This window comes from Streptococcus sp. 2022WUSS135 (assembly GCF_044427045.1).
Lineage (GTDB): Bacteria > Bacillota > Bacilli > Lactobacillales > Streptococcaceae > Streptococcus > Streptococcus hashimotonensis.
The window spans coordinates 1-57,671 of record NZ_JAOTGL010000011.1; the positions used below are offsets into that span (position 1 = coordinate 1).

General features: G+C 44.1%; 48 protein-coding genes and 1 pseudogene (1 of these 49 running past the window's edge). 40 read left to right on the forward strand and 9 right to left on the reverse strand.

Annotated features, from left to right (window positions below):
- Positions 1-340: pseudogene (locus tag ODU45_RS04950) on the reverse strand (IS4 family transposase); the annotation flags it as partial.
- A 201-nt stretch (positions 341-541) separates the two neighbouring features.
- Between ODU45_RS04950 and ODU45_RS04955 the strand changes: the two are divergent.
- The 4 genes from ODU45_RS04955 (at position 542) to ODU45_RS04970 (ending at position 8,185) form a co-directional block, all read left to right on the forward strand.
- Positions 542-2,074: a helicase HerA-like domain-containing protein gene (locus ODU45_RS04955; RefSeq protein ID WP_398580870.1), complete on the forward strand. Its 1,533-nt coding sequence runs from the start codon at positions 542-544 to the stop codon at positions 2,072-2,074.
- Positions 2,075-2,186: 112 nt separating this feature from the next.
- A complete protein-coding gene (locus tag ODU45_RS04960; RefSeq protein WP_105142243.1) occupies positions 2,187-2,795 on the forward strand; it encodes a CoA pyrophosphatase in 609 nt (202 codons plus the stop codon).
- Between the two features lie 290 nt (positions 2,796-3,085).
- The gene (locus ODU45_RS04965) at positions 3,086-5,677 is read left to right on the forward strand and encodes an LPXTG cell wall anchor domain-containing protein (protein ID WP_398580871.1); all 2,592 of its coding nucleotides are present in this window, start codon (positions 3,086-3,088) and stop codon (positions 5,675-5,677) included.
- A 447-nt stretch (positions 5,678-6,124) separates the two neighbouring features.
- Positions 6,125-8,185 (forward strand): LPXTG cell wall anchor domain-containing protein, encoded by a 2,061-nt coding sequence (locus tag ODU45_RS04970; RefSeq protein ID WP_398580872.1) that lies wholly within the window; start codon positions 6,125-6,127, stop codon positions 8,183-8,185.
- 405 nt (positions 8,186-8,590) lie between these two features.
- Here the strand turns inward: ODU45_RS04970 and ODU45_RS04975 are convergent, their stop codons facing one another.
- The 3 genes from ODU45_RS04975 to rpmF all read right to left on the reverse strand — a co-directional run bounded on the left by ODU45_RS04975 (position 8,591) and on the right by rpmF (position 10,479).
- Positions 8,591-9,979, reverse strand: a complete 1,389-nt coding sequence (locus tag ODU45_RS04975; RefSeq protein ID WP_044759283.1) for a hypothetical protein — start codon at positions 9,977-9,979, stop codon at positions 8,591-8,593.
- Between the two features lie 152 nt (positions 9,980-10,131).
- On the reverse strand, positions 10,132-10,281 hold the full coding sequence (gene rpmG / locus ODU45_RS04980) for a 50S ribosomal protein L33 (protein WP_002262412.1): 150 nt from the start codon (positions 10,279-10,281) through the stop codon (positions 10,132-10,134).
- A 15-nt stretch (positions 10,282-10,296) separates the two neighbouring features.
- Positions 10,297-10,479, reverse strand: coding sequence for a 50S ribosomal protein L32 (gene rpmF, locus ODU45_RS04985; protein WP_002937589.1), 183 nt, complete (start codon positions 10,477-10,479; stop codon positions 10,297-10,299).
- 274 nt (positions 10,480-10,753) lie between these two features.
- Here rpmF and hisS point away from each other — a divergent pair, with 274 nt between their 5' ends.
- Positions 10,754-12,037: a histidine--tRNA ligase gene (gene hisS / locus ODU45_RS04990; protein ID WP_398580873.1), complete on the forward strand. Its 1,284-nt coding sequence runs from the start codon at positions 10,754-10,756 to the stop codon at positions 12,035-12,037.
- 86 nt (positions 12,038-12,123) lie between these two features.
- Here hisS and adhP read toward each other — a convergent pair whose 3' ends face one another.
- Positions 12,124-13,149 (reverse strand): alcohol dehydrogenase AdhP, encoded by a 1,026-nt coding sequence (gene adhP, locus ODU45_RS04995; protein WP_398580874.1) that lies wholly within the window; start codon positions 13,147-13,149, stop codon positions 12,124-12,126.
- Positions 13,150-13,601: 452 nt separating this feature from the next.
- On the opposite strand from adhP, the gene adhE reads away from it, so the two are divergent.
- From adhE to ODU45_RS05120, 25 genes are all read left to right on the forward strand, one after another.
- Positions 13,602-16,253, forward strand: coding sequence for a bifunctional acetaldehyde-CoA/alcohol dehydrogenase (gene adhE / locus ODU45_RS05000; RefSeq protein WP_105257118.1), 2,652 nt, complete (start codon positions 13,602-13,604; stop codon positions 16,251-16,253).
- A gap of 430 nt (positions 16,254-16,683) precedes the next feature.
- Entirely contained in the window at positions 16,684-18,168 is a 1,485-nt protein-coding gene (gene thrC / locus ODU45_RS05005) for a threonine synthase (RefSeq protein WP_398580875.1), read from the forward strand.
- Positions 18,169-18,295: 127 nt separating this feature from the next.
- Positions 18,296-20,056, forward strand: coding sequence for an ABC transporter ATP-binding protein/permease (locus ODU45_RS05010; protein WP_398580876.1), 1,761 nt, complete (start codon positions 18,296-18,298; stop codon positions 20,054-20,056).
- Complete coding sequence (locus ODU45_RS05015) at positions 20,049-21,710, forward strand: ABC transporter ATP-binding protein (protein ID WP_398580877.1); 1,662 nt, start codon at positions 20,049-20,051, stop codon at positions 21,708-21,710. Before ODU45_RS05010 ends, ODU45_RS05015 begins: the two co-directional genes overlap by 8 nt.
- On the forward strand, positions 21,711-22,304 hold the full coding sequence (locus ODU45_RS05020; RefSeq protein WP_398580878.1) for an MptD family putative ECF transporter S component: 594 nt from the start codon (positions 21,711-21,713) through the stop codon (positions 22,302-22,304). It begins immediately after the preceding gene.
- On the forward strand, positions 22,301-22,960 hold the full coding sequence (locus ODU45_RS05025) for an energy-coupling factor transporter transmembrane component T (RefSeq protein ID WP_398580879.1): 660 nt from the start codon (positions 22,301-22,303) through the stop codon (positions 22,958-22,960). Before ODU45_RS05020 ends, ODU45_RS05025 begins: the two co-directional genes overlap by 4 nt.
- Complete coding sequence (locus ODU45_RS05030) at positions 22,924-24,351, forward strand: ABC transporter ATP-binding protein (protein ID WP_398580880.1); 1,428 nt, start codon at positions 22,924-22,926, stop codon at positions 24,349-24,351. The genes ODU45_RS05025 and ODU45_RS05030 overlap by 37 nt, the downstream gene beginning before the upstream one ends.
- Before the next feature lie 5 nt (positions 24,352-24,356).
- Positions 24,357-25,634, forward strand: coding sequence for an MATE family efflux transporter (locus ODU45_RS05035; protein ID WP_398580881.1), 1,278 nt, complete (start codon positions 24,357-24,359; stop codon positions 25,632-25,634).
- 534 nt (positions 25,635-26,168) lie between these two features.
- Positions 26,169-27,104: a mevalonate kinase gene (gene mvk / locus ODU45_RS05040; protein WP_398580882.1), complete on the forward strand. Its 936-nt coding sequence runs from the start codon at positions 26,169-26,171 to the stop codon at positions 27,102-27,104.
- Positions 27,097-28,122: a diphosphomevalonate decarboxylase gene (mvaD, locus tag ODU45_RS05045; protein ID WP_398580883.1), complete on the forward strand. Its 1,026-nt coding sequence runs from the start codon at positions 27,097-27,099 to the stop codon at positions 28,120-28,122. The genes mvk and mvaD overlap by 8 nt, the downstream gene beginning before the upstream one ends.
- A 1-nt stretch (position 28,123) precedes the next feature.
- Positions 28,124-29,203, forward strand: a complete 1,080-nt coding sequence (locus ODU45_RS05050) for a phosphomevalonate kinase (RefSeq protein WP_398580884.1) — start codon at positions 28,124-28,126, stop codon at positions 29,201-29,203.
- A gap of 10 nt (positions 29,204-29,213) precedes the next feature.
- Entirely contained in the window at positions 29,214-30,311 is a 1,098-nt protein-coding gene (gene fni, locus ODU45_RS05055) for a type 2 isopentenyl-diphosphate Delta-isomerase (protein WP_105121559.1), read from the forward strand.
- Between the two features lie 90 nt (positions 30,312-30,401).
- Positions 30,402-30,668 carry an ACT domain-containing protein gene (locus ODU45_RS05060; protein ID WP_105248596.1) on the forward strand — a complete coding sequence of 89 codons (267 nt, stop codon included), beginning with the start codon at positions 30,402-30,404 and terminating at the stop codon, positions 30,666-30,668.
- 11 nt (positions 30,669-30,679) lie between these two features.
- Entirely contained in the window at positions 30,680-32,017 is a 1,338-nt protein-coding gene (locus ODU45_RS05065; protein ID WP_398580885.1) for a PFL family protein, read from the forward strand.
- 178 nt (positions 32,018-32,195) lie between these two features.
- The gene (locus ODU45_RS05070; RefSeq protein ID WP_318819569.1) at positions 32,196-32,891 is read left to right on the forward strand and encodes a histidine phosphatase family protein; all 696 of its coding nucleotides are present in this window, start codon (positions 32,196-32,198) and stop codon (positions 32,889-32,891) included.
- Positions 32,892-32,997: 106 nt separating this feature from the next.
- Positions 32,998-33,321: a PadR family transcriptional regulator gene (locus tag ODU45_RS05075; RefSeq protein WP_105178865.1), complete on the forward strand. Its 324-nt coding sequence runs from the start codon at positions 32,998-33,000 to the stop codon at positions 33,319-33,321.
- Complete coding sequence (locus ODU45_RS05080; RefSeq protein ID WP_105139336.1) at positions 33,311-33,811, forward strand: DUF2812 domain-containing protein; 501 nt, start codon at positions 33,311-33,313, stop codon at positions 33,809-33,811. Before ODU45_RS05075 ends, ODU45_RS05080 begins: the two co-directional genes overlap by 11 nt.
- A gap of 165 nt (positions 33,812-33,976) precedes the next feature.
- Positions 33,977-35,011 (forward strand): heat-inducible transcriptional repressor HrcA, encoded by a 1,035-nt coding sequence (hrcA, locus tag ODU45_RS05085; RefSeq protein WP_398580886.1) that lies wholly within the window; start codon positions 33,977-33,979, stop codon positions 35,009-35,011.
- A 140-nt stretch (positions 35,012-35,151) separates the two neighbouring features.
- Entirely contained in the window at positions 35,152-35,673 is a 522-nt protein-coding gene (gene grpE, locus ODU45_RS05090) for a nucleotide exchange factor GrpE (protein ID WP_269089031.1), read from the forward strand.
- Positions 35,674-35,771: 98 nt separating this feature from the next.
- Positions 35,772-37,595, forward strand: coding sequence for a molecular chaperone DnaK (gene dnaK, locus ODU45_RS05095; RefSeq protein WP_398580887.1), 1,824 nt, complete (start codon positions 35,772-35,774; stop codon positions 37,593-37,595).
- Between the two features lie 608 nt (positions 37,596-38,203).
- Positions 38,204-39,340 carry a molecular chaperone DnaJ gene (gene dnaJ, locus ODU45_RS05100; RefSeq protein ID WP_012775428.1) on the forward strand — a complete coding sequence of 379 codons (1,137 nt, stop codon included), beginning with the start codon at positions 38,204-38,206 and terminating at the stop codon, positions 39,338-39,340.
- A 126-nt stretch (positions 39,341-39,466) separates the two neighbouring features.
- The gene (locus ODU45_RS05105; RefSeq protein ID WP_398580888.1) at positions 39,467-40,294 is read left to right on the forward strand and encodes a lipoate--protein ligase family protein; all 828 of its coding nucleotides are present in this window, start codon (positions 39,467-39,469) and stop codon (positions 40,292-40,294) included.
- A 10-nt stretch (positions 40,295-40,304) separates the two neighbouring features.
- On the forward strand, positions 40,305-41,753 hold the full coding sequence (locus tag ODU45_RS05110; RefSeq protein ID WP_398580889.1) for an amidase: 1,449 nt from the start codon (positions 40,305-40,307) through the stop codon (positions 41,751-41,753).
- 123 nt (positions 41,754-41,876) lie between these two features.
- Positions 41,877-42,752 carry a transporter substrate-binding domain-containing protein gene (locus ODU45_RS05115; protein ID WP_044758293.1) on the forward strand — a complete coding sequence of 292 codons (876 nt, stop codon included), beginning with the start codon at positions 41,877-41,879 and terminating at the stop codon, positions 42,750-42,752.
- A 299-nt stretch (positions 42,753-43,051) separates the two neighbouring features.
- Entirely contained in the window at positions 43,052-43,723 is a 672-nt protein-coding gene (locus ODU45_RS05120; protein WP_044758292.1) for an amino acid ABC transporter permease, read from the forward strand.
- A gap of 30 nt (positions 43,724-43,753) precedes the next feature.
- On the opposite strand, the gene ODU45_RS05125 is transcribed toward ODU45_RS05120, so the two are convergent.
- From ODU45_RS05125 to ODU45_RS05140, 4 genes are all read right to left on the reverse strand, one after another.
- Complete coding sequence (locus ODU45_RS05125; protein WP_014637449.1) at positions 43,754-43,969, reverse strand: helix-turn-helix transcriptional regulator; 216 nt, start codon at positions 43,967-43,969, stop codon at positions 43,754-43,756.
- 1 nt (position 43,970) lies between these two features.
- Positions 43,971-44,495, reverse strand: a complete 525-nt coding sequence (locus ODU45_RS05130) for a hypothetical protein (protein WP_044758291.1) — start codon at positions 44,493-44,495, stop codon at positions 43,971-43,973.
- 131 nt (positions 44,496-44,626) lie between these two features.
- Positions 44,627-46,495, reverse strand: a complete 1,869-nt coding sequence (locus tag ODU45_RS05135; RefSeq protein ID WP_398580890.1) for a heavy metal translocating P-type ATPase — start codon at positions 46,493-46,495, stop codon at positions 44,627-44,629.
- 163 nt (positions 46,496-46,658) lie between these two features.
- On the reverse strand, positions 46,659-47,114 hold the full coding sequence (locus tag ODU45_RS05140; RefSeq protein ID WP_014636557.1) for a Fur family transcriptional regulator: 456 nt from the start codon (positions 47,112-47,114) through the stop codon (positions 46,659-46,661).
- Between the two features lie 166 nt (positions 47,115-47,280).
- Here ODU45_RS05140 and truA point away from each other — a divergent pair, with 166 nt between their 5' ends.
- The 10 genes from truA to ODU45_RS05190 all read left to right on the forward strand — a co-directional run.
- Positions 47,281-48,030, forward strand: coding sequence for a tRNA pseudouridine(38-40) synthase TruA (gene truA, locus ODU45_RS05145; RefSeq protein ID WP_024384694.1), 750 nt, complete (start codon positions 47,281-47,283; stop codon positions 48,028-48,030).
- Positions 48,020-48,781 carry a bifunctional hydroxymethylpyrimidine kinase/phosphomethylpyrimidine kinase gene (locus ODU45_RS05150; RefSeq protein WP_136671856.1) on the forward strand — a complete coding sequence of 254 codons (762 nt, stop codon included), beginning with the start codon at positions 48,020-48,022 and terminating at the stop codon, positions 48,779-48,781. The genes truA and ODU45_RS05150 overlap by 11 nt, the downstream gene beginning before the upstream one ends.
- Entirely contained in the window at positions 48,771-49,256 is a 486-nt protein-coding gene (locus ODU45_RS05155; RefSeq protein ID WP_105105928.1) for an ECF transporter S component, read from the forward strand. The genes ODU45_RS05150 and ODU45_RS05155 overlap by 11 nt, the downstream gene beginning before the upstream one ends.
- Entirely contained in the window at positions 49,237-49,800 is a 564-nt protein-coding gene (locus tag ODU45_RS05160) for a TIGR01440 family protein (RefSeq protein ID WP_205027666.1), read from the forward strand. The genes ODU45_RS05155 and ODU45_RS05160 overlap by 20 nt, the downstream gene beginning before the upstream one ends.
- Positions 49,801-49,908: 108 nt before the next feature.
- Positions 49,909-50,337: an Rrf2 family transcriptional regulator gene (locus ODU45_RS05165; protein ID WP_205041454.1), complete on the forward strand. Its 429-nt coding sequence runs from the start codon at positions 49,909-49,911 to the stop codon at positions 50,335-50,337.
- Positions 50,338-50,413: 76 nt separating this feature from the next.
- Positions 50,414-51,418: an NADP-dependent oxidoreductase gene (locus tag ODU45_RS05170; RefSeq protein WP_398580891.1), complete on the forward strand. Its 1,005-nt coding sequence runs from the start codon at positions 50,414-50,416 to the stop codon at positions 51,416-51,418.
- Positions 51,419-51,426: 8 nt separating this feature from the next.
- Positions 51,427-52,263, forward strand: coding sequence for an alpha/beta fold hydrolase (locus ODU45_RS05175; protein ID WP_398580892.1), 837 nt, complete (start codon positions 51,427-51,429; stop codon positions 52,261-52,263).
- A gap of 135 nt (positions 52,264-52,398) precedes the next feature.
- Positions 52,399-52,998 carry a DUF1349 domain-containing protein gene (locus tag ODU45_RS05180; RefSeq protein WP_398580893.1) on the forward strand — a complete coding sequence of 200 codons (600 nt, stop codon included), beginning with the start codon at positions 52,399-52,401 and terminating at the stop codon, positions 52,996-52,998.
- 114 nt (positions 52,999-53,112) lie between these two features.
- On the forward strand, positions 53,113-54,396 hold the full coding sequence (tig, locus tag ODU45_RS05185; protein ID WP_398580894.1) for a trigger factor: 1,284 nt from the start codon (positions 53,113-53,115) through the stop codon (positions 54,394-54,396).
- Positions 54,397-54,761: 365 nt separating this feature from the next.
- Positions 54,762-57,671: part of a MucBP domain-containing protein coding region (locus ODU45_RS05190; protein WP_398580895.1), annotated on the forward strand (this coding region is incomplete at its 3' end). 452 nt of the annotated region lie beyond the right edge of the window; the window shows 2,910 of its 3,362 annotated nt.

The window sequence follows — 57,671 nt, forward strand, 5'->3', positions numbered from 1 at the left end:
TTCTTGGTAGAATCACATCACTACCATCAACAGCTAGGATAGGAAGGTTGTGAGAGATTGGAATTTTAGAAGTAATATTGGTAAACAGGGCTTTAAAAGCTTGATGTTTGATCTGATATCGTCGTTGGACAAAGGCAGATTGGGTAACTGGCAAATCTAAATCAAGTAGCTCTTTGGCTAAGGTATTGCCTCCCATGGTAAGTATAGCTTGAATCATGGTTTTCATCGTTAGCTGACTTTTCCGACTAAAATCTTTTTCAGGATGAAGCACAAACTGGTTTGCGATGGAAACGATGTCGTTAATACTATCAAGTAAATGAGCTTTAATCTGATCTAGCATGACTTTTCCCCTTTTATTTTTAGTGTAACATAAAAACTAACCCACCACAAAATGTGATAGGTTAGTTAACTTAATGACATTGCCGTTTCATCGGGTTTTTCTTTTTCTCTTGGCATATCCAATGTAAAGTTGTCTGCTCTGCTATTTTCCTAAAAGTTATGCTACAATAAAGCTAGAAAAAATCGGAAAAGAGGCTAGAATATGTCAGATGTTATTGCTTTTGGCTATGGAAGCAGTCGAGCGGAGATGCAGCTCAAGCGACTCAATCGTCATGGAATCATCGCAGGTGCGACAGGTACAGGGAAGACTGTGACCTTAAAGGTCTTGGCAGAGCAGTTGAGTGATGCGGGAATCCCGGTCTTTCTATCGGACATCAAGGGTGATTTGAATAGTTTGGTTGCGACCAATACCAAGGAGATTGATCCTAGTCGCCTAGAGAAGACTCACTATCTTGACTATAGCCCAGTCGGTTATCCAGTTGAGTTGTGGGATGTCTTGGGGGAAAATGGGACTCCTGTCCGCATGACTATTTCAGAGCTGGGGCCTGTCTTATTGACGCGCTTGCTGGGCTTGAATGATACTCAGGAGTCCATCTTGAATATCGTTTTCAGCGTGGCAGATGAGCGTGGTCTTCTCTTGATTGACCTGATGGACCTGCGTGCCATGCTCAATTTTGTGGCTGAAAATGCAGCAGAGCTGAGCCAATATTATGGAAATATTCCAGCTCGTTCAGTTGGTGCAATCTTGCGTAGCCTGGTTGTTTTGGAGCAACAAGGGGGTAAGATTTTCTTCGGTGAGCCAAGTCTTGACATTGCTGATTTGATGCGTACAGCTGAAGATGGCCGTGGTGTTATTAACGTCCTTCAAGCTACTGAGCTGTTCAATCAACCAACTCTTTATTCGACAGTCCTGCTCAGCCTTTTGTCAGAACTCTATGAAGTGCTGCCTGAGGTGGGTGATTTGGATAAGCCTAAGATGGTCTTCTTCTTTGACGAGGCTCATGTTCTCTTCAAAGATGCTCCAAAAGTTCTTCTTGAAAAGATTGAATTGATTGTTCGTTTGATTCGTTCAAAAGGTGTAGGTGTCTTCTTTGTAACGCAGAATCCAACGGATATTCCTGATAGCGTGGCAGCCCAGCTGGGAAATCGCATCCAACACGGTCTTCGCGCCTTTACACCAAAAGAGCTCAAAACTGTCGCGACTGTTGCTGAAACCTTCCGTCAAGAAGGTGATAAGGATTTAGCTAAGGTCATTCAGGAGTTGCAAGTGGGGGAAGCGGTTGTGTCTACCCTTCAAGCAGACGGCACACCAAGCTTTGCGGATCGGGTCTTGATTTATCCACCGAAGAGTATGCTTGGAACGGTCGAGCCGAGCGCCCTCTTGTCTGTCATCAACAACTCTCCTTTGATGGAAAAATATGCTGACGCGGTCAACCGTGAATCTGCCCACGAGCAGATTTTAGCCATGACAGAGGCCAAAGAAGCCGAACTCATCAAAAAAGCAGAGCAGGCCGAGGCGGAAAAACAGGCAGAAAAAGAAGCTAAGGCAGCCGCAAAAATGGAAGAGAAAGCCCAGAAAGAAGCGACTAAAGCTGCACAAAAAAACAGTCAGCCAGCCAGTCGCAAAACAGACTCCATGATGGATCGCTTTACCAAGAACCTGATGAGTCAGGTCGGACGGGAAGTTGGGCGCGTGGTGACTCGTGGCATTATGGGCATGTTAAAAGGAAAATAAAGGACTAAACTGGGAAGGAAACTTCTCGGTTTTTTTATCTAGACAAAGTTCTTGCCAGATGCCACAAAATTCGTTAAAATAAACACAAATCACTAGTTAGTAAGGAGTTGCCATGACTGATCAATTGCAGGCATTATTGAAAGACTATCAGCCTCAGCCATTGGGTGAAAAACGTTCTTATGCAGTCTTCTTGCCCTTAGTCTGGTCAGACAACCAGTGGCAGGTCTTGTATGAGATTCGGAGCGAGTCCATTTCTCAACCAGGGGAAGTTTCCTTTCCAGGTGGCAGAGTAGAGGTAGGAGAAACGCCACAGCAAGCGGCCGTTCGGGAGGCTATGGAGGAACTAAATATTCAACCTGAACAAATTGATATACTCGGAGAAATTGATTATTTGGTTTTGGAGTGCTCAACTGTTCATTGCTTCGTTGGACGGTTAAATCTTGATTGGACGACTATCCTTCCTAATGAAGAGGTTGCTCGGATATTTACAGTGCCTCTATCAACTCTATTAACAACTCAGCCAGTCTACTATCAACTGGATTCACAAATAGTACCGGATTGTGACTTTCCCTTTGAACGCTTGAGAGGTGGGGTTGACTATCCCTTCAGTCACCACAAACGCTCCGTTCCCTTTTATGAAAATCTACCAGAAAATATTTGGGGAATGACCGCCCAATTTACCCATCGGTTTGTGGAAATAGTGAAAAGTAATCTATCGTGAAATGATAGGTTATTTTTTTGGAGGAAAAACCAGCCTTTGCGATATGTATCAGCGAAAAAAATGGAGACAAAGCTCAATGTGAGCAATATATAGAAAAACACAAAAAAAACAGATGCGTGGCAGATAAAAGATAGCTACGGCTGATATACTTGGTACGGTCCATATTTTGAAGTACCATCATCTATCCAGAAATGCAACAATATTCATGCAAATGCATTCAGTGGCTTGTTGTCATTTCCAGTAGGTGAGTGGGAAAATGTATAAATCTATATTTTAAGAAGGAGCCAATTATGAGCAAGCAGAAAGTTGTGTCCAGTTTATTATTAAGCACAGTCGTATTAGGGGGATTAGCCTTTTATTCAACGACAACGGTTAAGGCAGAATCGCTAGAACCAGATGTTACATCAGTTAATGCAAGCGATGCTACTAATAAACCGGTAGTACCAAATGAAGAGGAAAGCGACTTTTTAGCTGAAGAAGAGGAGCTTGAAGAGAGCGATGCTCCAGTAGAAACTCTAAATGAAGAAATCAAAGATGTCACAGAGCCTGAAGCACTTCTCCAACCTCGTGCGGTGATGAGTAATTCTACTAATGGCGATATGGAAGAAATTCCGGTAGATGATTCTGTTTCAGAAAAAATAGCTGATACGCCACTAATTCAAACAACAAACGCAGATAATACGAATTATAACAATAGTGTAGAACAAGAGAAGTTTCAAAAATCAGTAACAATAGACTCGGTGAAATTAGAAGAGAAACAGATTACATGGCGAGTAAATTTTGACACAAGTGAATGGTCTTTTGATCGTCATAACGGAGGTATTTATTTTATTCTTCCACAAGGGTTGAAATTAACGAGTATTAAAGGAAATGATGGTACTGAGTTAATTAGTAAATTTCCTAGCAAAGTTGAAAGTTCTAACAATAAAGATGGTGATTCGTACCGTTATTTTAGTAAAGAAGAGGATAATACAAGTTTTGATAATCAGTGGGGCTGGTCGGCAGGGCAAGCTCCTGATGACACGGTTAACCGCTGGAAATCAGAAAATCGGTTGTCTAAAATTTATTTCATAGACAAAATAAAATCTACTTCTCAGCTGACCTATAATTTAACTGCTGAAATGACCGATTCAAACCAAAAATCATTCCCACTTGTAGTAGTGATGAAGAGTTTTAGGTACAAAAATTCGAATCGTACAGAGGTTACTTCGCTAGGTGCACGTGAGATTCTCCTTGAAACTCCGAAAGAAACCCCTATGCCACCTAAGGAGGCTCCAAAACCAGAAGAACCGAAAAAAGAAGAGTCACAAACTCCACAAACTCCAAAAGAGCAACCAAAAGATACTCCGGAGGTTTCACCAAAACCAGAAGAGCCACAAACACCACCAGCTCCGTCAACTCCGAAAGAAAAACCACAAGTACCGGAAGAACCAAAACAAGACGGCGTCCAACCAGAAGCGCCAACACCAGACGCACCAAAACAGGACGTTCCAGAAACTCCGGATAAGCAACCAGAAGAAATGCCTAAAGTTCCTGAAGCACCGAAGGAAGACGCTCCGGCGCCATCGACTCCATCAGTACCAGAAGAAAAACCAAAGGAAGATTCGAAACCAGAAGTGCCATCAGCACCGGAAGCTCCAAAGGACGCTCCATCAATTCCGGAAAAACAACCAGAAGAGCCACAAGTTCCATTGACTCCTGAAGAAAAACCACAAGTACCGGAAGAACCAAAACAAGACGGCGTCCAACCAGAAGCGCCAAAAGATACTCCGGAGGCTTCGCCAAAACCAGAAGCACCACAAGCGCCATCGACTCCGGACAAGCAACCAGAAGCACCAACGGAAGATCCTAAGAAGGAAGACGTTCCAGCTCCAGAGATTCCACAAACCCCAACACCAGAAGAACCTCAACCAGAGGTGCCAAAAGATACTCCGGAGGTTTCACCAAAACCAGAAGCTCCAGAAGAGCCATCAATCCCAGAGGAGCAACCAAAAGAGACTCCAAAACCAGAAGTTCCGTCAACTCCTGAAAAACAACCAGAATCACCGGAAGCTCCAAAAGAGGAAGCACCGAAGGAAGAAGTTCCAGCGCCAGAGGTTCCATCAGTACCAGAAGAAAAACCAATGGAAGATCCGAAACCAGAGGCGCCGAAGGAAGACACCCCAGCGTCACCGGCTCCATCAGTACCAGAAGAGCAACCAAAAGAAACTCCAAAACCAGAAGTTCCAAAACAAGAAGATGTCCAACCGGAAGCACCAAAATCTGATAAAGTAGAATCTGATAAACAAATGCCAGAAACTAAGAAACCAGATATGAAGCAACCGAAGACAGACGACATGCCTAAGGAACAAAAACCGAAAGCTGAAGAGCCAAAGGCAGAGCAACCACAAATGGACAAACCACAAATGGAAGCTCCTAAGAAAGATTCGGAAGCGCCAAAAACTGGTAAAGCAGAATCTGACAAACCAATGCCAGAACCTAAACAACCAGATATGAAGCAACCGAAGACAGACGACATGCCTAAGGAACAAAAGCCGAAAGCCGAAGCTCCAAAGGCAGAGCAACCACAAATGGAAGCTCCTAAGAAAGATTCGGAAGCACCAAAAACTGGTAAAGCAGAATCTGACAAACCAATGCCAGAACCTAAACAACCAGATATGAAGCAACCGAAGGCAGATAAACAAGAAGCAGAGAAAGCTCAAATGCCACGGACAGAGGGTATGAAGCCTGAATCTAAGGCTTCAATGATGCCAAAAACAGAGGCGCCAAAAGCAACTTTGCCAAATACAGGTGAAGCAAGTAGCGCAATAGGCTGGCTAGGTGGTGCTTTAGCTACTCTTGCCACAGGCTTGTATCTATTCAAAAACAAAAAAGAAGAATAGTCATTATTGAATAAGATATAAGAACTTCCCTCTTCTAAGTTCATAAAAGACTCCAGATCATCGCTGTAGAAGCCTTGGTTTGGAGTCTTTTTGTTAAATATTCTTAGAAAATAACAAAATAGATAAATATTAGATACCCTCTAGAAAAAATTTAGTTTAGGATGTTATACTAACGCTAAAACAATAATATCAATTTTTGAAAATACTAGATTGGAAGAAAAATCTGAACGCCATATTTTAGAACCTGTACTCACAAGTAAAGGACTTTTATGTAAGAGATAGTTTTTCGCTAATCAAGTTAATTTTTTGAGGGAATACTGGCTGTATTTTGAAAAAACGAACGATGAGTAGCTTAAAAAACGGCCTTAGATGGGAGTGCCAAACTGTAAATGCATGTTCTTAGTCTATTGGTGAAAAATTGAAGTAAATAGGGTAAAGGAGCACATTATGAGCAAACAAAAAGTTGTGACAAATCTATTACTTAGCACAGCTGTACTAGGTGGTTTTCTAATATGTCACGTACCATCTGTAAGCGCAGAAACAGGCAATCTTCAAGAAATACCTACTGAATCTGCTACGGTTAGCTCAGAAAATCAAACTGCGACCGCAGTCGATGGAATTTCACCTACGGATAACCAGTTACCTATGTCAGAAGAGGGTGATGAACAAGCTCCAGAAGAAAAAATAGTTTCTAGCGATTCTACGAGAGAAGAAAGTGCTGCGCAGGTAGCGACGGATCCGGATACACCATCTCAATCATTAAATGTGTCAGAGGCGGAAGTTTCAACGGCAGATTCAAATATTCAACAAGCCGAAGAGAAACTAATTCAAGAATCGAATTATTATAGATTTGACACTCATCAAGGTGAACAGATTAGGAATGCAGTATCTATAGAAAAAATATCGGCAGATAATAACGAAATTAAGTGGAAAGTAACTTTTGATAGAAAAAATTGGGTTTTTAAAGGCGAGGGGAGCGGCTATTACTTTATTCTTCCAAAAGGCTTACAATTAACCAAAATTATTGATAAACAGTCTGAAGAGGATATTTTCGATAAGTTCCCTACGGATGTCGATGGTGATGCAAATTCTGGGGGCCAGCCGTATCGCTTTTTCAGTAAAGAAAAAAATGCTAATAATGATGAGCGTAGTTTTGAAAGTCAGTGGGGTTGGTCTGTTGGACGTGTAGGAGGAGAGTTAGAAAAATGGAAGGAAGAAAGTTCCAGCATCTATTTTCTACAAGTACAGCGAGATTCCGTTGTTAAAGAAAAAGCGACATATGAACTGACGGCACAGGTGACAAACCGAGAAATGCAGACTTTCCCGGTTTTAGCTGTGGTGAAGAATTTTAAAGAGCGAATATTTTTCTCCAGAGATGAGATTACTTCTGCTGCTGGTTTGAGATTAAAGGTATCGGAAAGTGCCAAGCCGAATAATGAAGGGATTGCTATTCTCGGATCTGTCCCAAGACCTGATTCATCTCCAGAAAGCGACAGGACTCCTGAACCGCGGGGAGATAGGACTCCGGATATAGATGTACCAAAGGCAGATGTTCCAAAAGTTGAGCAACCAAAACCAAAGGACCCTGAAGTTCAACTGCCTGCTCCTAAGGCTCCGGAATCTGTGCCACCGAAAGTAATACTTCCAGCACCCAAAGTTCCAGAAGTTAAGACGCCCAAAGAGGCGCCTCTGCCACCAAAAACTCCGGAGGTTGAGGTTCCGAAAGTAATTCCACCGACCTCAAAAGTTCCAGAATCTGTGCCACCGAAAGTTGAGCAGCCAAAACCGAAGGTTCCAGAAGTTCACCTTCCTGCTCCTAAGGCTCCAGAATCTGTGCCACCAAAAGTAATGCCTCCAGCACCCAAAGTTCCAGAAGTTAAGACGCCCAAAGAGGCGCCTCTGCCACCAAAAACTCCGGAGGTTGAGGTTCCGAAAGTCATGCTTCCGACCCCAAAAGCCCCAGAAGCTGAGGTTCCGAAAGTTGAGCAACCAAAGCCGAAGGACCCTGAAGTTCACCTTCCTGCTCCTAAGTCTCCTGAAACTGTGCCACCAAAAGTAATGCCACCAACACCGAAGAACCCTGAAACTGAGCCACCGAAAGTTGAGCATCCAAAACCGAATGTTCCAGAAGTTCGCCTTCCTGCTCCTAAGTCTCCAGAAACTGAGCTACCAAAAGTAACGCCCCCAGTACCTAAAGTTCCAGACATTAAGACGCCAAAAACTCCGGAAGTTGCGCACCCAGAAGTTGAGAAATCCACCAGAATCCAACCAGAAAAGGGTCAACCTGAGGTTAATAAACCCAATATTATCCATCTGGAAGTGCTTCAATCCGAAGTTAAGAAAACGGAAATTGGAGTTTCAATGGCTCCAAAGGTGGGAATACAAAAAGAGACTTTACCAAATACGGGTGAAACGAGCAACACTCTAGTATGGCTAGGTGGTGCTCTAGCTACCCTTGCATCAAGTTTGTATCTTTTCAAACAACACAGGCAAAGAGAAGAGGAATGATTTTACACTAATATTATGGTTTTCAGAACGCCAATAAGGCTTATTTACCATGGACTAAGAAAATTTAGAACAGTTGTAAATAGAAAACGTTCCAAAATCTGAACTGCACCCCAAAAGTTAGAGGTGAAATCTAATTTTTGAGGTGCTTTTCTTGTAAGGTCAAGACACAAAGACAAGATTGAAATTTATCGCTTGCAATGATATGAATGAGTTGGTTCTATATTTTGTTTTATCAATACTAGTTTGAATGTTATCCGAGAATTTGTAGGACATTCTGAGGATAGTAAGGAGATAGAGAAAATTTATCTTCATGTAATGCAGAAAGGAAAACATAAGATTGAATTAGCAATGAAAGAGTTGTCTGATACTATTGCATGATAATTGTGAGATGAATATTTTTTGATATTATTTTCTTTTTCTAAATAGTACAATAAAAACTAAGATAAGTATAATAATAAGGACAGTTAAACTTATCCATATAATTTTCAGACTATCAGTAAAAATATCAACAATTTGAAGTATAGATACAGAACCTATCATAAAAAGGATGACTTCCATAATTCTATTTCTAAAAAAGTCATTATACTGATTTCGCTCTTTGAGTAAATTGAATTCTTCTTGTTTGATTTTTTCCATATACTCATTATGTTTAAAATAAGAAGTAGTTTGTAAGTGATTAAATAAGTCAGTAATAGCAAAATGGTTAAGTCTATAAATATAAAGAAATGATCTTTTAAAGTTGTGTGCCCATTCGTTGAATTTTATTAATTGCTTATTATTTGAAAGTTGAAATTTTTCAATGCCATCCATAATTGTTTCGTCTAGAGTAATTAATTGAAATAAAGGAGTAGCTGATGCTAAAAAGAAACTAGCTTGACTAAGAAAATTTGATTCGAATTCATTTGTACTTTCAGTATTCCAGATTATATATATCGCTCCTTTATTTATGTATCTAATGGTATCAAAATCATAAAAATTAGTGGTATAGTATTTTGATTTAGTTGAAGAAGATAGGGATTTTAAATTATAAGGGGCATTAATCATCCAAGTATGTAGCTTATCAGTTTTAAAAAATTCCAATTTATTCATTTCATCCATATTCATTATAAAGTGTAAAATGAAGAAACGTTCACTTAAGTGTATACCACCATTTATGGAAGATAATTCCTTTTTTATATATCTTAGCATATCATCAATTTGTTGATTGGGGTTAGTAGAATATGTTGTCGACTTTTGATTAAAATCTGGAAAAATCTTCATTTTCATCTTAGTATATGGGTGAAAAAAGTCTGGAAGATAGAAAGATGATCTTAAATCTTCGAATAATTCAATAACAATTGAACCATTTTGGAAGATAGTGAGAGTTATAAAGAAAAAGTATAATTCTTCATTCTCATCCACTTCTATTAAAGGAGTGAAAATAAATTTAATAAACTGATTTGATTCAGAATTTTGTAGATAATTTTGCTTATTTTTTTCTAGTTTTGAAAAATACAAATCAAAATAATAATTTGTTTTTTCTATTACTTTATTTTCTAAATGTAGTAACTCATCTGGAAGTTTCCATAATTCATGTTTTTTTTCATAAAGTTCATTATCTTTTGTACTGATTAATATCGCTATGGTTGCAGGATGATTTTCAAACTTTTGAGTTATAATTTTTATTAATTTGTTGTTATCTATTTTATATAAGTCTGTACTTAACATGTAAAAAGAAGTGATTTTTATTTCTTCAATTTTCTTAGAAATCTCAGGAATTTTTTCATTCCAATTAATTTTGGTAGGTTTTGCCATATCGTACTTCCTTTCATGACATGTATTAATTATATCAAAAATATAATCTACGATATTAGAAAATATTAATCAGTTAAAATTCAGTTATTTTGTCAAAAACAAAAGAAAAAAGCCTTTGAAACGTTGATTTCATAGGCTTTCTGTATGTTGTCTTATTTAACTTCAGTAAAAATCACGTGCTTACGCAATTTTGGTGAGTATTTTTTCAATTGAAGACGGTCTGGAGTGTTGCGTTTGTTTTTTGAAGTAAGGTACAAACGCTCACCAGATTCTTTGTGTTCAAGTGTAATATTTACGCGCATGGTATCTCCCTTCTATTATTCAGCTGAAGCAGCCTTAGCGATTTTACGTCCTTTGTAGTATCCTTTCAAAGATACACGGTGAGAACGTGAGTAATCTCCAGTAGTTTCGTCAAATTTCACAGTTGGAGCTGCTACTTTATAGTGAGTACGACGTTTGTTTTTCTTCGCTTTTGAAGTGCGACGTGCAGGTACTGCCATTTCTTTTTTCCTCCATTAAATGTCAGGGTCAAGCCCTTTTTAAATCTAAAATAGTGCGTATGACTTTCGTCAACTTTAACAGTATAACAAAAGTTTTTTGTAAAGTAAAGTTACTTGACAGATTTTTTTCACTTTTTTGGAAAATAGCAGAGCATTTATGGTAAAATAAGGAGGATTGCAAGGCTCGACTGGTAGAGTTTGAGCCCTTATGACTTAATTTGGAAAGGAAGAAGCACAACTTCGAGCGATATAAGTTGGCTCTATACACTTTATTATGAAATTACAAAAACCAAAGGGAACACAGGATTTACTACCGCAGGATTCTGCCAAATGGCAGTATGTTGAAAACTTTACCCGCAGCATTTTCAAGCAGTACAATTACGCTGAGATTCGCACACCAATCTTCGAGCATTATGAGGTGATCAGCCGTTCGGTTGGCGATACGACAGACATTGTGACCAAGGAGATGTACGATTTCTATGACAAGGGAGAGCGTCATATCACCCTCCGTCCAGAAGGGACGGCACCGGTTGTTCGTTCTTATGTAGAAAACAAGCTCTTTGCTCCAGAAGTGCAAAAGCCAGCTAAGTTCTATTACATGGGTCCAATGTTCCGCTATGAGCGTCCGCAGGCAGGTCGTCTCCGTCAGTTCCACCAGATTGGTGTGGAGTGCTTTGGTTCCAATAACCCAGCGACAGACGTGGAAACCATTGCTATGGCCTATCACTTCTTTGAAGAGTTGGGAATCAAGGACATCCGCCTCCACCTCAACAGTCTGGGCAATCCAGAGAGCCGTGCCGCTTATCGCCAGGCCTTGATTGACTATCTGACGCCGCTCAAGGACCAGCTTTCCAAGGATAGCCAGCGCCGTCTAGAAGAAAATCCTTTGCGTGTGTTGGATTCCAAGGAAAAAGAAGACAAGGTCGCAGTGGAAAATGCACCGTCCATCTTGGACTATCTGGATGAAGAAAGTACTGCTCACTTTGAAGCGGTTAAGACTATGTTGGGCAGCTTAGGCATTGCTTATGTGATTGACACCAACATGGTGCGTGGTTTGGACTACTATAACCATACTATTTTCGAGTTTATGACCGAGGTAGGTGGCAACGACCTGACCATCTGTGCCGGCGGTCGTTATGATGGTTTGGTGACCTACTTTGACGGACCTGAAACACCAGCTTTTGGCTTTGGCATGGGGATTGAACGCCTCATCCTAGTCCTTGAAAAGCAAGGCATCGAGCTCCCTCTCGACACCCAGCTAGATGTCTACATCGCAGTTTTAGGTCGGGAGGCCAATGGCGGAGCATTGGAGCTAGTTCAAGCCATCCGCAAGCAAGGTTTCCGTGCAGAGCGAGACTACCTTGACCGCAAGCTCAAAGCCCAATTTAAGTCAGCAGATGTCTTTGGAGCTAAGGCCATCATTACCCTAGGTGGTAGTGAAATCGAATCTGGACAGGTTGTGGTAAAAAATAACCAGACAAGAAGCCAAGTTGAAACAAGCTTGGAAGCACTCAAAACAGATTTTGCAAGTATTTTAGAAGAATTGGAGAAGCAGTAGTCTAGGCTGCTTCTTTTTTGTAGTTTTAGAAGCCATGAAAAAAGAAGCGATTGGACAATCACTTCTTGAAAATAGTGGAGAATGAATTAGTGTGAGTGGCAGAAGTCTAAGACCATCCGACCTTGGATAGTGCCAGCAACCATTTCATTGAAGACTGCTTCGGCATCTTCGACAGGACGTTTTTGAACGACTGGAACAACTAGTCCCATAGCACCGAAGTGGAAGGCCTCTTCTAAATCTTTACGAGTACCAACTAGTGAGCCGACTACCTTGATACCGTCTAGTACAGTCTTCACAATACTGAGGTCCATGTATTCAGATGGAAGTCCTACAGCTACTACATATCCACCAGCACGAACACTGTCAATAGCTTGGTTGAAGGCTACTTTGGAAACAGCTGTTACAACAGTAGAGTGTACACCGCCACCAGTAATTTCTTTAATATATCCAGGAACATCTTCTACTTCAAGTCCGTTGATCGTCACATCTGCACCAACTTCTTTGGCGAGTTCCAATTTATCATTATTGATGTCTACGGCGATAACATGAGCGTTGAAGACTTTTTTAGCGTATTGTACAGCAAGGTTTCCGAGTCCACCAGCACCATAGATAGCAATCCATTGACCTGGTTCCAAGTGAGCTTCTTTAATCGCTTTGTAGCAAGTAACGCCAGCACAAGTGATCGAACTTGCTTGAGCTGGATCAAGACCTTCTGGAACTTTTACTGCATAGTCCGCTGTTACAATACATTGCTCAGCCATACCACCGTCAACAGAGTAGCCGGCATTTTTTACGGTACGGCAGAGAGTTTCGCGACCGGTTGTACAATATTCACATATACCACAGCCTTGGAAGAACCAAGCAACGCTGACACGGTCACCAACTTTTAGACTGGTAACACCAGGTGCGATTTCTGTAACAATACCGATTCCTTCGTGACCAAGAACGCGACCAGGAACCTTACCAAAATCACCATTGGCAACGTGGAGGTCAGTGTGACAAACACCACAGTACTCAATTTGGACCAAAGCCTCACCAGCTTCGAGTGGACGAAGTTCCTTATCGACAACGACAACACCAGTAGATTCTGGATTTACAACGACTGCTTTCATAAGCAGACCTCCTGTTTTAATATTTTATGTACATTTTTGGATGTGTTAATATAGTTGTTTTATATTGTTAAGAATATCACAATGCAGACAAAAATGCAAGAGTAGAAAAGAAGGGACAAATGAACATGAAATTGAAAATTATCACGTAATTACTACAATATTTTCAAAAAAATCTATTTACTTGGAAGCGTTTTCTTGATAAACTAGTATCGGAAATGTTAGAGAAAGAATAAATGATAAAGATTTGTCTTACTTTATGTATTTTTTGACCAAACAAAGCAGAAACAAACCTGAATGTTTTCTGAAAACAAGAAAAAGTAAACGCTTTCTATAGCAAAACAGAAAAAATGTGAAAAAATTAACAATTTCTCTTTACAAATAAAATAAAAAATAGTAGAATAACATTGTGAAAAAGTTAACAAATAGTTAGCGAGTATATTTGGAGGAACACAATGGCTGATAAAAAAGTAGTATCACCAGAAGAAAAGTTGGTAGAAGCGCGCAAGCACGTCGATGAGCTTGTTCAAAAAGGTTTGGTTGCTCTTGATGAGTTCCGTAAACTTGGTCAAGAAGAAGTAGACTATATTGTAGCGAAAGCTTCGGTTGCAGCCCTTGATAAACACGGTGAATTGGCAATGCACGCCTTTGAAGAAACCAAGCGTGGTGTATTCGAAGACAAGGCTACTAAGAACTTGTTTGCCTGTGAGCACGTTGTCAATAACATGCGCCACACGAAAACTGTTGGTGTTATCGAAGAAGATGAAGTGACAGGTTTGACTTTGATTGCTGAGCCGGTCGGTGTTGTTTGTGGTATCACACCAACAACAAACCCAACTTCTACAGCAATCTTTAAATCATTGATTGCCTTGAAGACACGTAATCCAATTGTCTTTGCCTTCCACCCATCTGCACAAGAATCTTCTGCTCATGCAGCTCGTGTTGTCTATGAAGCAGCTGTGGCAGCTGGTGCCCCTGAAAACTGTATCCAGTGGGTAACAAAACCATCTATGGAAGCAACGTCTGAGTTGATGAAACATGATGGTATTGCAACAATCCTTGCAACTGGTGGTAACGCAATGGTGCGTGCAGCTTACTCTTGTGGTAAACCTGCCCTCGGTGTAGGTGCAGGTAACGTTCCAGCCTATGTTGAAAAATCAGCAAACATCCGTCAGGCAGCACATGACATCGTGATGTCTAAGTCATTTGATAACGGTATGGTCTGTGCGTCAGAACAAGCAGTTATCATTGATAAAGAAGTTTACGATGAGTTTGTAGCAGAATTCAAGTCTTACAAAACTTACTTCGTTAATAAGAAAGAAAAAGCTCTTCTTGAAGAATACTGCTTCGGTGTGAAAGCTAACAGCAAAAACTGTGCAGAAGGCAAATTGAACGCAGACATCGTTGGTCGCCCAGCTGCATGGATTGCTGAGCAGGCTGGCTTCTCAGTACCAGAAGGTACAAATATCTTGGCAGCTGAGGTTGCTGAAATCGGTGAAAAAGAGCCATTGACTCGTGAGAAATTGTCACCTGTTATTGCCGTCTTGAAAGTTGATGGTCGTGCAGAAGGTCTTGAAGCAGCTCGCCAAATGGTTGAATTCCACGGTCTCGGTCACTCTGCAGCTATTCATACGGAAGACGCAGAATTGGCGAAAGAGTTTGGTACAATCGTACGTGCTATCCGTGTTATTTGGAACTCTCCATCTACTTTCGGTGGTATCGGTGATGTTTACAACGCATTCTTGCCATCATTGACACTTGGTTGTGGTTCTTACGGACGCAACTCAATCAGTGATAACGTAAGTGCTATGAACTTGCTCAACATCAAGAAAGTAGGAAGACGTAGAAATAATATGCAATGGTTTAAAGTTCCTTCTAAAACATACTTCGAACGTGATTCTATCCAATATCTCCAAAAATGTCGTGACGTTGAACGTGTCATGATCGTTACAGACCGTGCTATGGTAGAACTTGGATTCCTAGATCGTATCATCGAACAATTGGACCTTCGTCGTAATAAAGTTGTTTACCAAATCTTCTCAGACGTTGAGCCAGATCCAGACATCACAACAGTTTATAAAGGTACAGAATTGATGCGTACCTTCAAACCAGATACAATCATCGCACTCGGTGGTGGTTCACCAATGGATGCTGCCAAAGTTATGTGGCTCTTCTACGAACAACCAACAGTTGATTTCCATGACCTAGTTCAAAAATTCATGGATATCCGTAAACGTGCCTTCAAGTTCCCAGAACTTGGTAAGAAATCTAAGTTTATTGCGATTCCAACTACATCAGGTACAGGTTCAGAAGTAACACCGTTTGCCGTAATCTCTGATAAAGCAAACAACCGTAAATACCCAATCGCTGACTACTCATTGACACCAACTGTGGCAATCGTTGACCCAGCACTCGTATTGACAGTACCTGCACACGTTACAGCAGATACTGGTATGGACGTATTGACTCACGCTACAGAAGCATACGTTTCAACAGTAGCAAACGACTTTACAGATGGTTTAGCACTTCAAGCTATCAAACTAGTATTTGAAAACCTTGAAAGCTCAGTGAAGAATGCTGACTTTGTATCACGTGAGAAAATGCACAACGCATCAACTATGGCAGGTATGGCCTTCGCCAACGCATTCCTAGGTATTTCTCACTCAATGGCTCATAAGATTGGTGGACGTTTCCATACTGTTCACGGTCGTACAAACGCTATCTTGCTTCCATATGTTATCCGCTACAACGGTACTCGTCCAGCTAAGACAGCTACATGGCCTAAGTACAACTACTATAAAGCAGATGAAAAATACCAAGACATCGCTCGTCTTCTAGGCTTGCCATGTTCAACACCAGAAGAAGCTGTTGCTGCATACGCACAAGCAGTTTACGACCTCGGTGAACGCATCGGTATCCAAATGAACTTGAAAGCACAAGGTATCGACGAGAAAGAACTTAAAGAACACTCTCGCGAATTGGCTCTTCTTGCCTACGAAGACCAATGTACACCAGCTAACCCACGTCTAGCAATGGTTGACCACATGCAAGAAATCATCGAAGACGCCTACTACGGTTACAAAGAACGTCCAGGTCGCATCAAGTAAGGATTTTCGTCACGATACATCGATAAAGCTCCTTGCCTAACTTTAGTTATGCCTACGTCGCTTTGCCTTGTCTCGTTTAGAAAATCATTCCTTGATGGTTTAGCTTCGCCTTCGCCTTCGTCAATCTGCCTAGAAAGGCTTAGGACTAGAATCGTTTCGGCATCAAGTCCTAGTTCGTAGAGTATACTGAGCTTTGCTCAGTTGAACGGAGTATGATTTATAGGTAAATTGCCTCCAAATATCGTAAGACAATCCCCTAATGAAAAATAGGGGATTGTTTGCTTAGAAATAATGGTGGAGATACTGAAAAAGCGAAAGTGGTTGGAAAGTTAGGGTTTAGCCGAGAAAAAGAGACTTTTCTATCTATCTTTCACAATTTTCTGTCAATTTGTGGTAGAATAGAAAAAATAGATTTTTTATGAGGGATACCATGACATTAGTATATCAATCAACACGCGATGCTAAAAATACTGTATCGGCTAGTCAGGCGATTTTACAAGGCTTGGCGACCGACGGTGGTTTGTTTACACCGATTTCTATTCCAACAGTTGACTTGGATTTTTCTGTTCTCAAAGACGCTTCTTATCAAGAAGTTGCCAAGTTGATTTTATCGGCTTTCTTGGACGATTTCACGGCAGACGAGCTGGATTACTGTATCAACAATGCCTACGACAGCAAGTTTGACACGTCAGTTATTGCCCCAGTTGTCAAGCTAAAAGGTCAGTACAACTTGGAGCTCTTCCGAGGCTCAACCATTGCCTTCAAGGACATGGCTCTGTCCATCCTCCCTTACTTGATGACGACGGCGGCTAAAAAGCACGGTTTGGAAAATGAGATTGTCATCTTGACCGCGACTTCAGGTGATACAGGTAAGGCAGCCATGGCTGGTTTTGCAGACGTTCCTGGCACGCAAATCATTGTTTTCTACCCACGTGGCGGGGTGTCTAAGGTCCAAGAATTGCAGATGACCACGCAGACAGGGGCTAATACTCACGTGGTGGCTATTGATGGAAACTTTGACGATGCCCAAACCAACGTCAAGCACATGTTCAATGATGAGGCCCTTCGTGCCAAGTTGGCGGCCAAGAAACTCCAGTTTTCATCTGCCAACTCCATGAACATCGGCCGCTTGGTGCCCCAGATTGTTTACTATGTCTATGCCTACGCTCAGCTAGTCAAGACTGGCGAGATTGCGGCGGGTGACAAGGTCAACTTCACCGTTCCGACAGGCAACTTCGGTAACATCTTGGCGGCTTACTACGCTAAGCAAATCGGTCTGCCAGTTGGCAAGCTCATCTGTGCGTCCAATGACAACAATGTCTTGACTGACTTCTTCTCGACTGGCGTTTACGACAAGAACCGCACCTTCCGCGTGACTACCAGTCCGTCCATGGATATCTTGGTATCCTCTAACTTGGAGCGCTTGATTTTCCACCTCTTTGGAAATGACGCTGCAAAAACAGCTGAGCTGATGGAAGCTTTGAACACAGCTGGTCAGTATGACATTCAAGGAGCTGACGCGGACATCTTATCTCTCTTTGCTGCCGCCTTTGCGACAGAAGAAGAAACCGCTGCGGAAATCAAGCGTGTCTATGAGGAGTCAGACTACATTGAAGATCCACATACGGCTGTTGCCTCAGCTGTCTATAAACAGTATGTGGAGCAAACAGGGGACCAGACTCCGACAGTGATTGCTTCTACAGCAAGTCCTTACAAGTTCCCAGTAGTTGCGGTTGAGGCTGTGACAGACCAGTCAGGCTTGACTGACTTCGAAGCCCTTGCAAAACTGCATGAGATTTCAGGTGTAGCCCTGCCACCAGCTGTGGATGGATTGGAAACAGCACCTGTTCGCCACAATACCGTTGTTGCAGCTGCAGATATGCAGGCTGAAGTAGAGCGTTACTTGGGTGTTTAATAAAAAATGAATTATGACAAACTGCTTATTTTGAGCAGTTTGTTTTCTTTTTGTAATTTAAATTAAAATTTACAGATAATTCAAAGAATGATATACTATATAGGAATACTTGTAGATGAGGTGGCGTATGGCACAAGAACAGGGGAAAATCTCCAGAGAAAAGAAAAAAGCCCTCTTGAAGCGGCTCAAAGAACGCATCAAGCCCAAGATGAAGCTGGTCTATTTGGCAGCCTTTCTATCCTGGGTACAATTTTTGATGCGGATTATTTCCTTCTATCTGATTGCTAAGGGCTTTGTGACCTACTATGAGGGTGGGCAGGTTGATTTAGTACAGTTTGTCCTCATCTTGCTGGGGCTCAATGCCTTTGGTTATGGTGTGGCCTTGATTGCCAAGCGTTTGCAGGGCTTGGGCTCCCAGTTTGCTCGGGATTCGCTCAAGCAGTCCTTCTTTGAGGCTCTCTTGGCCAAGAACGGTCAGTTTGAGTCAAAAGCGACAGCGGCGGATGTCTTTAACATCGCTTCGCAAGGGATTGACAGCCTGGATACCTACTATTCCTACTACATGGCTTCTTCCTTGCGGACCCAGTTCAACTGTGCGACTGTTCTCTTTCTGGTCTTTCTGATTTTCCCGCTGGGTGCGGTCATCTTCATCTTGGCCCTGCCTCTGATTCCCATTTCCATCATCGCTATGCAGAAGCGGTCCAAGCGGATCATGAATCGCTACTGGGGCTCCTACATGGATGTGGGCAATCTTTTCCTGGACGACCTCAAGGGGCTCAACACCCTTTATTCCTATCAGGCGGACGCGGCTTATGAAAAGACCTTCAATGAGCAGGCGGAGGACTTCCGCGATGCGACCATGGAGTTGCTCAGTTTCCAGCTGCAAGCGGTGGGCTATATGGATGCGGTCATGTATCTGGGGATTGGTCTGTCTGGTTTTGTGGCGGTCAATAGCCTAGCGGCAGGCAATCTCTCCCTCTTTAGTATGCTTTTCTTTGTCCTCATTGCGACGGAGTTTTTTGCACCCATACGGGAGCAGGGCTACGGTATGCACTTGGTCATGATGAATACCAAGATGGCGGATCGCATTTTTGGTTTCCTGGACAGCATGACAGCGGAGCAGGAAATCGATGCTGCCCATGTGCCTGCTTTTGACAGTCTGAAACTGGAAAATATGGCCTTTGCCTACGGAGAAAAGCCAGTCTTGAAAGATATTTCCATGACCATGACAGCTGGTAAGGTCTATGCCTTGGCAGGTGAGTCAGGGCAGGGGAAAACGACCTTGGCCCAGTTGCTCTTGCGACGCTTGCAGGCAGATAAGGGAGCGATTTACTTGGGTGAGCAGGAGATTTCAGGTGTCAGTCAGGTATCTCTGAATGAGCAGGTCCTCTATGTGTCGGGCCGGTCAACCTTGCTCAATCAGTCGATTTATGAGAATTTACGTATGGCTGGTGATTGGACCAAGGAGGACATCTTGGCTTGGGCAGATCAGCATGGGGTCTTGCAGTTTGTCAAGAATCTGCCGGACGGTTTGGATACGATTGTGGGCGATGACGGTGCTTTCTTGTCACCGGGTCAACGCCAGCAGGTCATCTGTGCCCGTGCGGTTTTGGCCAAACGCTCGCTCTATATCTTTGACGAGGTGACTTCTAGCGTCGATCAGGACAATGAAGGCTTGATTTACGATTTGATTAACTTGGTGGCCAAGGATGCCATTGTCATTATTATTACCCATAAGATGAAGCAAGTGGAGCAGGCAGATGATATTCTCTTCTTGTCTGCGGAGGGGGCTGTGACAGGCAACCATGCTACACTTTATCAGACTAGCTCGGCCTATCGTCAGCTGGTCGACCAACAAAGAGAATTGGAGGAAGCCGTTTATGGATAAGAAAGAAATGCCGACACGGGTGCTGATTCCGAGACTCTTGGGCTCGATGAAACACCTCTTGCCACGGATTACGGTGGCGGTTTGCTTTGCGGTCTTGGGACAGGTGGTAACCATTGCTATTCCAGTAACCCTGGTCTATCTGGCTTTTGATGCCCTTGCTGGCAATCCTGCTCCGCTATGGACCTTGGGAGCTTTAGTCATTCTAGCTCTTCTGCGTGGGGCCTTCCGCTATGGCGAGCACTACTTCGGTCACTATGTGGCCTTTCATACCCTGGCTGCCTACCGCCGTCTGATTTTTGCGAAATTGCGGGCCCTGGCTCCTGGGAAATTGGACCGGCAGGACAGTGGTAGCCTGCTCAAGATGATTGGGGAGGACATTGAGGCCTTGGAGGTTTTCTTTGCCCATACCATTGCTCCGATTTGTACAGGGATTTTGGTGGCTCTTGGCTTGACGGTCTATTTTGGTCTGTCCAGCTGGGGCTTGGCTCTCTTGGCTCTGGTGACCTACGCCCTTCTAGCGATTGCCATTCCCAATCGGTTTGCCCAGCAGTTACAACCCTTGCTCAAGGAGCAAAATGCTAGTCGCAAGGGCTATGTGTCCTACTTTATTGAAAGCCTTAAGAGCATGAAGGATCTGATGCAATTCCAGCAGACAGATGCTCGTTTTGCCACTCTGACGAACAAAAGTCAGGAGGTCAACGGTCAGGAGCGAAAGGTTGCCCAGACCAACTTTATGCAATATGCTGTGTCATTCTTAGTGGTAGGTCTGTCTATCATGGGCTTTACCTGGCTGACCTTCGACTTGGTTGGCAGTCAGAGCTTGGACCTGGCGACTGGAGTAGCCCTCCTGGTTTCCTTTACCAGTTCCTTTGCTCCCTTCTTGGAGCTCAGCCGTCTGCCTCTTGGTTTCAAGCGGGCTATGAATGCTGGTCGGAACATCTATGCTCTTTTGGATGAAAAAGAAGCAGAGCGAACAGGTGACTTGGTTGAGGTCAGCGTAAAAGATATTGCTATTGAGCAAGTTGACTTCGATTATGATGACCGAGAAACAGGGCTCTATCGCAATCTGTCTGTCCAGTTTGAACAGGGTGGCATCGTTGGTCTGGTCGGTGAGTCTGGTGCAGGAAAATCCACCTTGATGAAATTGATCATGCGGTGGTATGACTGGCAGCAAGGTCAAATCAACCTGTCTGGCTTGGATAGTCGGAAGGTAGACAAGGCTCATTTGCAGGGCTCCTTTGCATATGTACCTCAGGTACCACAAATCTTCCGCCAGACCATTCGGGACAATCTCCTCTTGGGGCGGACGGATGTGTCAGACGAAACCATCATGGACTTGGCAGAAAAATGCCACATGAAAGAACGGATTTTGGCAGCACCGCAGGGCTTGGATACGATTGTGGAAGCCAGTGACTTTTCAGCAGGAGAAGGACAACGCTTGGAACTCATGCGAGCCTTGCTCAAAAATGCAGACTGCTATATCTTTGATGAGCCGACCAGCAACTTGGATTCGCTCAATGAAGCCCGTTTTATCCAGCTGGTCAAGGCACACTGTCAGGGCATGGTCTTCTTGATTTCCCATAGAAGCTCAACCATGGCTTGTGCAGATACCATTTTCCGCTTGGAAGACGGACAATTAGTAAAGGAAAAATAAATGAAGAAATTACAAGTAAAAGATCTGATGGTAACAGGGGCTTTTGCTGCCCTCTACTTTGTTTGTGTTGGTCTAGGAACCTTGTTGAGCTTGGTTTTTGATCGTTCGGGTAATATGATGTATGCACCTGCTGGAGCAGCCCTTTTGGCAGGACCTGTTTATATGTTATTGGTAGCCAAGGTTGGTAAATTTGGTTCAATTAGTCTAGTTGGAGCAGTAATGGCCTGTTTCTTTTTCCTATCAGGCTATACGACAGCGGCCTTTCTCCCTAGTTTGACCTTTGGTTTTTTGGCAGAAATGGTAGCGAAGTCAGGTCACTATAAACAAAAATGGACCAATCTTCTTAGCTATATCATTTTCTCTTTTGGAAACCTGGGACCTATTATTCTTATGTGGTTCATGCGTGATGCCTATGAGGCCAATCTTTTGGCACATGGAAAATCAGCAGAATACATCGCTCGTGTCATGCTTGATTTCACTCCAGGGAATGTACTCTGGTTGTCAACGACCATTATCTTAACAGCTCTTATCAGTGGTCTGTTTGGTCAATATATGCTTCAGCGCTATTTTAAACAATCAGGTTATCTTTCATGAAATTAGATGCTCGTACAAAAATTATTCTCGTCATCTTCACTAGTTTTACCTATGGGATGCGTCTCACAATATTAGAAAATGCAGTGTTGGTCTTAGGCCTTAGCCTGCTTTTCTGGTTTTCTAGAAAGCGGAAAATGGCTATAATGAGTCCGATAGCCTATGCTATGTTTTGTCTGTTATCCTATATTATATTTTTTCCAGCATGGCTGACGCATTTGTTGCTTGTATTGACCTATACATGGCCTCCGCTTTTGGCAGGACATCTATTGCTGATGACGACAAGTGGTTACGAACTCATTCATGGCTTGCGGAAATGGCACCTGTCAGAGGTATTTCTTTTGACGTTGGGAGTAATGTTTCGTTTCCTGCCTGCCATTAAACAGGATGCTCGTACGATTTGTGCCTCTTTGAAGGTTAGAGGAATTTTTTTACGGAAGAGAGATGTGGTTTGTAAGCCACTCCAGTACATGGAGTTTTTCTTGGTTCCCTTGATGATGTCTCTCTTGCGAACAGCTCAGGAATTGACAGTAGCCAGTCTGACAAAAGGTTTGGCTGTATCTACAAAATCACCTGCATATATTCGGTCGTCTTGGACCGTGCTAGATTGGAGTCTTTGCTTATGTTGTCTCGTTTTTCTGATTCTCGTCCGGCTGTGACGGTAAAAAATGTAGCATTAACTTATTCAGGGGCAGATAAACCAGCCTTGCAGATAGAGGATTTGACCATTCCAGAAGGCCAGTGTGTTGTTTTATGTGGGCAGAGTGGCTCTGGGAAGTCTAGTTTTCTCAAGGTACTGAATGGTTTGACGCCAGAATATTATCCTGCTCAGCTTTCGGGACAAATTTTCTTAGGGGACTTGGATTTACAAAAATCTAGTCTGGAAGAAACATCTCGGCACATTGCTTCAGTCTTTCAGCATCCGTCTACTCAATTTTTTCATAGTCAGGTCTTGCAGGAATTGGTTTTCCCTTGTGAAAATCAGGGTTTATCAAGAGAAGAAATCGAGAATCGCCTGGCTTGGGTTATGGAATTATTTGGTTTGGCTTCTCTTAGCCAGCGAACGATTTCCAGTCTATCAGGTGGTCAGCAACAACGTCTAGCCTTGGCTGTTGCAGCCATGCAAGGGACAGATGTCTTGGTTTTAGATGAGCCGACTGCCAACCTAGATCAGGAAGGGATTGCGATTGTACAGGACATCTTGAAAACTTTAAAAAGCCAAGGAAAGACCATTATTATTGCCGAGCATAGACTGTCTTATCTCAGCCAGTTGGCAGATCGCTATTTATATTTTCAAGATGGGCAAGTGGTGACGGATTATCTAGCAGATGAGTTTTTAAGCCGGACAGAAGAATGCCGTCAGGATATGGGACTGCGTTGTTATGACTCGGAGCCTTATGGGCGGGCAATAGCGGAGCTGGCGGACCAGTTTGTTAATGATAAAGAGGGTTTACTTGTTGAAAATTTATCGGTAAGTCAGAAAGAGAATACTCTCTACGAGATTGAAAAACTTTGCTTGGCACCAGGACAGGTGGTGGGTTTGGTTGGAGCGAATGGTTCTGGAAAAACAAGCCTTGCTCGTTATCTGGTCGGTTTAGCGGAAGATAAGAAGAGTAGGATTTCTTGGCAAGGTCAAACCTTGTCTGGTCGCCAGAGATTGGAAAAAACAGCCTTTGTTATGCAGGATGTTCGACTCCAACTATTTGCTGAAAGTGTTAAGCGAGAACTTACTCTTGGAAGGAAAAATAGAGCTGTCGATGAACGTTTGGTAGCTCGTTTTGGTCTATCGGATTTGTTGGAGAGGCATCCGGTCAGTTTATCGGGTGGTGAACAACAGCGCGTGATGATAGTGGCCAGCTTACTGGCAGATAAGGAAATTTTCATTTTTGATGAACCGACGAGCGGCTTGGATTTGAGACGAATGCAACAAGTTGCTTCTGCTTTAGTAGACTTAAAAATGAAGAATAAGTTGGTTTTGTTAATTTCTCACGATGAAGAGCTATTGAATCTTGTTTGTGATAAAATAGTAGATATTAAACAGTTGAAATAGAGATTATGAACAAACAAACCTATAAAGAAATTTTAACCATTGCCTTTCCAGCCATGGGGGAAAACCTTCTCCAGATGTTAATGGGGGTAGTAGACTCTTATCTAGTAGCCAGTATTGGCATCGTAGCTTTGTCTGGAGTTTCCCTTGCTAATAATATTTTAGCCGTCTATCAGGCGGTTTTTATTGCCCTAGCAGCAGCGGTGTCTTCTCGTTTGGCTCAGACTTTGGGTGAAGAGGACTCAGAAGGCATTGGAGGAACTGCTAGTGAAAGTGTCAAGTTTACAGTTTTTATCGGTCTTCTTTTAGGGATTTTTTCAGTTCTGGCAGGTCCAATAGTACTTACTAGCTTGGGAGCAGAGTCAGAAGTGGTACGGGCTGGAGGTCTTTATTTGATATTGGTTGGTGGGGGAGCGCTTTTTTTGGGACTTATGACAAGTTTGAGTGCAATCTTACGAACCTTGGGGGAACCACGTTTTCCTATGTATATCAGCCTGTTTTCTAACATTTTAAATGCACTATTTTCAGCATTTGCAGTCTTTGTGCTTCATGCAGGTGTAGCTGGGGTTGCGATTGGAACGGTATTATCGCGATTGATTGGTTGTAGTCTGCTTTGGTCTCGCTTACCGATTTCTTTAAAACCATGGACCTGGTCCTTTGATAAAGAACTGCTTAGACTTGCCCTGCCAGCAACTGGTGAACGGTTGATGATGCGGGTGGGAGATGTGGTAGTCGTAGCTTTGATTACCAGCTTAGGAACAGCGACGATAGCTGGAAATGCGATTGGAGAAACCCTGACGCAGTTTAATTATATGCCGGCTTTAGGGATTGCTACCGCGACAATCATCCTTACAGCGAAACACAGACAGGATAAGGCTATGGTTCGACATATTTTTCGAACAAGCTTTGGCCTTTCTTTGCTGTTTATGTTTTTGGTGGCTGGTGTGACTTATTTTGCGGGGCCTTTCCTAATCGGCCTTTATACTAAGGATATTCAAGCAGCACAAGCTAGTCAAACAGTATTATTTTATGCCATGTTGGGAGTTCCCTTTACAGCTGGCACTCTTATTTTGACAGCTCTTTGGCAAGGTTTAGGAAATGCTAGATTACCCTTTTATGCCACAACTATCGGTATGTGGCTAGTGCGGATTGGCATAGCTTGTTTACTTGTAACATTTTTTAAAATCGGTTTGTCAGCCATTTGGATTGCAACGATTTTAGATAATGCCTTCCGAGCAGGGGTGCTATTTTTTCAGTATAGGTATTCAAAACAAGAATCAATTTAAGATAAGGCTAAGAAAACTTTCAGTTTCTTTTAAGTTAGTAGCTATATACTATATTCAAGCTAGAAATAGCGAATTTACTGAATAGTATTCAGTATCGTCATCCGTAAGAGCTAAAGCTCAAACGGCTGGCATATCTTTTTCATATAATCTCCTAGAGAACAGTCGGCCGCGGTCGGCTGTTTTCGTGTTTGGGCACATTTTGGAAGTTTGTTTAGTTTATATTCGTCCATCTTTTCACCTAAAGGTGTCCCTATCTCTAAGTCGCACGCGACAAAGAGCTAGGTATCATATAATCTCCTAGAGAACAGTCGGCTGCGGTCGGCTGTTTTCGTGTTTCGGCACATTTTGGAAGTTTGCTTAGTTATATTCGTCCATCTTTTCACCTAAAGGTGTCCCTATCTCTAAGTCGCACGCGACAAAGAGCTAGGTATCATATAATCTCCTAGAGAACAGTCGGCCGCGGTCGGCTGTTTTCGTATGTTCTATTCTTATGTAAAAATGGTATAATAGTAGTGATTGTATAAGGAGAAAAGTATGTCGGTAGTAGGAAAAGCAAATGGGAAAATCATTTTGATGGGAGAGCATGCGGTGGTCTATGGGCAACCAGCAATTGCTATGCCTTTTTCTGCTGTTGAAATTATTGCTCAGGTAACTGCTCAAGGGGAAGCGCTGACTGTTGCTTGTGACTTCTATAAAGGCTTAGTTCACAAGATGCCAAAAATCTGGGAAAGCCTCAAGCACGCCATTCGTTTTTCGCTCTATCGCATTGGTGCGCCGACAGACCCAGCGATTCATATTGAGATTAGTTCGACTATTCCCGCCGAGCGAGGCATGGGCTCCAGTGCAGCTGTGGCAGTTGCAGTAGCACGCGCCCTCTTTGCCTACTATGAAAAAGAACTGACCGACAGTGAACTCTGGGACATCGTTCAGTCCTCGGAAAAAATTGCCCACGGCAACCCATCGGGCATTGATGCGGCGACCACCAGCGGCAAGTCCCCCGTCTTTTTTATCAAGCACCAGCCCATCGAACCCTTGGAGCTGAAACTCCATGCCCACTTGGTAGTGGCTGATACAGGCGTGACGGGAAATACCTTAGAAGCCATTTCAGACGTGGCGGATTTGTTGGAGAAAAAGCCAGAGGCTATCAAGCTAGTAGAAGAACTGGGCACCTTGACCCGACAGGCCAAGGAAGATTTGGCCACAGACCAGGCAGAGCTTCTAGGCAGCAGAATGAACCAAGCTCATGCCCTCCTGCAAAAATTAGGCGTGTCTGATCCCAGCCTGGATAAGTTAGCCAGCCTTGCCCAAGAAAATGGAGCCCTCGGAGCCAAATTAACTGGTGGTGGCCGAGGAGGCTGCATGATTGCCCTGGCAAGAACAGCCCAGGATGCCCAAAAACTTGCACACATCCTTGACCAAGCAGGTGCCCGCCAAACCTGGATACAGTACTTAGGAGAAACCAATGACTAAACAAACAGGCATTGCCCGTGCCCATACCAATATTGCCTTGATTAAATACTGGGGAAAACGCGATAAGGAATTATTCCTACCTATGAATTCCAGTTTATCCCTGACCCTTGACGCATTTTATACCGATACCAAGGTCGTTTTTGACCCAGAATTAACTGCGGATGAGTTCTATCTCAACGGAATCTTACAAAAAGAAAAAGAAATTTTAAAAATTTCTCGATTTTTGGATTTGTTTTGCGAATATATAGGTGAAAGGGCATTTGCCCGAGTGGAAAGTCTAAATTTTGTTCCGACTGCGGCTGGTTTGGCCAGCTCAGCATCAGCCTTCGCAGCACTTGCACTTGCAACTGCAACAGCCTTGGATTTAGATTTGTCACCAGCCACCCTATCAACCCTTGCTCGTAGGGGTTCTGGCTCTAGCACACGTAGCCTATTCGGTGGATTTGTCGAGTGGGATATGGGAACGGGTTCGGAAGATTCTATGGCTCATCCCATTGACGATGCCGATTGGGATATTGCCATGGTCGTCTTAGCCGTCAATACTGGACCGAAAAAAATTGCCAGCCGAGAGGGAATGGACCACACGATTGCCACCTCGCCATTTTATTCCGCCTGGGTAGAAACTGCCAAACAAGACTTAGTGGACATCAAGGCAGCTATTGCTAACCGTGATTTTGAAAAACTTGGTCAAATCACAGAGCACAATGGCATGAAAATGCATGCAACAACGCTTTCTGCCAATCCGCCCTTTACCTACTGGTCAGCCGATAGCCTAGTGGCCCAAGAGGCAGTCCGTCAGGTTCGTGAGGAAAGTGGCTTATCAGCCTACATGACCATGGATGCCGGACCAAATGTCAAGGTCCTCTGTCGAGCAAGTCAAATGGATGAGCTAGTAGCTGAATTGACCAAAGTCTTCCCAAGGGAGAAAATCATTACCAGCAAGCCTGGTCCTGCTGCCTATGTCCTCAGCGAAGACGAGTGGCAGGCCTCACAAGTAGCGTTTGAGAAGGGCTTGTAGCATGAAAGTACAAGTAAAGATACCTGGAAAACTATTTCTAGCAGGGGAATACGCAGTTGTCGAAGCAGGTTATCCCGCAGTGATTGCGGCTCTTGACCAATACCTGACTGTCACCATTGAAACAAGTGACCGAGGCCTACTTCATTCCAGCCAGCAAGCAGACCTCTATCTGACCTGGGAGCGTAAGGAAGGTGCCCTTCATGTCCAAGGGGACCATCCCTATGCTCTGATTGAAACAGCTATGCAGGTGACAGAAGCCTATCTGACAGCCAAAGGTCAGTCCTGTCAAGCAACCTACAGCCTAGCGGTCCAATCTGACCTGGATGACCAGACTTCAGGTGCCAAGTATGGCCTGGGTTCGTCAGGGGCAGTGACAGTTGCGACGGTCAAGGCCCTGTTAATCTACTACGGTCACCGACCAGATGCCCTGCTGACCTACAAGCTGGCAGCCCTGGCCCAGACCAAGCTAGGTATGACAGGTTCCTTCGGTGACTTGGCGGCTTCCAGTTTTGGTGGCTTGATCGCCTATCATTCCCTGGACCGTTCTTGGCTTTTAGGGAAAATGGCAGAGCTCTCCCTGCTTGATCTGGTAGAAAGTGATTGGCAAGGTTTGTCCATCAGCCCTATCCAGCTGCCTGAAGGCTTAGAACTCTTGGTTGGCTGGACAGGGTCGGCGGCTTCGACAGATCGATTGGTTTCCCAGATGGAAAGCCAAAAAAGTCAGGCAGAAAAAGAACACATTCATAGCCAGTTTCTAGCCGACTCCAAGACCTGTGTAGAGCAGTTGATAGTAGCTTGTCAGACAAATGACTCAGCGTCAGTAAGACAGGCCATTTCTCAGAACCGCAAGCTCTTACAAGATTTTGAGAGAGGAATGGGCTTGGTCATTGAAACGCCTCGACTGAGCCAACTCTGTGACCTGGCCCAGACTTATGGAGCGGTGGCCAAGTCATCTGGTGCAGGCGGTGGTGACTGCGGCATTTGCTTGGTAGACAGTAAGGAACAAAAAGTAGCGATTGAGAAGGCTTGGCAACAAGCCGGCATTCTACCACTCCAACTAAAGATCACAAGTAGAGAATAAGGAGAACCCTATGTTTTATCTAGGAGAATTTGGTTTAGACCGCAAGGATCAACACGTTGGCTTGGCCAACCAGCAATATAGTGCCACACCGGCCAAGGACTTTACGGAGACCTTGTTTGTCCATCATTCCCTACCTCAGACCAAGGTGGATGAAGTGGATATTTCGACCAGCGTAGCTGGTTTGGACTTTGCCTTTCCTTTCTTCATCAATGCCATGACCGGTGGAAGCAAGAAGACGCGGGAAATCAATCGTCTCTTGGGAATTATGGGGCATTTTGGGAAGATTGCTCTGGCTTCAGGTTCGGTTAGTGCGGCGATCAAGGATCCGTCTGTTGCGGAAACCTTCTCCGTTATGCGTCGTGAAAATCCTTACGGGATTATCTTTGCCAATCTAGGTGCCCACCACAGTGTCGAGAATGCCAAGCGGGCGGTGGATTTGTTGGAGGCCAATGCCATCCAAATCCATGTCAATGCACCCCAGGAGATTGTTATGCCTGAGGGAGACCGTGATTTTACCATGTGGTTGAAGAATATCGAAACCTTGGTGCGGGAGATGGAAGTACCGGTCATCGTCAAGGAAGTTGGTTTTGGGATGAGCCGTGAAACAGTAGCACAACTGGCTTCTGTCGGTGTCAAGACCATTGATGTGTCAGGTACAGGGGGGACAGATTTCGCCAAGATTGAAAATGCCCGTCGGACCTTCAATGATTATGCCTATTTAGAAGGTTGGGGGCAGTCTACCGTGACTTCCTTGGTAGAAGCCATGTCTGTTTCTGAAGATATCCGTCCAAGCTTGATTGCATCTGGTGGCATTAAAACGCCGCTAGATATTGTCAAATCATTGGCCCTCGGTGCAGACCTTGTTGGTATGTCCAATCATTTCCTTCAGTATGTCAAGGATGGTAAGGGGCATCGTTTTGATGACGGCCTGCAGGCTATTAAAACCTTCCAATGGCAGATGGCAGAAATCATGACCATGCTGGGTGCTAAGAACATTGCGGAACTCCGTCAGAAAGATTTGGTCTTGGCTCCAAATGTACAAAACTGGTGCGAAGCGCGTGGGATTGACTGGAAAGCCTATGCCCGTCGGTCACAATTGGTAAAATAAATACGTACGTTAGAGGTAGAAACTAGACGATTTCTACCTTTTTCTGCATATTTATGATAAAATAAATGAAAATTTAGAAGAGGTGTTCAGATGAAAGCTATTGTTACAGTTGTCGGTAAGGACAAGTCAGGAATCGTTGCGGGTGTTGCTACTAAGATTGCGGAAATGGGCTTGAATATTGATGATATTTCTCAGACAGTTTTGGATGAGTATTTTACCATGATGGCGGTGGTGTCATCAGATGAGAAGCAAGATTTCACGCAACTTCGTGCGGAATTGGATGCCTTTGGTCAAAGTTTGAATGTGAAAATCAACATTCAAAGTGCGGCGATTTTTGATGCCATGCACAACTTGTAAGGAGAGCAATCATGGATATTAGACAGGTTAGAGAAACCATTGAGATGATTGAGGAGCAGCACTTCGATATTCGGACCATTACCATGGGAATTTCCCTCTTGGACTGTATTGACTCGGATATTGATAAGGTTGCGGAGAAAGTTTATACTAAAATCGTGACCAAGGCCAAGAACTTGGTAGCAGTCGGTGATGAGATTGCGGCAGAACTAGGCATTCCCATTGTCAACAAACGGGTATCGGTAACGCCTATTGCTTTGATTGGTGCAGCGACGGATGCCACGGATTATCTTCCCCTGGCTCATGCCTTGGACAAGGCGGCTCATGAGATCGGTATCGATTTTATCGGAGGTTTTTCAGCTCTGGTTCAAAAGGGCTACCAAAAAGGAGATGAAATCCTCATCAACTCTATACCGCAGGCATTGGCCCAAACGACAAAAGTCTGCTCGTCAGTCAACATCGGCTCGACCAAGACAGGCATCAACATGACTGCTGTGCGGGACATGGGGCGGATCATCAAGGAGACGGCGGAGGCTTCTGATATGGGAGCGGCCAAGCTGGTGGTCTTTGCCAATGCGGTTGAGGACAATCCTTTCATGGCGGGTGCCTTCCATGGTGTCGGCGAGGCGGATGTGGTCATCAACGTCGGCGTGTCTGGTCCTGGTGTGGTCAAGCGTGCCCTTGAAAAAGTGCGTGGGGAGAGCTTTGATGTGGTGGCAGAGACCGTCAAAAAGACGGCCTTCAAGATTACACGTATCGGTCAGTTGGTCGGCAATATGGCCAGCGAACGCCTGGGTGTTAAGTTCGGTATCGTGGACCTGTCCCTTGCTCCGACGCCAGCTGTTGGAGACTCAGTGGCACGGGTTTTGGAGGAAATGGGGTTAGAAACCGTAGGTACGCACGGAACGACTGCTGCCCTGGCTTTGCTCAATGACGCAGTCAAAAAGGGTGGGGTCATGGCCTGCAACCAAGTCGGTGGCTTGTCAGGTGCCTTTATCCCTGTGTCTGAGGATGAGGGCATGATTGCGGCGGTGCAAAATGGCTCGCTTAACCTTGAAAAATTGGAAGCTATGACGGCTATCTGTTCAGTTGGTTTGGACATGATTGCCATTCCAGAAACAACGCCTGCTGAAACTATCGCGGCTATGATTGCGGATGAGGCAGCGATTGGAGTTATCAACCAGAAAACCACTGCGGTCCGTATTATTCCGCTTGGAAAAGAAGGGGACATGATTGAATTTGGTGGCCTTCTGGGAACGGCTCCTGTTATGAAGGTCAATCAGGCTTCGTCTGCGGACTTTATCAACCGTGGCGGACAAATTCCAGCACCGATTCATAGTTTTAAGAACTAAAAACGTAAACCGATTGCGACAAGCAGTCGGTTTTTTGCTATACTTATACTCAATGAAAATCAAAAGCAGACTAGGCGACGCAGATGCAGATAGAACTGAAGTTCATCAAATCAAGTCAACAACGTTTGCTTTTGATTTTCGAAGAATATTAATAGTAAGAAAAGACAAGGAGAACACTATGGCAGACGTAAGATTATATATTTCTCGACATGGGAAAACCATGTTTAATACCATCGGGCGCGTGCAGGGCTGGTGTGATACACCGCTGACCAAGTCTGGTGAGGAAGGAATTCGTGAATTGGGTTTGGGGCTCAAGGATGCGGGCCTTGATTTTAAATTAGCTGTATCCAGTGACCTAGGGCGGACCGTTCAGACTATGACCATCGCCCAGCGTGAGTTGGGAATTTTAGGAAAAATCCCATATTACCAAGACAAGCGTATCCGTGAATGGTGCTTTGGTAGTTTCGAGGGCATGTATGATGCCGAGCTTTTCCAAGGTGTCCTGCCTCGTTTGAAAGGGACAGTTGATGCGACAGGCATGTCCTTTGCGGAAATTGCAGCAGGTATCCAAGAAGCAGATACAGCTGGCTGGGCGGAATCATGGGAGGTCTTAAGCAATCGTATCTTGACAGGTTTTGAGGCTATCGCCCAAGACTTGGAAAAACAGGGTGGAGGCAATGCCCTTGTGGTCAGCCACGGTATGACCATTGCAACCCTGGCCCATCTGTTGGAGCCAGAGCGTGGTGCCAATGTCTTCCTCGATAACGGCTCAATCACCGTCCTCAAATACGAAAATGGCAAGCTTTTAATTGAAACAGTTGGCGACCTATCCTACCGCAAACGTGGAGCAGAATTGATTGCCCAAGGGGAATAAGATATAAAATCAGGGAGTTTTCTCTGATTTTTTGTTGACTTATATATCGAGGTGCGATGTAATTTATACATCGAAGTTCGATGTATCGTAGTGCGAAAGGTATTTTATGAACAATAAGTTAAAACGCGTCTATGTTCCCATGACAGAAACAGCCTTCTATATTCTTTTTCATTTACAGGAGGAACGACATGGTTACGATATTACCCAGAAGACCAAGGAAGTCACGGCAGGTCAGGTCGTGATTAGCCCTGGGACCATGTATGGCACCCTATCGAAAATGGAGAAAGACGGCTTGATTGTCTTTGTTAGAGAAGAAGACAAGCGAAAGTTTTACCAAATAACAGCAACAGGTCGAGAAATTCTGGATATAGAATTGGCTCGAATTGAACGCCTCTATCGAAATAGTAAGGGGGAAAGCTATGGAAACTAAGACAGAGTGTAAAGTATTTTTCATCACAGATTTCAATCAGCAGGCACAGTATCTGACTGAAATGCATCGGAAAGGGTGGAAACTAACTAAAATTAGTTGGAGTTTCTTTTATCATTTTGAACAATGTGAGCCAGAAGATGTTGTGTATCAAGTTGATTTTAAGGAATCTAAGAACAAGGATAAGGGAGCCTATCTGCGTATGTATGAGGATTATGGCTGGGAATTGGTGGCGGCTTGCCAAAACTTTGTAATCTTCAAGAAAGCAGCTGTAAAAGGTGAACTTGAATTATATGGCGATAGGGAAAGTAAGGTGGAGTTTGTTAAAACAATCTTTCAAAGGAGATATTTCGTTTCTTTGGGACTATATTTTGTTCTGTTAGGGATGAATATAGAAACTCATCCAGGTTTTGTCTTGGGCATCTCTATTATTTATATTCCTCTTTTGTTGTTAGTTGGTTTTCGATTTTATCATATGATAAAGAGCAACTAGGTCCTCAGACTGATTTTTAGCACTCTAGGTAAAAGAGTGCTAATTTTTTGGTTTTTTCTCTTGACAATCCATTTTTTCGGCGTATAATGGGAGTATAAGTGCTTAGCACTCTATAGGTTTGAGTGCTAAAAACGGCAATCAACACTGTTCATGAAAGGAGCGGAGATGATTACCCAACGTCAAAATGATATTTTGAATCTGATTGTTGAATTGTTTACGCGCCATCATGAGCCAGTTGGTTCTAAGGCCTTACAGGAGATGATTGCTTCTAGTTCGGCCACCATTCGTAATGATATGGCTAAGCTAGAGCAGTTGGGCTTGCTAGAAAAGGCTCACACATCAAGCGGTCGGATGCCCAGTCGGGCTGGTTTTCAATACTTTGTCAACCACTCGCTCAACTTGGAACACATCAATGAAGAAGATGTTTATCAGGTAGTCAAGGCCTTCGACTTTGAAGCCTTCAAGCTGGAAGACATCTTGGAGCGGGCCAGTACAGTCCTAGCGGATTTGACAGGCTACACTTCGGTCATCTTAGATGTGGAGCCGACCAGTCAGCAGTTGACTTCCTTTGACATCGTGCAACTCAGCAGCCACGATGCTCTGGCAGTCTTGACCTTGGACCAGTCCAAACCTGTTACCGTCCAGTTTGCCATTCCCAAGAACTTTTTGATCAGGGACTTGGAAGTGCTCAAACGCCTGGTGGATGAACGCTTCGTTGACCAGACGGTCTTGGCAATCCACTACAAGCTGCGGACGGAGATTCCCCAGGTGGTGCAGCGTTACTTTACCACGACGGATAATGTCTTGGATCTGATGGACTATATTTTTGCCAACCTCTTCCAAGAATCAGTCTTTATCAGTGGAAAGGTCGCTTCGCTGACCTATGGCAATCTCGCCACCTACCAGCTCTTGGATAGCCCACAGTTCTTAGCGCCAGAGTTGCGGCAGGGCTTGGCACCAAACCAGCAGACCAGCATTTCTGTGGCGGAACATAGGGATCCTTCCCTAGCTGATGTGACAGTCATTCATCATCGCTTTCCAATCCCCTATCGGGGCATGGCCCAGATGAGTTTGCTTGGTCCTGTTGACATGGACTACCGTAGGCAGATGAGTTTAATCAACATCATCAGCCGCGTCCTATTTATGAAATTAACCGATTACTACAGATATTTAAGTAGTAATCATTATGAGGTCAATTAAGATGTGAGGGCGTGAAGGAAACGATTGAAAAATAGGAGATTGACGCGGTGTCATCAGACACAAGGAAATCTATCTTTTTTCTGAGTTTCTAGCCCGAACTCAATTTATTATTTGTCAAAGTAATAATAGAAAATGAAGAGGTGAACAACTTGTCAGAAGAAATCAAAAACGAAGAAATCGTAGAAGAGGTTGAAACAACAGAAGAAGTTGTCGAAGCTCCTGAAAAATCAGAATTGGATTTGGCAAACGAACGTGCAGAGGAATTTGAAAATAAGTACCTCCGTGCCCACGCTGAAATGCAAAATATCCAACGCCGTGCCAACGAGGAACGCCAAACCATTCAGCGTTACCGTTCGCAAGACTTGGCTAAGAAAATCTTGCCGAGCTTGGATAACTTGGAACGCGCCCTTCAAGTTGAAGGTTTGACAGAAGATGTCAAAAAAGGCCTGGAAATGGTACAGGAAAGCTTGATTCAAGCTCTCAAAGAAGAAGGGGTGGAAGAAGTCGCTACAGATGTCTTTGACCCAAATCTTCACATGGCCATTCAAACAGTTCCAGCCACAGACGACTGCCCAGCAGAACACATTGCCCAAGTCTTCCAAAAAGGCTACAAGTTGCATGAACGCTTGCTGAGACCTGCTATGGTGGTGGTGTCTGAGTAGTCGCTCTGCTATTTCCCCCTAAAAAAGATTCTTGACCGAGATGTCGTTAAACTAGGCTAAATTGAACATAAAAAGTAAATAAAAAAGAGGTAACACACATGTCTAAAATTATCGGTATTGACTTAGGTACAACAAACTCAGCAGTTGCAGTTCTTGAAGGAACTGAATCAAAAATCATTGCAAACCCAGAAGGAAACCGCACAACTCCGTCTGTTGTATCTTTCAAAAATAGTGAAATCATCGTTGGTGACGCGGCAAAACGCCAAGCGGTAACCAACCCAGATACCATTATCTCTATCAAATCAAAAATGGGAACTTCTGAAAAAGTTTCAGCAAACGGCAAAGAATACACACCACAAGAAATCTCAGCTATGATCCTTCAATACTTGAAAGGCTACGCTGAAGAATACCTTGGCGAAAAAGTAACCAAAGCCGTTATCACTGTTCCTGCTTACTTCAACGATGCTCAACGTCAAGCAACAAAAGACGCTGGTAAAATCGCAGGTCTTGAAGTAGAACGTATCGTCAACGAACCAACTGCAGCAGCCCTTGCTTACGGTTTGGACAAGACTGACAAAGACGAGAAAATCTTGGTATTCGACCTTGGTGGTGGTACATTCGACGTGTCTATCCTTGAACTTGGTGACGGTGTCTTTGACGTACTTGCAACAGCAGGTGACAACAAGCTCGGTGGTGACGACTTTGACCAAAAGATTATCGACCACATGGTAGCAGAATTCAAGAAAGAAAACGGCATCGACTTGTCAGCTGACAAAATGGCTCTTCAACGTTTGAAAGACGCGGCTGAAAAAGCGAAAAAAGACCTTTCAGGTGTAACGTCAACTCAAATCAGCTTGCCGTTCATCACTGCTGGTGCAGCAGGTCCGCTTCACTTGGAAATGACATTGACACGTGCAAAATTTGACGAATTGACTTACGACCTTGTAGAACGTACAAAAGTTCCTGTTCGTCAAGCTCTTTCAGATGCAGGACTTAGCTTGTCAGAAATCGACGAAGTCATCCTTGTCGGTGGTTCAACTCGTATTCCAGCCGTTGTAGAAGCTGTAAAAGCTGAAACTGGTAAAGAGCCAAACAAATCTGTAAACCCTGATGAAGTCGTTGCTATGGGTGCGGCTATCCAAGGTGGTGTTATTACTGGTGATGTGAAAGACGTTGTCCTTCTTGACGTAACACCATTATCACTTGGTATTGAAACAATGGGTGGCGTATTTACAAAACTCATCGACCGTAATACAACTATCCCAACTTCTAAATCACAGGTATTCTCAACTGCGGCGGACAACCAGCCAGCTGTTGACATCCACGTGCTTCAAGGTGAGCGTCCAATGGCAGCGGACAACAAGACTCTTGGTCGCTTCCAATTGACAGATATTCCTGCAGCACCTCGTGGTATCCCACAAATCGAAGTAACATTTGACATCGACAAGAACGGTATCGTTTCTGTAAAAGCCAAAGACCTTGGTACGCAAAAAGAGCAAACTATCGTTATCCAGTCTAACTCAGGTTTGACAGATGAAGAAATCGACCGCATGATGAAAGATGCAGAAGCAAACGCTGAAGCAGATAAGAAACGTAAGGAAGAAGTTGACCTTCGTAACGATGTTGACCAAGCAATCTTTGCGACTGAGAAAACTCTTAAAGAAACAGAAGGCAAAGGCTTTGACGCAGAACGCGACCAAGCCCAAGCAGCTCTTGACGAGTTGAAAGCAGCTCAAGAAGCTAACAACTTGGATGACATGAAGGCTAAACTTGAAAACCTCAACGAAAAAGCTCAAGCCCTTGCAGTGAAACTCTACGAGCAAGCCGCAGCAGCACAACAAGCAGCCGCAGGCCAAGAAGGTGCCCAAACAGCTAACAACGCAGGCGATGATGTCGTAGACGGCGAGTTTACTGAAAAGTAATACTCTTCGAAATTCTTCACTAGGCTTTGTTAACTCTCCTCGATGAACTCTAGTTCAATCTTCGTCCAGTTGCCTAGCCTAGTCTTGAATTTCTTTGAGTATCTAGGGTTTGGAAAATCATTTTTTCCGAAGTTCTTAGCTCGAACTCAATTCTCATCTTCTCGAGAATAGAAATCATTCTTTAATAAAATTTCCAATCACAGAGGTTGCAACCCAGCCTCTGTTTTTGGGTAAATAGCCTTCTAACTTTTACAGAATTGAATACGCCTACGACTCTGTGAAAAAGTCAAAAAGTCTGGGGATAGACTTTTTGAGGAATACCTGTCGCTTATTATTTTTGTGCGACAGGGCTGAAAGTGTTCCACCGGACACTTTCACTCCTTATTTTTCTTTGAGTCGCTTAACGGCTTAATATCTTCATAGAAAGGAAAGTGTTCGTAGCTGAACACGTGCTACTTTCTATACTCTAAAGAAAGGAATACAAGTTCGGTAATTCGAACACGGGCTACGGACTGTACCAAAAAGATAGTTTTTCCTAGGACGGTGGCGTCCTGAGTCAAAACTCCTATTTTGGCTGTGTCCGCTTAACGCCTTTTGTATCATAAACTATGAACAATACTGAATTTTACGATCGTCTAGGTGTTTCTAAGAATGCTTCGCCAGACGAGATTAAGAAGGCTTATCGGAAGCTTTCAAAGAAATACCATCCAGATATTAATAAGGATCCGGGTGCGGAGGATAAATACAAGGAGGTCCAAGAGGCTTATGAGACCTTGAGCGATCCGCAAAAACGGTCTGCCTATGACCAGTATGGTCCTGCTGGAGCAAACGGTGGCTTCGGCGGAGGAGCAGGTGGCTTTGGTGGTTTCGACGGAGCAGGTTTCGGTGGCTTTGAAGACATTTTCTCTAGCTTCTTTGGTGGAGGCGGTGCGACGCGCAATCCTAATGCACCTCGTCAAGGGGATGACTTGCAGTATGCGGTCAACTTGAAGTTTGAAGAAGCGATTTTTGGTGTGGAACGTGAAGTTTCCTATAACCGTGAGGCAACTTGTCGAACCTGTACAGGTTCAGGTGCCAAACCTGGAACAAGTCCAGTAACCTGTGGGCGTTGTCATGGTTCTGGAGTGATCAATGTGGACACCCAAACTCCACTTGGAACCATGCGCCGTCAAATGACCTGTGATGTCTGTCATGGTCGCGGAAAACAAATCAAAGACCCATGTACAACCTGTCATGGAACTGGTCATGAAAAACAAGCCCATACTGTGACGGTTAAGGTGCCAGCTGGTGTGGAAACTGGTCAACGTATTCGCTTGGCAGGTCAAGGTGAAGCTGGTTTCAATGGAGGTCCTTACGGAGATCTCTACGTTGTTATTCAGGTCCAACCTTCAGACAAGTTTGAACGTGAAGGGACCACTATTCACTATAAACTGAACCTCAACTTTGTCCAAGCAGCACTTGGAGATACAGTTCATGTGCCAACGGTTCACGGTGATGTGGATATGGTCATTCCTGAAGGTACCCAGACTGGTAAGACCTTCCGACTCAAAGGAAAAGGTGCCCCAAGTGTTCGTGGTGGAGCTATTGGTGATCAATATGTCACAGTAAATATCGTCACTCCGACAGGTTTGAATGACCGCCAAAAAGCAGCTCTTAAAGAATTCGCGGCAGCAGGAAACATTGATGTCAAACCCCATAAAAAAGGATTTTTTGACAAGGTAAAAGATGCCTTTGAGGATTTATAATTCTAAGATGAGACTGGAAACTCCAGTCTCCTTTCTTTTTCAGAAAAAACTCTGGGCATTTTCTCCGACGCATCACAGGCTCTGTGTTAAAATAAGATATAGTAATTTGAAAGAGAACGCTTACGAATGAAATCTTGGGTTGAGAATAAGGCCATAAAAAAATACGAAGATCGGTCTGGCTTGACGGGTTTGAAACAGGGGCCGCTGGTGTGGACCGAGGTCTTTTTGCGCGAGGTCAATCGTCAGTCAGATATAGGGATTTTACATTTTTGGCCCATGGACCAAACGGTTATTCTGGGGATGATGGACAGTCAGGTTGCCCAGCTGGACAAGGGCTTAGCCAGTATTGGTCAGGCAGGCTACAGTCCTATCATTCGGAGTTTGGGCGGTTTGGCAGTCGTTGCGGATGAAGGGATATTAAATGTCACTCTGATTTTGCCTAATCCTTCTGGTCATAAAGTCGATTTGCGGGAGTCTTATCAGGTTATGGTGGATTTGATTGCTCAGGCGCTTTCGGATTTTCCCTTCGAGGTGGTCAGTGGTGAGGTGACAACTTCCTACTGTCCTGGGACCTACGACCTCAGTATCTCTGGTCGGAAGTTTGCTGGATTGGGCCAGCGGATTTACCAAGAGGCCATTGCCATTTCTGCCTATATCAGTGTGTCAGGCAATCAAGTCAAACGAGGGCAAGTGGTGGCTGATTTTTATGCAGCAAGTTTTGCTCCGCAAGAAGTATCTGACAGATTTCCACAGGTGGATCCGGATTCGATGGCTAATTTGTCAGACTTGGTCGGTCAGGATGTGACGGTGGAGGATATGAAAATACGAATTGAGCGTGTCTTGATTGAAAACGGAGCTTTTCTGACCACCTTTTATCCTTCGTCGGACAACATGGCTGATTTTATGGCGCTCGGAAAGACCATCAAGCAGTCTATGGAAAAATATGAAATTTAGGAGAAAATCTATGGAATGGAAAGATGCGACAGCCATGGCTCAGGCTGTCAATCAAAAACAGGTTTCTGCCAAGGAGTTGGTGCAAGAATCCATTGACAGGATTGAAAAGCTCAATCCCGCCCTCAATGCGGTTGTCAGCAAGCAATATGAAGAAGCCTTGAAAGAAGCGGAGAAAGAAAACTATCTGGGCAAGCCATTTGCAGGAGTTCCTTTCTTGCTGAAGGATCTGGGACAAAATGAAAAGGGGCAGCCATCTTCTGCAGGTTCTCGCCTGCTTGCTGGTCGACCAGCAGGCCATACCGATACCTATGTCCAACGCTTGAAGGACTTGGGTTTCATCATTGTCGGTCGGACCAACACGCCAGAATTCGGCTTCAAAAATATCTCAGATGCCAGCCTGCATGGTCCTGTCAATCTTCCCTTGGACCCCAGTCGCAATGCTGGTGGATCAAGTGGTGGAGCAGCTGCAGCACTGGCTTCAGGCATGGTCTCTATTGCTGCGGCATCGGATGGTGGTGGGTCTATTCGTATCCCAGCCTCTTTCAATGGCTTGATCGGGCTCAAAACCAGTCGTGGTCGGATTCCAGTTGGACCTAAGTCTTATCGTAGCTGGCAGGGGGCATCTGTCAATTTTGCCCTGACCAAGTCTGTCCGCGATACCCAGCGTCTGCTCTACCATTTCCAGGATTATCAGCTGGAAGCCCCCTTTCCCCTTGCCAAGCTGAGCGAAGAGGAGGTGTTTGGAAAATTGTCTCGCCCCCTAAAAATCGCCTACTATAGCAAGTCTCCAGTAGGGAGCAAGGTCAGTCCTGAAGCGGTAGAAGCGGTTCAAAAAGCCTGTCGTCACTTGTCTGACTTAGGGCATGAGCTGGTGGAGTTGTCAGAATATCCTCTGGATGGAGTGGCCCTGATGAAATCCTTCTACCTGATGAACAGCATCGAGACGGCCCAGATGTTTGAAGAGATAGAGGCAGGGTTGGGTCGGTCCATGACACCTGATGACATGGAAGTCATGACCTGGGCCATTTACCAGAGTGGACAGACCGTTCCAGCCAAACTCTACTCCAAAGTCTTGCAGGATTGGGACCGCTACAGTGCCAGAATGGCGGACTTCCACCAGTATTACGACCTCCTTCTGACACCGACAGTGGCTGATGTAGCGCCCAATCATGGGCAATTTGACCTATCAGCAGATTTGCTGGACCGCCTCAAGCACACTCAGAACTATTCCATGGAAGAGCAGCAGGCCCTGATCTGGCAAATGTTCGAGGACAGCCTAGCACTAACTCCCTTTACGCAGCAGGCCAATATTTGTGGTCAGCCAGCCATTTCTCTGCCAACTTATGTACGGGCTGACGGCTTACCAATCGGCATCCAATTGACAGCAGCCAAGGGACGAGAGGATTTACTCTTGCAGTTGGCAGACCAAATGGAGGCAGCAGGTTTACTCAACTTGTAAGGGAATTCATTTTTTCAGTTCAATTATTTGCCAAAACGTTTTCAAAATGTTAACCTGTAAAAGTTGGTGGGTTAACACCGGAAAAGTAAAAGGGAAGCTATGGCTTCCAAAGGAGATTGTTTTATGTTGAAAAAAGTTTTGGCCTCAGCTCTCTTGGTTTCTACTTTGACCTTGGCAGCATGTTCTAGCTCAAGTTCTAATACTAGCAGTTCTTCTGCTGAACAGACTCAATGGGAAAAAGTACAAGAAGCAGGTGTCTTGAAGGTTGCTACACCAGGTACCCTCTTCCCAACTTCTTACTACAACGATGCTAAAGAATTGGTCGGTTATGAAATTGACATGATCAATGAAATTGGTAAACGTTTGAAATTGGAAATCGAATACCAAGAAATTGGTGTAGCAGAAGCCTTTACAGCTGTGGACAGTGGAAAAGTCGATATTTCTGTTAACAACTTTGACATGACAGAAGCACGTAAGGAAAAGTATAACTTCTCTATCCCTTACAAATATTCAGTTGGCGGCTACATCGTTCGTGAAGATGGTTCATCAGGAATCGAAGCAGCTGACTTGAGCGACTGGACTGGTAAAAAAGCTGGTGGTGGTGCAGGTACTCAGTACATGAAAATTGCTGAAAAGCAAGGTGCAGAGCCAGTAATCTATGACAACGTAACCAACGATGTCTATTTGCGTGATGTATCAACAGGTCGTACAGACTTCATTCCAAACGACTACTACACACAAGTCATGGCCATCAAATGGGCCAATGCCAACTTCCCAGACATCAAAGTGAAGATGGGTGATGCAAAATACAATCCAACTGAACAAGGTATTGTCATGAGCAAGGCTGACACAAGCTTGAAAGAAAAAATTGACGAAGCTCTTGAAGCGATGAAAGCTGACGGAACTTTGAAGGCAATTTCTGAGAAATACTATGCAGGACAAGATTTGACAATCCCTGTTGAGAATGCAGATGAGTTGCCAGTTATCGAAGTTGAATAAGAATTAGTAACAAATTATAGTCTTTTAGTTTACTTTTAGTACTCGCTCCAACTATCTGGGAGATAGTTGGAGGTTGCAAATAAAGCGAACAAAGTTCGCATCAACTGCCGCAGGCATATCTCAATGCTTTCTTGTTTCTTGGCATTGACTTGAAACAGTCCCCCAGACTGTTTCAATCAGGCAAGGTGAGTTAACGAAGTAATAAAAGAAAAACTAAATGACGATAAATGCATCTTGTATAGACTTTGTCAGTCCCAGACTGGCAAGGTCTATCTGGTTTTTAGGAAAGAGGAGAGGATATGGATATTAACTGGCAGGCAGTTTTTAATGCGGATATTGCAAGAGAGGCTATTCCACAGATTTTGGAGGGGCTTCCCTACACTTTATCCCTATCCCTAATTGGTTTTGCCTTGGGGACTTTCTGTGGATTTTTTGTAGCCCTCATGCGGATGTCTAAGTTTGGCCCCTTGCGTTGGTTGGCTATGGCCCATATTTCTCTCATGCGTGGTATTCCCCTCATGGTTCTTCTTTTCTTCATTTATTTTGGTCTGCCATTTATGGGCTTGCAGTTAGACGCCATAACAGCCTCGATCATCGCCTTTACCTCCATGTCTAGTGCCTACATTTCTGAAATTATTCGTGCATCTCTTTCAGCCATTGACAAGGGGCAATGGGAAGCGGCGCGTTCCCTGGGTTTGCGGACCAATGTGATTTACCGAAAAATCATCATTCCCCAAGCCTTTCGCATTGCCCTTCCACCACTTAGCAACGTTCTCTTAGACATGGTCAAAAGTACCTCTCTGACAGCCATGATTACTGTACCAGAGATTTTCAATAAGGCCAAAATAGTCGGCGGAGCCAAGTCGGACTACATGACCGTTTACATCTGTGTAGCCCTTATTTATTGGGTTATCTGTACCCTTTATGCTGTCGGACAGGTGCATTTGGAAAAACGCTTGGCGACCTACTAAAAAAGAAAAAGCCCTAGGCTTTTTCTTTTTTTAGTTGTCTTCATGGACATATTCCAAAATATCTCCTGGTTGGCAGTCTAGGATTCGGCAGATGCTCATCAGGGTATTAAAACGAATGCCTTTTGCCTTGCCTGTCTTGAGAATGGATAGGTTGGCTTCGGTAATGCCGACTTGCTCCGCCAAGTCCTTGGAAGTCATTTGTCGGTCTTTGAGGACCTTGTCTAGGTTTACGCGAATCATTTCCATATCAGATAAACTCGCTATTCTCGGTTTCAAGTTGTTGCCCCTTTTGTACTAAGGTCCAGACAAAATAAGTCAGGAAGATAAAGAGAGCATTGAGGATGAAATCTGACCAACGCAGATTGAGGAAGTTGGTTGGTCCAGTAGCGTTTGTCAGGGCAATCAAGCTGGTTAGGCAAAATTGCCCAGCAGTCAGGACGAGCAAACTGATGAAGAGTTTCTGATACAGTTCCAGACTCGCTGAAGCGAAATAATCTTCTTCCAGAAATATCTTGCATAGCTTTTGAATCAAGTAGGCAATGTGACTGAGTGCCGCCAAGACGATTAAGATCAATCCACTTGTTAAAAGAATGAGCCAAACACCAATCTGGTCAGTGGGTTTGTTAAAGGTGTATTCCCAAGAACGTGTTACAAAAGAATCCCCGCTAAAACCTGCCAATGTAAAGAAGGTATAAAGGGCAATCAAAAAATAGAAGAAAAAGCGAACACATGCAGCAACCAATCCTGCTGTTTTGAGTAGATTTTTTTTCATAGCAAACCTCCAATTATTATTGTTTTATGATAATATTATCTTCAAAATTATCATAAAACAATAATTTCTGAAATGCAAGCGTTTTTTTAAAAAAATAAAAGCAAAACCGCCAAGCAACTGGCGGTTTGAAGCTATTTAAAATACAAGAGTCTCAAGCCATTCAAAATCACCAAAATCGTTGATCCTTCGTGGCCCACCACGCCGAGCGGTAGGTTGATAGACTGGAAGAGGTTAGAAATGATAAGAAGGGCAATAACAGACAGGGCAAAGATGATATTTTGCTTGATGATGCTCCGCATTTTCTTCGACAGGCGAATGGAGAAGGGAATCCGTGTCAGGTCTTCCATGAGCACGATGTCGGCAGACTCCATAGCGATATCCGTTCCGCTTCCCATAGCGTAGCTGACGTTGGCTTGGGCCAGGGCAGGAGCATCGTTGATACCGTCGCCCACCATCCCGACAGACGCAAACTCGGTTTGCAATTCTTGGATAACAGCAGCCTTATCCGTCGGCAGACAGTTGGCAATCACACGGTCAATACCGACCTGACTCGCCACATAACGAGCCGTCTTTTCTTGGTCGCCCGTCAGGAGAATTGGCGTCACGCCCATTTCTTTCAACTGAGCAATCAGCTGCTTGCTCTCTGGCTTCAAACTATCTTCCACCATGAAAATCGCCGTCAGCACATCATTTTGGCTGACATAGACCAGGGTTTTCCCAGTGCTTTCCGCTTCATCGATCTGTGCCAGCAAGTCAGCAGACAAGGGACTCACCAAGCTATCCACCACAAAGCCCGCCTTACCGATTTTCCAGCTGTCGCCCTCATAGCCCGCCACCAAGCCTTTTCCGGTCACGTCTTCTAGGCTTTGGAGGTCAATAGCAGAGCTGTCAGCCGTATAGGTCATGAGAGCTTGAGCGATTGGGTGACTCGATTGTTTTTCAACTGCCTGAACAACCTGCTTGATAAGTTTTTCATCGCCAAGATAGGTTGCTCCAACAACTTCAGGTTTGCCAATGGTTAAGGTACCAGTCTTGTCAAAGACGATGGCCTCTAAGTTGGCGATGTTATCCGCAATGTCGCCTCCTTTGATAATCATGCCCTTGCGTGCCGCACGGCTGATGGCAGAAAGTGTCGCCGGTGAAGAAGAAGCCACAAGCGCACATGGAGAAGCAATGGTCAAGAGAATCATGCCACGGTAGAAGGCAGTCAACCAGTCCCAACCCAGAGCAAAATGAGCAAAGAGAATGAAGAGCGGAACCACCACCAAGACAACCTTGACATAGGTATCTTCCATATTTTCAATGAAAGTCGCTGTTTTTGATTTGGATTCTTGGGCGTTTTCAACCATTTGGACGATTTTATCGAAGAGGGCGTCGCCTTTTTCAGCTGTAACTTGAACGGTCACAGTTGGCCCTTGGTTAATGGTTCCGCCGATAACAGCCGCGCCAGCCATTTTCTCCGCAGGGAGTGGCTCGCCTGTAATCATGGATTCGTCAAAGATGGATTGTGGGCTGATGAGGGTCGCATCCAGTGGGACCGTGTCGCCCTTGCGGACTTGTAGGAGGTCGCCGATGCGAATGGCTGCGGTGTCTAAAACAGTGATGTCACCATGTTCCTCGATTTTACGAGCTGTTGGAGGTGTCATATTCATCAGAGCTGCGATAGCATTTTTGCTCTTTTCCATGGCTAACTCTTCCAGAGTAGAAGAAAGGGAGAAGATAAAGATGAGCAGGGCTCCCTCCATCCAGTAGCCGATGAGACCAGAGCCGATAGCAGCCAAAATCATAAGGAGGTCAACAGATAGGTGCTTATCGAAAATGAGCTCAGAAATGCCTTCCTTGGCAGACTGGTAGCCACCGATGACGAAGGCTGAAATGAAGAGGATGGGTGCCCATCCCTGTCCAGTCTGAAGCAGAAGGATACCCATTAGAATGAGCGCCAAGCAGAGAGCGGTTGTGATGATGTGGCTGTGTTGTTTGAGGTTGGATATGAGTGTCATAGTTTGCTGTTTCCTTATTTATAATCGTTATTATTTAATCAAGTTAATTATAACGATTATAAAAAAGAAAGTCAAGTTTTTTGGAATCATTCTAAATAAGATTGTTCTGATAATTCAAAGGGAAATAAAAAAAGCGACAGGAAGCCGCTTTGATATTCGTCTTTTATCCCTGACAATCAGGACAAATGCCGTAGATGGATAGCACCTCTTTTGTAATTTTGTAACCAGTTTGGGTATGAGCTTCCTTCTTCAAGCTCGGGATTTCTACATCCATGAAATCAGTGATTTTTCCACAGACTTCACAAATAACATTGAGGTGCTCGTGCCCCATGAAGTCGTAATAAGTTGTATTATCATTGGTCCGTTTCAATTCAGTCACGAACCCTTCTTCCAATAGAAGTTTGAGGTTGTTGTAAACAGTCGCCAGGCTCATGTTGGGGTAGTTAGGTAGTAGATCTTGATAAATCATCTCAGCACTAGGATGGTCATCGCTTTCGATAATGTAGGCAACGACTGCTTTTCTAGTTTCGGTAATGCGTACACCCTTTTCTTTTAGATGTTGGATGACATGTTCAAAAGCAGTTTGATTTTCTGCATTGAGGTGAGAATGGAGTTCCATAGTTTCCTCCTTTCGTTACTATTTTATAAAAATTCTAAGATACAATATTCAGTTTCATTATAGTGTATTTGGGAGGTTGTGTCAATTTTGAGACAGGAAATCTGTCATAGGACAGTTTGGTGTCTCCTGACTTGTTTACCTACTTTTCCTGTGCTACAATCAAAACATGACAAGATATAAGGCAATTATTTCCTACGACGGACATGATTTTTCTGGTTTTCAGCGCCAGCCCCATGCTCGTACGGTTCAGGAAGAAATCGAAAAAACGTTAGTAAGATTGAATAGTGGCCAGCCAGTGACCGTTCATGGTGCAGGTCGGACAGATGCAGGAGTACATGCCTACGGTCAGGTTATACACTTTGACTTGGCTGGCAGTCGAGATACTGAGAAGCTCCGCTTTGCCCTAGATACCCAAACCCCTGAGGACATTGATGTGGTCCAGGTGGAGCAGGTGGCGGATGATTTTCATTGCCGCTACGCCAAGCACAGCAAGACCTATGAATTCCTGGTGGACATTGGCCGACCCAAGAATCCTATGATGCGCCACTATGCAACCTTCTATCCCTATGATTTGGATTTGAGCTTGATAGAAGAAGCTATTCAGGACCTAGTGGGGACTCATGATTTCACAGGCTTTACAGCATCGGGGACTTCAGTCGAGGACAAGGTGCGGACCATCACGGCGGCGACAATGGAGTACGACCAGCGGCGCCAGTTCTTGATTTTTACCTTTTCAGGTAACGGCTTTTTGTACAAGCAGGTGCGGAATATGGTCGGGACCCTCTTGAAAATTGGTAATGGTCGCATGCCTGTGGGGCAGATTAAGCGGATTTTGGCAGAAAAAGATCGTGGTTTGGCAGGTCCGACTGCGGCGGGAAATGGCCTCTATCTAAAGGAGATTATTTATGAAGACTAAGTATATTTTGGCACTTTCGGGCAATGATATTTTCAGCGGTGGCGGTCTCCATGCAGATCTGACTACCTACACTGTCCATGGCCTGCATGGCTTTGTGGCGGTGACCTGCTTGACAGCTATGACGGAAAAAGGTTTCGAGGTCATTCCGACAGATGCGGCGGTGTTTGCCCAGCAGCTGGCTAGTTTGAAGGATGTGCCCTTTTCAGCTATCAAGATTGGCTTGCTTCCGACGGTGGAAATAGCAGAGCAGGCTTTGGAGTTTATCAAGGCCCATCAGGATATTCCGGTGGTCTTGGATCCGGTCTTGGTCTGCAAGGAAACGCATGATACCGAGGTCAGCCAGCTGAGGGATGAACTCTTGAAATTCCTTCCCTATGTCAGCATCCTCACGCCAAATCTGGCAGAAGCTCAGCTATTGCTCCAAAAAGACATCCAAACGGTGGAAGAGATGGAGCAGGCGGCGGTGGCGCTTTATGACTTGGGTGCCAAGTCGGTGGTCATCAAGGGGGGCAATCGCTTGGGAGGTTCACAGGCTGTCGATGTTTACTATGACGGGAAGGAAGTGGTGGTGCTTAAGTCGCCCCTGCTTTCAGAGAACAATGTGGGAGCAGGCTGTACCTTTGCGTCCAGTATTGCCAGTCAGCTCTTGCTAGGTCAGAACTCTTTGGAGGCAGTCAAATTATCCAAGGACTTTGTCCATGCAGCTATCTTAAAATCAGATCAATATGGGGTGATTCAGTATGAGAAATAAAAAGACGCAAGAACTTGTATTGCTGGCCATTCTAACGGCTTTGACCTTGGCTCTGGCTTTTGTCCACGTACCGACACCGACGGGCTTTGTCACGTTGTTAGATGTTGGTGTTTTCTTTACAGCCTTTTACCTGGGCAAGAAAGAAGGAGCCATTGTCGGCGGACTGTCAGGGCTTCTGATTGATTTCTTGTTGGGCTATCCCCAGTGGGCTTTCTTTAGCTTGCTTTTCCACGGTGCTCAGGGTTATTTTGCAGGATGGACGGGTAAGAAACGTTTGATTGGAGTTGCTCTTGCCAGTCTTTCCATGATTGGTGGCTATTTTGTGGCATCTAGTTTCATGTATAATGTAGCTGACGCTGTTACAAGTCTGATGAGCAATACCCTGCAAAACACAGTTGGTTTGGTACTAGGTTATATCTTGGCTCAGGCAATAGAAAGAATTGGTGCAGTAAATCATGTCATTAAAGGAAATTAAAGACCAAACTAAGCAAGTTGTCGAAGAGATTTTAGAACTCAGCAATCTTCAAAAGGGTCAGATTTTTGTGCTAGGTTTGTCTTCTAGTGAGGTCATTGGTGGGCATATTGGCAAAAATTCCAGTCTGGAAGTTGGAGAAGCCGTTGTCGAAACCATTCTGGAAATTTTGACTCCCAAGGGCATTTACCTAGCTGTCCAAGGCTGTGAACACCTCAATCGTGCCTTGGTAGTGGAGCGGGAATTGGCTATCCAGAAAGATTTGGAAATTGTTAATGTCCTCCCCACCCTTCATGCAGGTGGCTCTGGACAGTTGGCAGCCTTCAAGTATATGAAGGATCCAGTCGAAGTGGAATTTATCACCGCTCAGGCTGGTGTGGACATCGGCGATACGGCGATTGGTATGCACATCAAGCACGTCCAAGTGCCGATTAGACCGAGCTTGCGTGAGATCGGCCAGGCCCATGTCACCGCCCTTGCCAGCCGTCCCAAGCTGATCGGCGGAGCCCGTGCGGCCTATCAAGAAGATCAGATACGGAAAAATTAGTCACTGCCTGTAGGTTGTGATTTTTTTGAAAACAAAATCCTTGCCAAGTGGATTTCTTTTTGCTAAACTTGTTCTTGTGGTTGATACAAGTTCAAAAGGAGGATTTCCATGGATACCAAATTTTCAGTAGCTTTGCATATCTTGACCATGATTAGCGAGAGCAGTGATGTCATGACGTCGCAGGCCTTGGCAACCAGTGTCGGTACCAATGCCAGTTATATCCGCAAGGTCATCGCTCTCTTGAAGAATGCAGGCATCATACAGTCCCAGCAGGGCAAGGCTGGCTATGAGTTGAGCAAGGATCCGGCGGACATCAGCCTCCTGGACATCTACTATGCCACCCAGGAAGTCACGCATATCCAGCTCTTTCAGCAGCACCAACACGCCAATCAATCCTGCCCAGTTGGTCGGCACATTGCAGGAGCTGTCCAGCCAATCTTTGCGACCATTGAGCAGGATTTGCAGGATAGATTATCCCAAGAAAGCTTGGCCCAGGTTATTGCCAACTTGTATCAAAAGGCAAAAAAATCCAACTGACTTTCACAAGTCAGTTTCTATTTAGTACAACTTAGACTTGTATTAGATACAAGTCTACGAATAAAAGGAGTAAACCATGAAAGCAGCACAACACACAACTTATAACAAAAACAATATCGCACTCAACCTAACTGACATTGCTAAACCGAACATCAAACCAGACCAGGTCCTTGTCAAAGTGACAGCGGCAGGTGTCAATCCTCTAGACAACATGATTTCTCGTGGCGAGGTTAAAATGATTGTGCCTTACAAATTGCCACAAACAGCGGGCAATGAGGTCGTTGGTTTGGTCGAGGAAGTCGGATCCAGCGTGACAAATTTTGCAGTTGGTGACCGTGTCTTTGGTCGTCTTCCTCTCGACAATATCGGTGCCTTTGCCGAGTATGTAGCGGTTGAGGCTACAGCCCTTGCCAAAGTTCCTGCCTATCTGACGGATGTGGAAGCGGCGGCTGTTCCCCTGACTGCCTTGACCATTATGCAGGCACTGGACCTCATGGGTGCAGAGGCTGGCAAGACCATTTTCATCTCAGGCGGGACAGGTGGTGTCGGCGGGATGGCCATTCCCATTGCCAAAGCTAAAGGTTTGACCGTTATTACCAACGGAGATGGTGCTAGTGGTGAGCGTGTCTTGGCTTTAGGTGCAGATCGCTTTATTGACTATAAAACAGAAGATTACACTAAAACAGTTAAAAATGTTGACTATGTACTGGACACGCTTGGCGGTGCAGAAACTGAAAAACAAATGTCGATTATGAAAAAAGGTGGTCAGTTGGTTTCCCTCCGTGCCATGCCAAATGGCGAATTTGCCAAACGCATGAACCTGCCAAAATGGAAACAAATCCTGCTTGGCTTGGTTGGTCGCAAGTTTGATAAAATGGCGGAAAGCTACGGAGTACACTACCATTTCATCTTCGTAGAAAGCAATGGGCAACAGCTGCAAGAAGTGGCAGATATTTTCAGCAAGCTAGAAATCAAACCGTCTATCGACACCGTTTATCCATTTGAAGAAGTCAATGCAGCCTTGGACAAGGTAGCCAACGGTCGCTCACGTGGAAAAACTGTCCTCAGTTTTGAAAAATAGGAGAAGTCATGTCTTATATCGATACCAAAAACCAATACATTACTGTCGCTGGCAATCAGATTGCCTATCGTGAACTAGGTAAGGGCAAGTCTAACCTGCCCTTGGTCATGTTGGTCCATTTGGCCGCAACCTTGGATAACTGGGATCCAAAATTGCTAGACTTACTAGCTGAAAAAGAGCACATCATTGTCCTTGATTTGCCTGGCGTCGGTGCCAGTCAAGGCAAGGTAGCTCCTACTATTCCAGGAATGGCAGAGCAGGCTCATGCTATTATCAAGGCCTTGGGGCATACGAAAATTAACCTGCTCGGTCTTTCAATGGGTGGTTTTATTGCCCAAGAAATCGTTCGTCTCGATAGCCAAATGGTTAACCGCTTGATTCTAGCAGGAACAGGTCCTCGTGGCGGTGTTGAAGTCGATAAGGTGACAGGAAAAACCTTCCGCTATATGCTGAAGGCTGGTCTGGAGCGTGTGGATCCAAAACGCTACATTTTCTATAATCATGATGAAACAGGCCGACTGGAAGCTGAAAAAGTTTTGGGGCGTATGGGAGAAAGAAAAGCCGAGTATGCAGACAAGGATATGAAGGTCCCAGGATTTTTGACCCAGTTGAAGGCTATCAAACGTTGGGGGAGAGATCCTCAAGAAGATATGGCCTTTATCACGCAACCAACGCTGATCGTCAACGGTGACAAGGATATGCAAGTTCCGACTGAGAACTCTTATATCATGCATGAGAAAATCAAAAACAGCCAACTGATTATCTATCCAAATGCGGGTCACGGATCTATCTTCCAAAATGCAGAGGTATTTTCAACAGCCTTGATAGACTTTTTGGAGGAATAGTACCCGCTAATCTTGACGATACAAGTCCTGCAAATTCCCCAAAATCACCTCAGCCTGCTCTTAAAAGAGTTGATTGAGTTACTTGTCTTCTTTTTCTTTTGCCTGTATAATGGTCTAAAAATGAAAGGAAATCAAATGAACACAAAGAATTTTTACTGGGTGCGAGAGCCAGAAAACTACCAAATTTCAGATAAGGAAATCAGAATCACAACCCAAGCCCATACGGACTTGTGGCAGAAGACCTATTACCATTTTGTCAATGACAACGCTCCCCTGCTCCTGATGGACACGGAGGAAGAGTATTTTTCCTTCACTGTTAAGACGGATTTTTCCAATAGTCATACCCGCTTTGACCAGTGTGGTGTCGTGGTCTATCAGGATTCGGAAAACTGGATCAAGGGCTCGATTGAATATGAAAATGAGGAGTTTCAGCACTTGGGTAGCGTTGTGACTAATCACGGCTTTTCAGACTGGGCAACTCAGGAGATACCTGCTTCTGTCAAGTCAATCTATTACCGTTTGAGCCGACGGGGTAGCGATTTCTGTATTGAGAACTCTAAAGACGGTATCCATTTTGAGCAGATGCGGATTTGCCACTTACATGAAGGCGGTGGAAAAATCCATTTTGGAATCTATGCCTGCTCGCCAGAAGATTCTTCTTTTGAAGCGGTCTTTTCCGAAATGAGTTTAACAGACTGCAAGTGGCTGGCCCACGACGGACAACAACCAGATTAGAAGATTAGCTTTCAGCTCTGCCATTTCCCGAAAGTCCATTATAAAATCGTTGAAATCCTTGTCATTTGTGGTATAATGAAGAGTATGCAATAAAATTTTAAGGAGAATGACAGAATGTCTGTATCATTTGAAGCAAAAGAAACAAACCGCGGCGTTTTGACTTTCACAATCGGTCAAGATGCAATCAAACCAGAATTGGACCGCGTTTTCAACAAAGTTAAGAAAGATATCAATCTTCCAGGTTTCCGTAAAGGTCACTTGCCACGTGCCGTTTTCAACCAAAAATTTGGTGAAGAAGCACTTTACCAAGATGTAGTAAACGCCCTTTTACCAGCAGCTTATGAAGCAGCAGTTGCTGAAGCTGGTCTTGAAGTCGTTGCACAACCAAAAATCGACGTTGTATCTATGGAAAAAGGTCAAGACTGGACAATCACTGCTGAAGTTGTGACAAAACCTGAAGTAAAATTGGGTGACTACAAAAACTTGGCAGTTTCAGTAGAAGCAACTAAAGAAGTATCTGACGAAGAAGTAGATGCAAAAATCGAAGCTGCACGCAACAACTTGGCTGAATTGGTTATCAAAGAAGGCCCAGCAGCTGAAGGCGACACAGTTGTTATCGACTTTGTAGGTTCAATCGACGGCGTTGAATTTGACGGCGGTAAAGGTGAGAACTTCTCACTTGGACTTGGTTCAGGTCAATTCATCCCAGGTTTCGAAGCACAATTGGTAGGCCACGCAGCTGGTGAAGAAGTAAATGTTGAAGTAACTTTCCCAGAAGACTATCAAGCAGCTGACCTTGCTGGTAAACCAGCCCTCTTCGTGACAAAAATCCACGAAGTAAAAGCAAAAGAAGTTCCAGCTTTGGATGACGAATTGGCAAAAGACATCGACGAAGAAGTAGAAACACTTGATGAGTTGAAAGCTAAGTACCGTAAAGAATTGGAAGTAGCAAAAGAAGTTGCCTTTGACGATGCAGTTGAATCAGCAGCTCTTGAATTGGCTGTAGAAAACGCTGAAATCGTTGAATTGCCAGAAGAAATGATTCACGAAGAAGTTCACCGTGCAATCAATGAATTCTTGGGTGGTATGCAACAACAAGGTATCTCACCAGATATGTACTTCCAAATCACTGGTACAACTCGTGAAGACCTTCATAAACAATACGAAGCAGATGCTGAAAAACGTACTAAGACTAACTTGGTTGTTGAAGCAGTAGCTAAGGCAGAAGGTTTCGAAGCAACTGAAGAAGAAATCAACAAAGAAATCGAAGACTTGGCAGCAACTTACAAGATGGAAGTGGCACAAGTACGTAGCTTGCTTTCACCAGAAATGCTTAAACACGATATCGCTGTGAAGAAAGCTGTCGAAGTGATCACAAGCACTGCAACTGTAAAATAATTATTTGTAAAACTCGACTTTGGTCGGGTTTTTTGTTTAATCATCTTTTTAATGCGATGCGCTGAGATGTTGACACGAACTCTGAGAAGCGAAGCCGGACTTTTTGCCTAACCTTGCTGTAATCGTTTTCTTTTGGTTGTTTTTGCGTTGAGAGGGATTAAGTAATGGTTTGTAATATGTAACATTTGACAAATTTCAATTTTTCAGTTATCGTTAAAAGGTTGTTTTAGTGGAATTTACAATAAAAGTAAGTACAAAAGGGGGATGATGTTCCTGTTTTGAAAAGAACAATTTGAAGAGACTTATGAATATTGCTTTCACGACCAGCGACAAAAAATATCTATATTTATATTAAGGAGAAAATAATGAGACACAATGGAAAAAATCAAATGTTTCCAGATAAGCGTCAACGTTTTTCAATTCGTAAGTTTAAAACAGGAGTAGCATCCGCTGTCTTTGTTGCACTATTCTTGGGTAACATGGCTACAGTTGCTGCTGAGCAGGTTCCGACAAATACAGATTCATCTGCTAAAGAGGTAGTGGAAAGTGATGTTGCTTTGCCAACGGATGAGACATTGGACAAAGTACCAACAACTGATGAAGAAGTAGCACCTATTGAAGAGGGAGTGGATGCCTCGTTAGCCCCACTAGAGAGCGCTGAGGCACCTCAAGAATTTAGAGCAGCTGTAGGAACTGAGCGTTCAGCGGCGACAAATACTAAAGGAGTAGTTGTAAAACCAGGACAAGGTATCACAACAATTAGTGAAATTCCGACAGATGGTTTTACGACAACTGAGCCTGAAGTAAAGTCAATGAACCCTAAGTTTACTGGTACGGTAAACCATAATTCTAAAAATTACACGTTTGCTGTTATTAAAACGGATAAGTTAAATGATCGGACCACAGGCCCTCTTTATGTGGATAAAAGCGGTGAAGTTGTGACGAGCTCATCTGGTGGAGCGGCACTTATCCATCAGATGGCCTTTAGTACAGATAGAGACGGCACGGGAAATGTATATATAGATATGTACGGTGGTGATGGTAAGCTATTAATGACTGATACCCTAGTTCCTGGTCTTCATGTGAATGAACTTAAATACGTTAGCAAAGGAAGGTGGTTATGGTCCAGAGATACTACATACACTATCCAACATAGGGAGGTTATCACAAATAATGGAAATCTTCCAATCGCATCTGTATCTACTTCAGATGCAACAGATGGTTGGTTTGATGAGCTATATACCAACTACGAAAAGGCACTGGGATATACCAACGGTCGTTATATGGGCTATGGCTGGTTCGTTCCTAGATTAATTGACAAGAAGACAGAATATGTTGTCAAAGATTCTAACAAAGTGTTAGCGACTGTGATACAAACAGAAATGTCAGGGTACAAATTTACAACTGCAGCACCAGAAACAATTACAGCAGATGGTGTGACCTATAAGTTGATCAAAGATAGTGGTACCAATACAAGTGGTTTTATCAATCCTCTAGTAAGTAAAGGTGACGCGCTTGCCGTAGGTACTGATAAAGGTTATTTCATCAGATATCTGATGAATGATGATAATGGAAAAGCGATTGACTGGGAACTTTTGGATTCTGACAATAACGTTGCAAAAGATATTAATGGCAAGCCTGCTAAAGGTGTCTTGAGAGATGGGCAAACAGCGAATGTAACAGTTGATGTTGCATCAACTAATACTCGGACAACTTTTTACATTAATAATCCATATTTCCCAGGTGGGAGAACAGTTTACTATTATGAAGTTGTTCCAACTTCGGAAGTTCCTAAAGGTAGTGTCACGGTAAAACACATTACAACAACTGGTGAGGTTCTGAAGGAAGAGACCTCAGTTAAAACTAATGAGCCAGTTGGTACCCCATATGAGACCAAACCAGAAGACAAGATTGTGACGGATAATGGTCGTACCTTCAAGTACAAAGAGGTTGACAAAACTTCTGCGCAACCAAAAGGTGAGGTCAAAGAGGGGACTCAAAAAGTAACCTTCGTCTACGAAGAAGTCAAAGGCAATGTCACAGTAGAGCATGTAACGACAGATGGTAAGGTTCTTAAAGCAGAAACTCCAGTCTTTAGCGAAAACCAATCAACCGGCACAGCTTATGAAACGAAGAATGAAACTGAATTGAAAGACGAAGCGGGTAATGTTTATGTCTTCAAGGAACACAAAGCAGATTCAGCCCCAGTTTCAGGTAAAGTTACTGAGATAGCCCAAAAAGTTGTTTACGTTTACGAGTTGAAACCAGTCACTCCGACTCCAAGCCCAACACCAGACGCGCCAAAAGGGAATGTTACAGTAGAACACATTACAACCACCGGTGAAGTTCTGAAGAAAGAAACCCCAGTCAAGACAGATGAACCAGTTGGTACACCATATGAGACCAAACCAGAAGATAAGATTGTGACAGATAACGGTCGTACGTTTGTTTATAAAGGTCTCAAGGAAGAATCAGCAGATCCAACAGGTGAAGTCAAAGAGGGTACTCAAAAAGTAACCTTCGTTTACGAAGAAGTCAAAGGCAATGTCACAGTCGAGCATGTAACGACAGATGGCAAGGTTCTAAAAGCAGAAACTCCTGTCTTTAACGAAAACCAGTCAACCGGCACAGCTTATGAAACGAAGAATGAAACTGAATTGAAAGACGAAGCAGGCAATGTTTATGTCTTCAAGGAACACAAAGCAGATTCAGCCCCAGTTTCAGGTAAAGTTACTGAGACAGCCCAAAAAGTTGTTTACGTTTACGAGTTGAAACCAGTCACTCCGACTCCAAGCCCAACACCAGACGCACCAAAAGGTAATGTTACAGTAGAACACATTACAACCACCGGTGAAGTTCTGAAGAAAGAAACCCCAGTCAAGACAGATGAACCAGTTGGTACCCCATATGAGACCAAACCAGAAGACAAGATTGTGACGGATAACGGTCGTACCTTCAAGTACAAAGAGGTTGACAAAACTTCTGCGCAACCAAAAGGTGAGGTCAAAGAGGGCACTCAAAAAGTAACCTTTGTTTACGAAGAAGTCAAAGGCAATGTCACAGTCGAGCATGTAACGACAGATGGCAAGGTTCTTAAAGCAGAAACTCCAGTCTTTAGCGAGAACCAGTCAACTGGCACAGCTTATGAAACGAAGAATGAAACTGAATTGAAAGACGAAGCAGGTAATGTTTATGTCTTCAAGGAACACAAAGCAGATTCAGCCCCAGTTTCAGGTAAAGTTACTGAGACAGCACAAAAAGTTGTTTACGTTTAT

Bases quoted from the DNA above. Each gene is read 5' to 3' on its own strand.
- ODU45_RS04955 (WP_398580870.1), top strand. From the start codon at position 542: ATGTCAGATGTTATTGCTTTTGGCTATGGAAGCAGTCGAGCGGAGATG.
- ODU45_RS04960 (WP_105142243.1), top strand. From the start codon at position 2,187: ATGACTGATCAATTGCAGGCATTATTGAAAGACTATCAGCCTCAGCCA.
- ODU45_RS04965 (WP_398580871.1), top strand. From the start codon at position 3,086: ATGAGCAAGCAGAAAGTTGTGTCCAGTTTATTATTAAGCACAGTCGTA.
- ODU45_RS04970 (WP_398580872.1), top strand. From the start codon at position 6,125: ATGAGCAAACAAAAAGTTGTGACAAATCTATTACTTAGCACAGCTGTA.
- ODU45_RS04975 (WP_044759283.1), bottom strand. From the start codon at position 9,979: ATGGCAAAACCTACCAAAATTAATTGGAATGAAAAAATTCCTGAGATT.
- rpmG (WP_002262412.1), bottom strand. From the start codon at position 10,281: ATGCGCGTAAATATTACACTTGAACACAAAGAATCTGGTGAGCGTTTG.
- rpmF (WP_002937589.1), bottom strand. From the start codon at position 10,479: ATGGCAGTACCTGCACGTCGCACTTCAAAAGCGAAGAAAAACAAACGT.
- hisS (WP_398580873.1), top strand. From the start codon at position 10,754: ATGAAATTACAAAAACCAAAGGGAACACAGGATTTACTACCGCAGGAT.
- adhP (WP_398580874.1), bottom strand. From the start codon at position 13,149: ATGAAAGCAGTCGTTGTAAATCCAGAATCTACTGGTGTTGTCGTTGTC.
- adhE (WP_105257118.1), top strand. From the start codon at position 13,602: ATGGCTGATAAAAAAGTAGTATCACCAGAAGAAAAGTTGGTAGAAGCG.
- thrC (WP_398580875.1), top strand. From the start codon at position 16,684: ATGACATTAGTATATCAATCAACACGCGATGCTAAAAATACTGTATCG.
- ODU45_RS05010 (WP_398580876.1), top strand. From the start codon at position 18,296: ATGGCACAAGAACAGGGGAAAATCTCCAGAGAAAAGAAAAAAGCCCTC.
- ODU45_RS05015 (WP_398580877.1), top strand. From the start codon at position 20,049: ATGGATAAGAAAGAAATGCCGACACGGGTGCTGATTCCGAGACTCTTG.
- ODU45_RS05020 (WP_398580878.1), top strand. From the start codon at position 21,711: ATGAAGAAATTACAAGTAAAAGATCTGATGGTAACAGGGGCTTTTGCT.
- ODU45_RS05025 (WP_398580879.1), top strand. From the start codon at position 22,301: ATGAAATTAGATGCTCGTACAAAAATTATTCTCGTCATCTTCACTAGT.
- ODU45_RS05030 (WP_398580880.1), top strand. From the start codon at position 22,924: ATGTTGTCTCGTTTTTCTGATTCTCGTCCGGCTGTGACGGTAAAAAAT.
- ODU45_RS05035 (WP_398580881.1), top strand. From the start codon at position 24,357: ATGAACAAACAAACCTATAAAGAAATTTTAACCATTGCCTTTCCAGCC.
- mvk (WP_398580882.1), top strand. From the start codon at position 26,169: ATGTCGGTAGTAGGAAAAGCAAATGGGAAAATCATTTTGATGGGAGAG.
- mvaD (WP_398580883.1), top strand. From the start codon at position 27,097: ATGACTAAACAAACAGGCATTGCCCGTGCCCATACCAATATTGCCTTG.
- ODU45_RS05050 (WP_398580884.1), top strand. From the start codon at position 28,124: ATGAAAGTACAAGTAAAGATACCTGGAAAACTATTTCTAGCAGGGGAA.
- fni (WP_105121559.1), top strand. From the start codon at position 29,214: ATGTTTTATCTAGGAGAATTTGGTTTAGACCGCAAGGATCAACACGTT.
- ODU45_RS05060 (WP_105248596.1), top strand. From the start codon at position 30,402: ATGAAAGCTATTGTTACAGTTGTCGGTAAGGACAAGTCAGGAATCGTT.
- ODU45_RS05065 (WP_398580885.1), top strand. From the start codon at position 30,680: ATGGATATTAGACAGGTTAGAGAAACCATTGAGATGATTGAGGAGCAG.
- ODU45_RS05070 (WP_318819569.1), top strand. From the start codon at position 32,196: ATGGCAGACGTAAGATTATATATTTCTCGACATGGGAAAACCATGTTT.
- ODU45_RS05075 (WP_105178865.1), top strand. From the start codon at position 32,998: ATGAACAATAAGTTAAAACGCGTCTATGTTCCCATGACAGAAACAGCC.
- ODU45_RS05080 (WP_105139336.1), top strand. From the start codon at position 33,311: ATGGAAACTAAGACAGAGTGTAAAGTATTTTTCATCACAGATTTCAAT.
- hrcA (WP_398580886.1), top strand. From the start codon at position 33,977: ATGATTACCCAACGTCAAAATGATATTTTGAATCTGATTGTTGAATTG.
- dnaK (WP_398580887.1), top strand. From the start codon at position 35,772: ATGTCTAAAATTATCGGTATTGACTTAGGTACAACAAACTCAGCAGTT.
- dnaJ (WP_012775428.1), top strand. From the start codon at position 38,204: ATGAACAATACTGAATTTTACGATCGTCTAGGTGTTTCTAAGAATGCT.
- ODU45_RS05105 (WP_398580888.1), top strand. From the start codon at position 39,467: ATGAAATCTTGGGTTGAGAATAAGGCCATAAAAAAATACGAAGATCGG.
- ODU45_RS05110 (WP_398580889.1), top strand. From the start codon at position 40,305: ATGGAATGGAAAGATGCGACAGCCATGGCTCAGGCTGTCAATCAAAAA.
- ODU45_RS05115 (WP_044758293.1), top strand. From the start codon at position 41,877: ATGTTGAAAAAAGTTTTGGCCTCAGCTCTCTTGGTTTCTACTTTGACC.
- ODU45_RS05120 (WP_044758292.1), top strand. From the start codon at position 43,052: ATGGATATTAACTGGCAGGCAGTTTTTAATGCGGATATTGCAAGAGAG.
- ODU45_RS05125 (WP_014637449.1), bottom strand. From the start codon at position 43,969: ATGGAAATGATTCGCGTAAACCTAGACAAGGTCCTCAAAGACCGACAA.
- ODU45_RS05130 (WP_044758291.1), bottom strand. From the start codon at position 44,495: ATGAAAAAAAATCTACTCAAAACAGCAGGATTGGTTGCTGCATGTGTT.
- ODU45_RS05135 (WP_398580890.1), bottom strand. From the start codon at position 46,495: ATGACACTCATATCCAACCTCAAACAACACAGCCACATCATCACAACC.
- ODU45_RS05140 (WP_014636557.1), bottom strand. From the start codon at position 47,114: ATGGAACTCCATTCTCACCTCAATGCAGAAAATCAAACTGCTTTTGAA.
- truA (WP_024384694.1), top strand. From the start codon at position 47,281: ATGACAAGATATAAGGCAATTATTTCCTACGACGGACATGATTTTTCT.
- ODU45_RS05150 (WP_136671856.1), top strand. From the start codon at position 48,020: ATGAAGACTAAGTATATTTTGGCACTTTCGGGCAATGATATTTTCAGC.
- ODU45_RS05155 (WP_105105928.1), top strand. From the start codon at position 48,771: ATGAGAAATAAAAAGACGCAAGAACTTGTATTGCTGGCCATTCTAACG.
- ODU45_RS05160 (WP_205027666.1), top strand. From the start codon at position 49,237: ATGTCATTAAAGGAAATTAAAGACCAAACTAAGCAAGTTGTCGAAGAG.
- ODU45_RS05165 (WP_205041454.1), top strand. From the start codon at position 49,909: ATGGATACCAAATTTTCAGTAGCTTTGCATATCTTGACCATGATTAGC.
- ODU45_RS05170 (WP_398580891.1), top strand. From the start codon at position 50,414: ATGAAAGCAGCACAACACACAACTTATAACAAAAACAATATCGCACTC.
- ODU45_RS05175 (WP_398580892.1), top strand. From the start codon at position 51,427: ATGTCTTATATCGATACCAAAAACCAATACATTACTGTCGCTGGCAAT.
- ODU45_RS05180 (WP_398580893.1), top strand. From the start codon at position 52,399: ATGAACACAAAGAATTTTTACTGGGTGCGAGAGCCAGAAAACTACCAA.
- tig (WP_398580894.1), top strand. From the start codon at position 53,113: ATGTCTGTATCATTTGAAGCAAAAGAAACAAACCGCGGCGTTTTGACT.